Source organism: Rufibacter glacialis, assembly GCF_008271745.1.
Lineage (GTDB): Bacteria > Bacteroidota > Bacteroidia > Cytophagales > Hymenobacteraceae > Nibribacter > Nibribacter glacialis.
The window spans coordinates 285,691-343,361 of sequence record NZ_VKKZ01000010.1 but is presented as its reverse complement, the minus strand read 5'-3'; the positions used below and the strand labels follow the sequence as shown (position 1 = coordinate 343,361).

General features: G+C 51.9%; 51 protein-coding genes (2 of these 51 only partly in view). 8 read left to right on the top strand and 43 right to left on the bottom strand.

Annotation, left to right across the window (positions count from 1 at the left end):
* Positions 1-137, top strand: partial view of a translation elongation factor Ts gene (gene tsf / locus FOE74_RS02355; protein WP_149096987.1) — the end only. It extends 697 nt beyond the left edge of the window; the window shows 137 of its 834 coding nt (coding positions 698-834); its start codon lies beyond the left edge, outside the window; its stop codon occupies positions 135-137.
* A gap of 1,049 nt (positions 138-1,186) precedes the next feature.
* Here the strand turns inward: tsf and FOE74_RS02350 are convergent.
* The 14 genes from FOE74_RS02350 to FOE74_RS02280 all read right to left on the bottom strand — a co-directional run bounded on the left by FOE74_RS02350 (position 1,187) and on the right by FOE74_RS02280 (position 16,102).
* Positions 1,187-2,533: an NAD(P)/FAD-dependent oxidoreductase gene (locus FOE74_RS02350; RefSeq protein WP_149096986.1), complete on the bottom strand. Its 1,347-nt coding sequence runs from the start codon at positions 2,531-2,533 to the stop codon at positions 1,187-1,189.
* A 220-nt stretch (positions 2,534-2,753) separates the two neighbouring features.
* A complete protein-coding gene (locus FOE74_RS02345) occupies positions 2,754-3,626 on the bottom strand; it encodes an alpha/beta hydrolase (protein WP_149096985.1) in 873 nt (290 codons plus the stop codon).
* A gap of 238 nt (positions 3,627-3,864) precedes the next feature.
* Positions 3,865-4,143, bottom strand: coding sequence for a SelT/SelW/SelH family protein (locus FOE74_RS02340; protein ID WP_149096984.1), 279 nt, complete (start codon positions 4,141-4,143; stop codon positions 3,865-3,867).
* A gap of 284 nt (positions 4,144-4,427) precedes the next feature.
* A complete protein-coding gene (locus FOE74_RS02335) occupies positions 4,428-4,862 on the bottom strand; it encodes a hypothetical protein (protein WP_149096983.1) in 435 nt (144 codons plus the stop codon).
* Between the two features lie 170 nt (positions 4,863-5,032).
* A complete protein-coding gene (locus tag FOE74_RS02330; RefSeq protein ID WP_149096982.1) occupies positions 5,033-5,278 on the bottom strand; it encodes a hypothetical protein in 246 nt (81 codons plus the stop codon).
* A gap of 158 nt (positions 5,279-5,436) precedes the next feature.
* A complete protein-coding gene (locus FOE74_RS02325) occupies positions 5,437-7,239 on the bottom strand; it encodes a MutS-related protein (protein WP_149096981.1) in 1,803 nt (600 codons plus the stop codon).
* A gap of 344 nt (positions 7,240-7,583) precedes the next feature.
* Positions 7,584-8,009 (bottom strand): RidA family protein, encoded by a 426-nt coding sequence (locus tag FOE74_RS02320; protein WP_149096980.1) that lies wholly within the window; start codon positions 8,007-8,009, stop codon positions 7,584-7,586.
* A gap of 108 nt (positions 8,010-8,117) precedes the next feature.
* Positions 8,118-9,464 carry a hypothetical protein gene (locus FOE74_RS02315; protein WP_188686343.1) on the bottom strand — a complete coding sequence of 449 codons (1,347 nt, stop codon included), beginning with the start codon at positions 9,462-9,464 and terminating at the stop codon, positions 8,118-8,120.
* The gene (locus FOE74_RS02305; protein ID WP_149096977.1) at positions 9,445-10,032 is read right to left on the bottom strand and encodes a hypothetical protein; all 588 of its coding nucleotides are present in this window, start codon (positions 10,030-10,032) and stop codon (positions 9,445-9,447) included. Before FOE74_RS02305 ends, FOE74_RS02315 begins: the two co-directional genes overlap by 20 nt.
* Positions 10,033-10,075: 43 nt before the next feature.
* Positions 10,076-10,636: an RNA polymerase sigma factor gene (locus FOE74_RS02300; protein ID WP_149096976.1), complete on the bottom strand. Its 561-nt coding sequence runs from the start codon at positions 10,634-10,636 to the stop codon at positions 10,076-10,078.
* Between the two features lie 747 nt (positions 10,637-11,383).
* Positions 11,384-11,881, bottom strand: a complete 498-nt coding sequence (locus FOE74_RS02295) for a DUF4442 domain-containing protein (protein ID WP_149096975.1) — start codon at positions 11,879-11,881, stop codon at positions 11,384-11,386.
* Between the two features lie 416 nt (positions 11,882-12,297).
* Positions 12,298-13,842: an L-piperidine-6-carboxylate dehydrogenase gene (amaB, locus tag FOE74_RS02290; protein WP_149096974.1), complete on the bottom strand. Its 1,545-nt coding sequence runs from the start codon at positions 13,840-13,842 to the stop codon at positions 12,298-12,300.
* A gap of 150 nt (positions 13,843-13,992) precedes the next feature.
* A complete protein-coding gene (locus tag FOE74_RS02285) occupies positions 13,993-15,489 on the bottom strand; it encodes a Do family serine endopeptidase (protein ID WP_149096973.1) in 1,497 nt (498 codons plus the stop codon).
* A 178-nt stretch (positions 15,490-15,667) separates the two neighbouring features.
* Complete coding sequence (locus FOE74_RS02280; protein ID WP_149096972.1) at positions 15,668-16,102, bottom strand: Hsp20/alpha crystallin family protein; 435 nt, start codon at positions 16,100-16,102, stop codon at positions 15,668-15,670.
* Between the two features lie 364 nt (positions 16,103-16,466).
* Between FOE74_RS02280 and FOE74_RS02275 the strand changes: the two genes are divergently transcribed.
* Positions 16,467-17,684 carry a porin gene (locus tag FOE74_RS02275; protein WP_149096971.1) on the top strand — a complete coding sequence of 406 codons (1,218 nt, stop codon included), beginning with the start codon at positions 16,467-16,469 and terminating at the stop codon, positions 17,682-17,684.
* Positions 17,685-17,777: 93 nt separating this feature from the next.
* Here the strand turns inward: FOE74_RS02275 and FOE74_RS02270 are convergent, their stop codons facing one another.
* The 10 genes from FOE74_RS02270 to dapF form a co-directional block, all read right to left on the bottom strand.
* Positions 17,778-18,983: a M20 metallopeptidase family protein gene (locus FOE74_RS02270; RefSeq protein ID WP_149096970.1), complete on the bottom strand. Its 1,206-nt coding sequence runs from the start codon at positions 18,981-18,983 to the stop codon at positions 17,778-17,780.
* A gap of 153 nt (positions 18,984-19,136) precedes the next feature.
* Positions 19,137-19,682: a PDDEXK family nuclease gene (locus FOE74_RS02265; protein ID WP_149096969.1), complete on the bottom strand. Its 546-nt coding sequence runs from the start codon at positions 19,680-19,682 to the stop codon at positions 19,137-19,139.
* Positions 19,683-19,693: 11 nt separating this feature from the next.
* Entirely contained in the window at positions 19,694-20,329 is a 636-nt protein-coding gene (deoC, locus tag FOE74_RS02260; RefSeq protein WP_225840597.1) for a deoxyribose-phosphate aldolase, read from the bottom strand.
* Between the two features lie 25 nt (positions 20,330-20,354).
* Positions 20,355-23,735: a preprotein translocase subunit SecA gene (gene secA / locus FOE74_RS02255; protein ID WP_149096968.1), complete on the bottom strand. Its 3,381-nt coding sequence runs from the start codon at positions 23,733-23,735 to the stop codon at positions 20,355-20,357.
* 398 nt (positions 23,736-24,133) lie between these two features.
* The gene (gene rfbD / locus FOE74_RS02250) at positions 24,134-26,383 is read right to left on the bottom strand and encodes a dTDP-4-dehydrorhamnose reductase (protein WP_149096967.1); all 2,250 of its coding nucleotides are present in this window, start codon (positions 26,381-26,383) and stop codon (positions 24,134-24,136) included.
* Complete coding sequence (gene glf / locus FOE74_RS02245; RefSeq protein WP_149096966.1) at positions 26,370-27,587, bottom strand: UDP-galactopyranose mutase; 1,218 nt, start codon at positions 27,585-27,587, stop codon at positions 26,370-26,372. The genes rfbD and glf overlap by 14 nt, the downstream gene beginning before the upstream one ends.
* Before the next feature lie 162 nt (positions 27,588-27,749).
* Positions 27,750-29,048 carry a glycosyltransferase family 1 protein gene (locus FOE74_RS02240; RefSeq protein ID WP_149096965.1) on the bottom strand — a complete coding sequence of 433 codons (1,299 nt, stop codon included), beginning with the start codon at positions 29,046-29,048 and terminating at the stop codon, positions 27,750-27,752.
* A 204-nt stretch (positions 29,049-29,252) separates the two neighbouring features.
* Positions 29,253-29,801 (bottom strand): GNAT family N-acetyltransferase, encoded by a 549-nt coding sequence (locus tag FOE74_RS02235; RefSeq protein WP_149096964.1) that lies wholly within the window; start codon positions 29,799-29,801, stop codon positions 29,253-29,255.
* 308 nt (positions 29,802-30,109) lie between these two features.
* The gene (locus FOE74_RS02230) at positions 30,110-30,925 is read right to left on the bottom strand and encodes a glycosyltransferase family 2 protein (RefSeq protein WP_149096963.1); all 816 of its coding nucleotides are present in this window, start codon (positions 30,923-30,925) and stop codon (positions 30,110-30,112) included.
* 69 nt (positions 30,926-30,994) lie between these two features.
* Positions 30,995-31,765 (bottom strand): diaminopimelate epimerase, encoded by a 771-nt coding sequence (gene dapF / locus FOE74_RS02225; protein WP_149096962.1) that lies wholly within the window; start codon positions 31,763-31,765, stop codon positions 30,995-30,997.
* 404 nt (positions 31,766-32,169) lie between these two features.
* On the opposite strand from dapF, the gene FOE74_RS02220 reads away from it, so the two are divergent.
* Positions 32,170-33,057: a class I SAM-dependent methyltransferase gene (locus FOE74_RS02220; protein ID WP_149096961.1), complete on the top strand. Its 888-nt coding sequence runs from the start codon at positions 32,170-32,172 to the stop codon at positions 33,055-33,057.
* 430 nt (positions 33,058-33,487) lie between these two features.
* Positions 33,488-34,423, top strand: a complete 936-nt coding sequence (locus FOE74_RS02215; protein ID WP_149096960.1) for a Ppx/GppA phosphatase family protein — start codon at positions 33,488-33,490, stop codon at positions 34,421-34,423.
* Positions 34,424-35,042: 619 nt separating this feature from the next.
* Here the strand turns inward: FOE74_RS02215 and FOE74_RS02210 are convergent.
* Positions 35,043-37,400 (bottom strand): tetratricopeptide repeat protein, encoded by a 2,358-nt coding sequence (locus FOE74_RS02210; protein WP_149096959.1) that lies wholly within the window; start codon positions 37,398-37,400, stop codon positions 35,043-35,045.
* A gap of 1,042 nt (positions 37,401-38,442) precedes the next feature.
* Here FOE74_RS02210 and FOE74_RS02205 point away from each other — a divergent pair.
* Positions 38,443-39,501, top strand: coding sequence for an Ldh family oxidoreductase (locus FOE74_RS02205; protein WP_149096958.1), 1,059 nt, complete (start codon positions 38,443-38,445; stop codon positions 39,499-39,501).
* Between the two features lie 180 nt (positions 39,502-39,681).
* Positions 39,682-40,347 (top strand): hypothetical protein, encoded by a 666-nt coding sequence (locus FOE74_RS02200; RefSeq protein WP_149096957.1) that lies wholly within the window; start codon positions 39,682-39,684, stop codon positions 40,345-40,347.
* A 261-nt stretch (positions 40,348-40,608) separates the two neighbouring features.
* On the opposite strand, the gene FOE74_RS02195 is transcribed toward FOE74_RS02200, so the two are convergent.
* Complete coding sequence (locus FOE74_RS02195) at positions 40,609-41,322, bottom strand: CPBP family intramembrane glutamic endopeptidase (RefSeq protein ID WP_149096956.1); 714 nt, start codon at positions 41,320-41,322, stop codon at positions 40,609-40,611.
* Positions 41,323-41,518: 196 nt separating this feature from the next.
* Between FOE74_RS02195 and FOE74_RS02190 the strand changes: the two genes are divergently transcribed.
* Together FOE74_RS02190 and hscA are read left to right on the top strand one after the other, a co-directional pair.
* Positions 41,519-43,951 carry a zinc-dependent metalloprotease gene (locus FOE74_RS02190; RefSeq protein WP_149096955.1) on the top strand — a complete coding sequence of 811 codons (2,433 nt, stop codon included), beginning with the start codon at positions 41,519-41,521 and terminating at the stop codon, positions 43,949-43,951.
* A 695-nt stretch (positions 43,952-44,646) separates the two neighbouring features.
* The gene (gene hscA / locus FOE74_RS02185; protein WP_149096954.1) at positions 44,647-46,506 is read left to right on the top strand and encodes a Fe-S protein assembly chaperone HscA; all 1,860 of its coding nucleotides are present in this window, start codon (positions 44,647-44,649) and stop codon (positions 46,504-46,506) included.
* A 676-nt stretch (positions 46,507-47,182) separates the two neighbouring features.
* On the opposite strand, the gene FOE74_RS02180 is transcribed toward hscA, so the two are convergent.
* The 17 genes from FOE74_RS02180 to rplF form a co-directional block, all read right to left on the bottom strand.
* Complete coding sequence (locus FOE74_RS02180) at positions 47,183-47,485, bottom strand: FtsB family cell division protein (RefSeq protein WP_149096953.1); 303 nt, start codon at positions 47,483-47,485, stop codon at positions 47,183-47,185.
* A gap of 166 nt (positions 47,486-47,651) precedes the next feature.
* Positions 47,652-48,929, bottom strand: coding sequence for a phosphopyruvate hydratase (eno, locus tag FOE74_RS02175; protein ID WP_149096952.1), 1,278 nt, complete (start codon positions 48,927-48,929; stop codon positions 47,652-47,654).
* Positions 48,930-48,945: 16 nt separating this feature from the next.
* Positions 48,946-50,058 (bottom strand): glutamine-hydrolyzing carbamoyl-phosphate synthase small subunit, encoded by a 1,113-nt coding sequence (carA, locus tag FOE74_RS02170; RefSeq protein ID WP_149096951.1) that lies wholly within the window; start codon positions 50,056-50,058, stop codon positions 48,946-48,948.
* Between the two features lie 78 nt (positions 50,059-50,136).
* Positions 50,137-50,661, bottom strand: coding sequence for a 50S ribosomal protein L17 (gene rplQ, locus FOE74_RS02165; RefSeq protein ID WP_149096950.1), 525 nt, complete (start codon positions 50,659-50,661; stop codon positions 50,137-50,139).
* 68 nt (positions 50,662-50,729) lie between these two features.
* A complete protein-coding gene (locus tag FOE74_RS02160; RefSeq protein ID WP_149096949.1) occupies positions 50,730-51,719 on the bottom strand; it encodes a DNA-directed RNA polymerase subunit alpha in 990 nt (329 codons plus the stop codon).
* 38 nt (positions 51,720-51,757) lie between these two features.
* On the bottom strand, positions 51,758-52,363 hold the full coding sequence (rpsD, locus tag FOE74_RS02155; RefSeq protein ID WP_149096948.1) for a 30S ribosomal protein S4: 606 nt from the start codon (positions 52,361-52,363) through the stop codon (positions 51,758-51,760).
* A gap of 21 nt (positions 52,364-52,384) precedes the next feature.
* The gene (gene rpsK / locus FOE74_RS02150) at positions 52,385-52,777 is read right to left on the bottom strand and encodes a 30S ribosomal protein S11 (RefSeq protein ID WP_066832394.1); all 393 of its coding nucleotides are present in this window, start codon (positions 52,775-52,777) and stop codon (positions 52,385-52,387) included.
* Between the two features lie 10 nt (positions 52,778-52,787).
* Entirely contained in the window at positions 52,788-53,165 is a 378-nt protein-coding gene (rpsM, locus tag FOE74_RS02145) for a 30S ribosomal protein S13 (RefSeq protein ID WP_149096947.1), read from the bottom strand.
* Between the two features lie 10 nt (positions 53,166-53,175).
* Positions 53,176-53,292: a type B 50S ribosomal protein L36 gene (gene ykgO, locus FOE74_RS02140; RefSeq protein WP_071885446.1), complete on the bottom strand. Its 117-nt coding sequence runs from the start codon at positions 53,290-53,292 to the stop codon at positions 53,176-53,178.
* Positions 53,293-53,296: 4 nt separating this feature from the next.
* Positions 53,297-53,515, bottom strand: a complete 219-nt coding sequence (gene infA, locus FOE74_RS02135; RefSeq protein ID WP_048919321.1) for a translation initiation factor IF-1 — start codon at positions 53,513-53,515, stop codon at positions 53,297-53,299.
* A 3-nt stretch (positions 53,516-53,518) separates the two neighbouring features.
* Positions 53,519-54,289, bottom strand: coding sequence for a type I methionyl aminopeptidase (gene map / locus FOE74_RS02130; RefSeq protein WP_149096946.1), 771 nt, complete (start codon positions 54,287-54,289; stop codon positions 53,519-53,521).
* Between the two features lie 3 nt (positions 54,290-54,292).
* On the bottom strand, positions 54,293-55,618 hold the full coding sequence (gene secY / locus FOE74_RS02125; RefSeq protein WP_149096945.1) for a preprotein translocase subunit SecY: 1,326 nt from the start codon (positions 55,616-55,618) through the stop codon (positions 54,293-54,295).
* A 3-nt stretch (positions 55,619-55,621) separates the two neighbouring features.
* Entirely contained in the window at positions 55,622-56,068 is a 447-nt protein-coding gene (rplO, locus tag FOE74_RS02120; RefSeq protein ID WP_149096944.1) for a 50S ribosomal protein L15, read from the bottom strand.
* A 1-nt stretch (position 56,069) separates the two neighbouring features.
* Positions 56,070-56,249 carry a 50S ribosomal protein L30 gene (gene rpmD / locus FOE74_RS02115; RefSeq protein ID WP_149096943.1) on the bottom strand — a complete coding sequence of 60 codons (180 nt, stop codon included), beginning with the start codon at positions 56,247-56,249 and terminating at the stop codon, positions 56,070-56,072.
* Positions 56,250-56,251: 2 nt separating this feature from the next.
* Positions 56,252-56,770 (bottom strand): 30S ribosomal protein S5, encoded by a 519-nt coding sequence (gene rpsE / locus FOE74_RS02110; RefSeq protein ID WP_149096942.1) that lies wholly within the window; start codon positions 56,768-56,770, stop codon positions 56,252-56,254.
* A gap of 4 nt (positions 56,771-56,774) precedes the next feature.
* Positions 56,775-57,128 (bottom strand): 50S ribosomal protein L18, encoded by a 354-nt coding sequence (rplR, locus tag FOE74_RS02105; protein ID WP_149096941.1) that lies wholly within the window; start codon positions 57,126-57,128, stop codon positions 56,775-56,777.
* Positions 57,129-57,136: 8 nt separating this feature from the next.
* Positions 57,137-57,671, bottom strand: partial view of a 50S ribosomal protein L6 gene (rplF, locus tag FOE74_RS02100; protein WP_149096940.1) — the 3' portion only. 20 nt of this gene lie beyond the right edge of the window; 535 of the gene's 555 nt are visible here — the last part of the coding sequence; the start codon falls outside the window, past its right edge; the stop codon is at positions 57,137-57,139.

Below are 57,671 nucleotides of genomic sequence, written 5' to 3'. Positions count from 1 at the left end.
TGAACAAATTCTACAAAGAAAGCACCCTGTTGAACCAGGAGTTTGTGAAAGATCCTTCTGTGACCATTGCCAAACTGTTAGACAACACGTCTAAAGGCATGACCGTGACAGAGTTCAAACGTGTTGCCATTGGATAATCTCCTCTGAACCCAACGGTTCTATGCAAAAGCCCCCGCTGTTACTACAGCGGGGGCTTTTCTTTTAGATTCATGGTTTGATTCAATCAATGGGTTGCGTCTGGAAGAAAGCCACCCAAGCGATGGCAAACTATGTCGCCTAGCCCATTATCTATAACTTTTTGGAAAAGAATAGATTTGACTAAATAAGGGATATATAGATACCGTGGTTTTTTCTAGGTCAGGTTGACCTGCTTGGCTTAATTACCAGCAGATGACAAGGAGGTCCTTTTCTCTACTTGTGAGGCCTGGTCAACATTCGTCTTGCTGGCCTTGGCATTGGCTGATTTAGATTGTTCTTTTCTCAATCTTTTCTCGGCGGAAATGTAACTAAGGAAGGTAGCTTTTGCTTTCATAATTTAACGATTTCAGATGTACGATTATATTACCAAAGAATAGAACATGTATGGTTTGTACGAAAGGAGGAAAACCCATTCAGAAAAGCTTTCTTTCCCTGTTGTTCTCCCATAAACGTAGACCTTACCAAGAACGTTCCTACTAATTGAATGAAATTTATAAATTTTATAACGCTTCAATTCTAAATCTTCAAAAACAATATAATTAAATCCTACTTGCCTTTTATCCGCCTTCAAATAGCCTTGGTAAAAGCCAAGCTTCCTTTATTGCTTTATTTATCTAATATACCAGCTTTTTCATAATTGACAAATTTATTTATTCAATTTCTTATAAATAAGTGCATAATACCTAAAACTAAGTAGTGAGATGAATTTAAAAAATCATATTTATACCCGGTTTTATTAAAATTCATCTAAATAATGGGTTAATCAAACATACTATTTACTAAAACTGATATAATTTTGGATGTTATTGATGCTTTTTGACATGTTCAGAAAAAGAACTCCATAAACTTACCTATGGTCAGCTAGGAGGTAAAGCGGGCTGGTACTCCTAAAGTCTAGAAGATAGATTAGGGTATAAGAAAAGAGGCCTGCAGTTAGCAGGCCTCTCCATGGATAGAATTAGTGGCAGGGCAGTAGCACAGGAACTACTTAATCCAGATCTGCCTGCCTTCTCACAAAATCATGCCCCGCCACATCTTCTTTCCTTAAGAAGGGTCTTATGATTAGGCGGGTACCGCTCTCATAGGTGAAGAACTTATACACCCAGTTGGCCAGTACAACCAACTTGTTCCGGAAACCAATAAGGTAATAGATGTGCACGAAGAGCCAGGCCATCCAGGCAATGAAGCCTTTCAGGTGCATGTTCTTGGGCAAGTCAGCTACCGCCCGGTTCCGGCCTATGATGGCCAGCGACCCTTTGTCAAAATACTCAAAGGGTTCCAGCGGTTCATTCCGGACCAGGTGGCGGATGTTCTTGGCCAGGTGCTTGCCTTGCTGAATCGCTGGCTGCGCCACTCCAGGGTGTCCTCTGGGGTATTCTTCGGTCTTCATGAAGGCGATGTCGCCAATGGCGAAGATATCGTTGAAACCCAGCACCTGGTTAAAGGTGTTCACCAGGTACCTCCCCTTCTCGCTGGATTCAGGCGGTAAGCCGGCAATCTGGGCGCCGGAAACCCCCGCTGCCCAAATCAGGGTCTGGGTCCTGATCTGCTCGCCACCCTTGAAGGTGACTATCTCCCCATCATAAGACTCTACCAGGGTGTTCAGCTTGATGTTGACGCCTATCTCTTCCAGGTAGCGCTTGGTGGTGGCACTTGACTCTGGTGACATGGGCGGCAGCACGCGGTCAAGCCCCTCTACCAGGTAAATATTCATCTTGCTGAAGTCCATGCCAGGATAATCGCCGGGCAGCACGTGCTTGCGCATCTCGGCCAGCGAGCCGGCCAGTTCCACGCCGGTGGGGCCGCCCCCTACAATCACAATGTTCAGGAGGCTTTGGCGCACCTCAGGGTCTCTGATCATGTTGGCCTGCTCAAACGACTGCAGCAACTGGCTGCGCAGGTTCAGGGCGTCTGGGATCTGCTTGAGCGGGAAAGAGTATTTCTTGATTTGCTCGTTCCCGAAGTAATTGGATTTGGTACCCGTGGCAATGACCACAAAATCATAGGCCAGATCGCCTACCAAGGTAGAAACCGTCTTGGTGGCAGGGTTTACGCTCGTCACTTTCACCTGCCGGAAATGGAAATCCTCAAAGTCCTCGTCAAACATTTTCCGGAGGGGCTCCGCAATGGCGTCTGGCTCCAGGCCCGCTGTGGCTACCTGGTACAGAAGCGGCCAAAAACCGTGGTAGTTCTGCCGGTCAAACATGACCACCTGAAACTCTTTCCCTGATAACTTCTTGGCCAGGTTCACGCCGCCAAACCCGCCGCCAATAATCACGACCCGGGGCTTTCTGGTTTCCGGAATGTTAAGGGTAAGTTCTTGTATATGAAGCATATGTTAGCAGTAGAAGTTTATTCTGGCCTCAGGTTCGCCTGAGACTATCTTTTGTCATTAGACTTATACTGCTTTTTGGGTATATAAGATATTCTATTCACCAGGAACCTCTTCTACAAAAGGCCCCAAAGGCAGCCCCAGAACCAGAAAGGCGTTTAAGGCTTGTTTCTGAGAAACCAACCCTCAACGCCTTTCTGAATGGTACCTGTTGAAAGAAACCTTACCGGTGAAAACTGGTGCCCACAAACTTAAGGACCTCCGGCAAAGCGGTACGCCAGTAGGTCCAGGTGTGGCCGCCGTCCCTAACCCTGAACTCATGCGCTACCTTCTTGTCAATAAGGGCTGCGTGCAGGGCCATGTTCCCCTTGATGAGGAAATCGTCGTCTCCGCAGTCAATGTAGTACTTCACTTTCTTAAGCGAATCTGCCGGGGCCGTCTCAATGATTTTCAGGATAGAATTCTGGTTCCAGTGGTTGCTCAGGCGCTCTTCTCCTGGGGGGTGCGGGCCATAAATAGCCGCGAAGGTTCGGTTGTAGTTGCCCTCTGGCATGTTCTTGAACTCCTCATTGGTGAAGACGGCGGCACTGAGCGGGGCTGCCGCGGCGAACAAGCCGGGGTACTTCATGGCCATGATAAGCGACCCATAACCTCCCATGGAAAGCCCGGCCACTGCCCTGGCTTCCTTGGCGCTTCGGGTGCGGTATTCTTTGTCAATAAAGGGAATGAATTCCTTCACGAAGAAATCCTCATACTTCACCTTGCCGTCTACACTGTTCACGTACCAGCTCACGTCTGCGTCTGGCATCACTATAAGCATGGGCGGGATCTGGCCGGCTTGCATGAGCCGGTCTGCAATCAGGTGGGCTTCGCCAAATTGGGTCCAGCCGGTCTCGTCATCGGTGTAGCCGTGCAACAGGTACAGGACCGGGTAGCGGCGGTTAGAGGCCGTGTAATCTGAGGGCAGGTAGATGGAGTAGTTCACCTCATGGCCCAGGATCTTGCTTTTGGCTTTCAGGCTTTCCCTGAGTACACCTTGCTGGGCCATTGCCTGCCCTGAAAGAAGCAGGAAAAGAGAGAGGAGGAGTTTACGCATGGATTCTTGTGGTTTAGGATAGTTGCCGAACCGGAAGCTACCGGCGGGGTTAGAAAACCCAAGTATAGCGCTTTTGGCTTATTGTTCCCCATGTTTACTGAGGAAAACCAGGCACCTTTCCTCCTTTGCCGCGCAACGGCCTCTTCCTAGCAGAATCCTAGGCAGCCCTACTCCTATGCCTTAGGGAGGGTATGTTTTTACTTCCCAATCCAGCGGTCTTTCAAGGCCCACTTGCGGATCACTTCCGGTCTGAATGGCCCAAGCTTTTCTCCGGGGCTACCTGGTCACGGACGAGCTGCTTGAGTTCTTTTATTTCCGGGAACCGCCCGGCTGCCCTCCTGTCAAAGATGATTTGGTCATTGATTTTGATCAGGTAGGTTCCGCTGGTCTCACTAGGTTCCAGCAGCACCCCTTTCACCTCATCAGTGAAGGTGGTGAGCAGTTCCTGGGCCATATAAGCAGCCCGAAGCATCCAGCCGCATTTGGGGCAATATTCTATGCTGAGGGTAGGTTTCATTTACACATCGTTTTTAGAAAAACAGCCAGAAATCACTTAGGTTGGCCGCCACGGCCGGCTGCGCCTGAGACCGCTTGTAAAAGACAACGGTTCACTGGTTGCCCTTGTTACTCTAATGGGCAGGCCACCAGGCCGGTCTCCCGCTACCTGGATTAGCACCATGGGTAAAGCAGAAGGAGTTTCCCATTTAACGGGTGTTTTCCAGGAATGAGGGTTAAAAAACGGAGCTTATGGGGGCCGAGAGGCCTGGAAGAGAAGCCAGACAGGTTGGGGTGGGGAGGTTTTTATTGATCCGCTTTGCGATGCTCTATCTGCGCCACCGAATCTTCCAGCCATTTCACGGCTTCGTGCTCGGTCAGGAACGCCTTGCGGCAAACATCAGGGCAATCAGAGGAAACCGCCGACAATGCTCCTTCCTGCAACCGCTGCATCTGACGAGGAGTCAGTAGCCAGGCTACCAATACCCAGGAAGAAACCTGCTGTAAAGACTTGGGGTAAAATTCATTGCTGAGCCAGTCGCTTTCCTGTTGGGTGATTTCCCCTTTTGACCTACAGTCAAGCAACCAGGAAGAGGCGGTATGCTCTCTGGCCAAGGAGAGAATGGCCAAACAGTTCATCTTGAACTCAGTAAAGGTGACAGGCTGTTGCCAACGGATAATAACCGTTTGCATATCCGCCCGATAGGAGATCTTGATGTGCTTGCTGAATCCTATCTTCATGGCGCTAGGGACTTAACGCTACTTAGTGGCGCTTTGGATTTAACATCATACGGCTGTCATTTGTCTGTCTTGCAATGAATTTAACCCTTACCATTGGTAAATGCAAGCAGATAAGCTCATTCCCTACAAATAAACCCTAAACAGGCCATATTTAAGTAGAATACTCCTACTTATTCGTGCCGGTCTCTGGTGGCGTACAGGTTTTTGCGCATAGCCAGAAACAACTCCAGGCAACCCTCCAGAAAAGGGGCATCCAGCCACGTCTTTACCTCCTCATCACCGCCGGTCACCTCCATCTCGCTTACCTTGTAGGTCTGCTCAAAAGGACCCAGCTCCAGTTTGAGAAGGTATTTGCCGTTCCAGGCCAAAAGCGTGATCTTAATGTCTGGGTGGGGAATATCAGCTACAACGCGCATAAACCAAAAGAAAGAAAAAAAGTGAATACTTCCCAAAGCTACGGTACACAACGGTAGCCGCCAAGGGGCCAGGTAAATATCTCAGGACAGGATAACTCCCTAATTTCGCTCCGGGACGGGTTTCTCCCGCCTTTCCTGAAAAGCAGAGCTTAAACCTCTTACAGTTCTATGCCCATCTGGCGCATGAGCTGGCTGGCATTGAAACTCTGGCAGACGCCGGGGCGCAGGGTATAGTCAAAGCGCAGTTGGCCGTCTTCAAAATAGCTGTTGAAGCTGTAGTTCTCCACCGCCCCCGGCAGTTCCTGCTCCATGTTGCCTAGCTCCAGGTCATGGGTAGACACAAACCCGGCCGCCTGCCGCTGGTGCAACTGCCTGATCAAAGCCATGGCCCCTTCATGGCGGTCATGCGAGTTGGTGCCTTTCAGGATCTCGTCCAGGAAGAAGTACACGGGGGTACCGGTAGCTGTTATATCAATCAGTATTTTCAGCCGTTTAAGCTCTGCGTAGAACGACGACGTATTCTCGGCTAGGTTATCTTCCGTGCGCATACTGGTGTACACCAGGGCCGGGAAAACCTTCAAATTACGGGCGCAGACCGCGGCTCCGGTAAAGGCCAACACCATGTTCACCCCCACCGCCCGCAGAAACGTACTCTTCCCCGACATGTTGGAACCGGTGATAAGTACCGTGTGTCCTGTTCCCTCAAAGGCAAGGCTGTTGGCCGTGCGGCCGGGGCTGAAAATAAGCGGATGGCTCAGGTACCGGGCCTCAAATTCAAAGGGGCGGTTACTCACGCCGGGCACGGCGTAGGTGGGATTGGCGTACTGGAAAGCCGCCAGACTGGCCAGGGCCTCAAACTCAGCGGCCGCGTTGAGCACCTGCCCAATATTACCCGACATGGTTTTCTTCCAGCGTTCCAGCCGCCACATCCAGATGAAGTCCCACATGAACATGTGGTTCAAAATGAAGTTCAGGTAGGTGTTCAGGCGCGCCGAGAGGAACTGAATGATGGAGGCCAGCTGGCGCACGTGCCCGGAGGCCTGGCGGTCATCAATCTTGAGCTGCTCCTGCAAGGCCTTGGCCCGGGGACTTTGGAAACTCCGGCCCTCAATGTGCACCAGCAGGTCGGTGTAGCTGCGCAGGGTCTCATACATGCCCGTGCTTTCCTCATAGTATTCATCGCGCTGGCGCTGGTACTTGTAGGCGATCAGGAACTGTACCAGCACCAGGCCCAGGAACGGATAATGGGAACGCCCCTCGGCCCAATACACCGCGGCGGCAATGGTAAGCAAGGGCAGCAGGAACGTGAGCGCCACCAGCCAGGCTTTGCCTTGGAAGAAATTGGGACTTCTGAGCCACAGCAGGAACGGCTGGGGCAATTGCTGGGTCTTGCGGTGGTGGTGCATGGCCCGGGCCTCCAGGTTCTGCCGCCACTCCAGGTCGGGCAGGAGTTCGGCCACGGTCTCTTGCCGCGAAAGGATTTCCTCTGCCGCCGCGGGGGTTTTCAGCCACTCGGCCAGCCGCTGCTGCCCTAAGCGGGTTACCGCCCGGTTTAGGAGCTGAAAAAGAGAATTCGGCCCGAAAACATCCAGGTCGGCGGCGTAGTAATGGTTAGGTTCCTGGAATTCCTCGCCGCTGGCGAAAGAAGAAAGTTCACCCCGAAGGCGTTCCTGCTCCCTCCGGTTGATCAGACCCAGGTACAATTGGTGCTTGCGCGCGTATTCAATCTTGTTGTGCCACCGGATGAGGGCGGCGAAAAGGAAGTACCCGCCCAAAAGAAGGCCCATTCCCGCGGCGTTGCGCCCGTAATAGAAGAGCACCACGCACCCCAGCACCGACCCCACAAAAAAAGACAATCTAAGCCAGCCTACCCAACGGTACCTGGCGGCCTGCCGTTCCTCGGCGGCGAAAAAGCGCTGTTCGCGTTCCGCGAACAATGCCTCTGGAGAGGTCTCTATCATTCAAAAAAGCGTACGTCAGAATTAGGTTCCTGGGCGGCAAGCCGCAGAAGCCATCGGGTTTGCGCCCAGTAAGGCCACTAGGTCCGGAACGATTGCAATTACCACTTCTATCCACAGAACTCCTAATAGCAGTAGCCTGGCTCCGGCTCACCAAAGGTTCAGGCAGCTTTAAGTCATTTTTTGGAAAACACCCTTAAAACAGACTCCTACCGATAAAAGGCCATTGCGTCCAAATTATTGCCTTGGGCAGAGATTTCCCTCCTAAGGCGCATAACCGGCGATTTGAAAAAGTACACAACCGTAGTTCTGGGCCTACTTTTACTTAAACAGGCCTGAAACGGCCCCTAGATGGTGGCAATGCACTTCAACTCAATGGCGATGGGCGTAGGCAAGGCGTTGACCTCAACCGTGGTGCGGCAGGGCTGGCAGTCCTGGAAGTACTGGGCGTAGAGGCGGTTATAGGTCTGGAAATCGGCTTTCATGTTAGTGAGGAACACGGTCACGTCTACCAGGTTCTCCCAGGCAGAACCGGCCTCCTCCAGAATGTGGCGCACGTTTTTGAAGACCGAGTGGCATTGCGCCTCTATGTCATAGCTGCTGATGTTTCCGGCCGCATCAAGGGTGACCCCCGGGATCTCGGTTACGCCCCTCTCCCGCGGCCCCACGCCCGAGAGGAACAACAGATTGCCCACCCGGCGCGCGTGCGGGTATAGCCCCACGGGTTCGGGCGCCTGGGATGAATGAAATGCGGGTGGCGGTGTCTTGTCCATGTAGTGATCCTGTTTTAGCCCTGTTTCTCCAAATTAAGGTAAAAACGGGGCAAAAAAGAAGCGGGCCTTTGCGGGTCCGCTCTTAGATTCTCTGGAAGCTTTGCTTGTCTATTGGAAAGCGATGCTGCCGTATTTGCTGGTCACGTTCACGGTGCCTTTGGGCGTGGCTTTGCCGTACTTCCCTTTGTAGGAACTGGAAGTGTTTCTGACCTCTTTCAGGCTGAAATTAGCCAAATCCTGGTCTAGCTTGAAACTGCCGTACTGGGTGTCTACCTCAAAGTTGAACGCCGAGTTATCAGCGAAGCTCAGGGCCATTCCGGTGTAGCCGCCGGTCAAATCCAGTTTCCGGAAGTTAGAGGACACGTTGTTGATCTCAAACCCTGAGCAGTACTTCACAATAAGGCTGGCAGACTCGCGCAGGCTCCCGATCTTGATGCCGGAGTAGCTTCCGGTACCAGAGATCTGCCCGGCGCTGCCGATATGGAACTTGGAATCATAGCGGCTTTCCATGGTGAGCAAGTCCACCTTGTCAATAATGATGTTGCTATAGGCCGTGGTAGTCCTGATGTCATCGGCACCCAGCAGGTGCAGGTTAGAATACTTGAACAGCAGATCGCCGCCTTTCACAAACCCTACCTGGCATTGGCTGCCGCTGTAGGTCACGTACAGCCTGTTCTTGACGTTGTTGAGGCTGCCAGCGGTCAGTTTGCCGTATTGCACCTCCAACTCAGTGGGGCCGTCAAAGTCTGGCACTTGCACCGCCCCATACTTGTTGCTGATCCTGAGCGGATTGGCTTTAGGCATTTTCACCACGTAGTTGATCTCAAAGGCCTTCTCGCTGCTGGACTTGATCTGCATGGGCTCCCGCTCGGTCACAAAAGACACCAGGTTGTTGGCCTTGTCTTCCTGGATTCTGATCTGGATCTTGTCCAGGATCTCCTGGGCCTTGGCCTCGGTGGCCGCCCTTGAAATCACCGTCACCTCAACGGATATCTCATTTTTGTTCCAGGTCTGCACGTCTACGCGACCAAACTGGTTTTCAATGTTCAGCTTATCTGAGCGGTCTACTTTGAAAGAGCGGTCTATCTTCTTCACCTTGGTATAGGCGAAGGCGGCTCCTTGCACATCTGCTGCCCGGGGGTCTGGCTGCGGGAAAACAGGCATTCCCGCGGCTTCCAGGGCTGCTTCCATCTCTTCTGGCGAAGGAAGGAATGGAGGCTCAGGAATGTCCATTTTTTCTAGGGCTGGCCCTACCGCCGCCAAGGTCTCTATGGCCTGCAGGCTTTTCAGGGACGATGACAGACACTGGAGCACCAGTTCTGAGATCTCGACTTTTATCTCTTCTTTCACTGCTTCCTTGCAGCCCGCCGAGACGGCCGCAGGTTGCCCCTGCGCGGTTGTCCACGCCAGGGATAAGCAAAGAAAGGAAAGTAGTTTAGATATTGGTAGTCTCATGGCGGGCACGGGTTTTTACGTTGTTTCGGTTTTCAAGCACTTCTAACTGCTGGTTCAACAGCGCAATCCTCATTTTAAGGTTATCGCTCATGGCCTGCAGCAGCACTTCTTTGTTGGGGGTGGTGTACAGTTCTTTTTTCAAGGCGTTGTAGGCCGAGTCCAGCTCTGCGAACTGCACGTTGCCGGCGCCCAGGGCTTTGAGTTCAGACTCCTTTTTCTCTATCACCTGCACGTACCGGGTCTCGATCTGTTTTACCTCAGGGGCTATTTTCTCCAGGGTAACCGGTTGGGCAGCGGCCACAGTGCCTGGAGAATCAGAGGAGGCCATATAATACTTGGCAGAGAAGGCAACCATCACCAGCAGGGCAACGGCGGCGGCATACCGCCAGGCGTGGTGCCAGGTCATGGAAATGATCTTGGCCTCCTGCTTTTGATCCACGGGTAGAATCAAGTTCTTTTCCTCGGTCTGCAGGTCGGCGGCAATGTCTTGCCACAGGTCTGGTCTGGGGGTGAAAGAGTCAAACTCGTCTCGGTGGGTCTGTACAAAATCTTTTAATCTATCTTTCATGGCTAATGCTCCTTGTACTCGTTTTGGGGTTCTTTCTACTTTTTCAGCTTAAGAACGACTGCTCCTTCATGAGGCACAGTAATTTTTTGCGGGCCCGGCTGTACTGTGACTTAGACGTGGCCTCGCTGATGCTTAGAATCTCAGCGATCTCGCCGTGGTCATACCCTTCCAGTAAGTAAAGCGTGAGCACCAGCCGGTAACCGTCTGGCAAAGACTGGATCGCCTTCTTGATGCATTCCACTTTGTATTCCATCTCCTCGTGGTCGTAGTCAGGCGCCTCCTCGGCGAAATCCTGGTGTTCTTCCATGGGCACCACCTGTAGCCGCCGGCTGCGCACCTTGGTGATGGACTTGTTGATGACAATACGCTTTAACCAGCTGCCAAAGGTAGAGTCTCCCTTAAAGGTGTGCAGTTCCCTGAACGCGCTCAGGAAAGCCTCCTGCAAGACATCCTCGGCCTCGGTATAGTCATTGGTGATGCGCATGCTCACGTTGAACATGGACTTACTGTAAAGTTTGTACAGCTCATACTGCGCCTTCCGGTCGCCCTCTTTACAGCGGGCCACCACGTGCGCGTTCACGTCGGTGTATTCCAGCGTTTCCAAATTGTTACCTTTTAATGCTCATCATGACGGTAATCTCAGTAACAGCAACCCGGAACAACACCCACCCTTTTCGCTGAGCCTCATGGCTCTCTTCTGTTCCAAACTTCTACTCTAAAGACTAGTGAAAAGCCTTAGGGTTGCACCCTGCTTCAAAAATATCCTGTGTTTTTCACTTCCTTAATTTATTCAAATTATTTCCCACTTTCGCCCAAACAGCTTGCTTTTAACACTGGTTTTCTTTCTTTTTCTGATTTTTAGCAAGAAACAGTCCTTCTATAGCATTCGACCGGCAAGACTCCCTTTTTCAGGCGGCTGCACGTGTCCTTCGCTTCCTTATAGGCAATGGCATTGAACACCAACAGAAGGTATCTGGGAAGGATGGGCCAGTTGTTGGCCGGGACAAACCGGGCGCCTCTGGTGGATGGGCTGGGATGGACACGCGGGAAAGTCTGCGCAGATCGCGTCCCTTGACCAATGCGGCAACGCCTGGCCTGGGAAAGCACTGGAAAAAACGACTGCGTACGGCACCGGGCCCAGGACTTTGAGGAGACCTGCCTACCACGATGGAATCTGACCAGAAAAATGCAGGCGCTTTCCTTCCGGTCAGGTTCCCTTCCTGCGGAATGCCTGCTGCTTCTTTTCTACCGTTTCGCACCTGATTCTGTAAAATCACCTCTTAAACCTGAATCAGCGGGCACTGTTCCGGGAAGCCGGGAAGTAGTTCCTGAAGAAGGCCAGCCAGAGACGTCAGGCTTTCTGGCCGCGGGCCTTGTACGACCAGGTGATCCTGAACCGGGCTACCTCCTCCCCTTGCTCATCATGGCCAATGCTCAGGGTTTGCAGGGCGCTGCCTTGGCCCGTGCGCTGGGTTTCCCGCACGGCAGCGGCAATGGCCTCGCCATCTGAGCAGGTAAAAGTGATGGTGCCCACGGCTTTCTTGCTGAACTCGGCCTCCATGCCCACCACCAGCATAGACACCGACGGTTGCGCCTGGTACAGGTACATCATGCTCATCACCCCCGAGGCCATTTCAGCGGCCATGGCCAGACACGCGAAATAAATGGACTTGAACGGGTTTTTAGTCAGGTACTTGTATTTGATAGTCACCTGTGCCTCCTGGTCTGTTAACCTCTTCACCCGGATACCGGCCAGGTACGCCATGGGCAGGTTCTTGAAAAGGAACAGCTTCAACTTGACGGGGTTCGTGATCAACTTACGGAAGGCGGCGGTAGAAACAGTGGTCATAGGCCCAGGAAAAGAGGAAACAAAAGATAGGCATTTTGCCCGAGGTTTAGAAAAACCCAGCCCCATACCAAGGTTGATCTATTCTCACAAGTACCGGCTGTTGTTGGATGAAGTAAATTGACTTTCCGGCTTTCGCCTCACGACAGTTTTAAACTCCTGGAAATCCCAGGTCCAGGTTAATAAAACTGAACCATAGCGCTAGAATCATAGAGCCTGTACTGTGATTCGGGAAAACCTGTCCTACGGTTAGCAAGTTACCAATTCCATGTTTAACGGGCTTTTTTAGAAAATCGGGCTAAAAACAAAGCAGCCTTACCGCTGTGAAACGGCAAGGCTGCTTTGTTTTTAGAGAGCTGCGTCAAGTTTACCTTCCCTTTTTCAGGAAGACGCCCGCATCCATTGCTTTATCTCTTCGCTTACAAGTCAAACTTGATGCCCTGCGCCAACGGCAACTCCCGCCCGAAGTTGATGGTGTTGGTTTGCCGCCGCATGTAGAAGCGCCACGCATCTGACCCGGACTCGCGCCCGCCGCCGGTATCTTTCTCGCCGCCAAAAGCGCCGCCGATCTCGGCCCCGGAGGTGCCGATGTTTACGTTGGCAATTCCGCAGTCAGAACCCCAATGGCTCAAAAACGCTTCGGTTTCCAGCAGGTTAGAAGAGAAGATGGACGAAGACAATCCCTGCCGCACGCCGTTCTGGATAGCGATGGCATTGTCTACCGAACCGCTGTATTTGATCAGGTACAGGATAGGCGCGAAGGTTTCTTCCTGCACGGTGTGGTACTGGTTCTCGGCCTCTACCAAGGCCGGGGTCACGTAGGTACCCGTCGCGTATTCCTCGCCTTCCAGCACCGTACCGCCGGTGAGCAGTTGGCCGCCTTCCTGCTGTACCCGTTCCAGGGCATCAAGGAAAGCGGTGGTGGCCGCCTTGTCAATAAGCGGACCAACCAGAATGCCGTCTTTCAGGGGATCCCCGATGGGCAGGTTAGGGTACACCTTTAACAGGCGCTCCTTCACTTCGTCATAGATGCTGTCATGGATGATCAATCGGCGGGTAGAGGTGCAGCGCTGGCCACAGGTGCCTACCGCCCCGAACACCACCGCCCGCATGGCCATTTCCAGGTCGGCGTTCTCGGTGATGATGATGGCGTTGTTTCCGCCTAATTCCAGCAAAGAACGCCCTAAACGGGCCCCTACGGCCTCGCCCACTTTCTTGCCCATGCGGGTAGATCCCGTGGCTGAGACCAAAGGCACGCGCTCATCATGGGCCATCTTGTTCCCGATCACGGCATCGCCCACGACAAGACAGAAGACGCCCTCCGGCACCTCGTTCTCGCGGAGCACCTCTTCAATGATGCGCTGGCAGGCAATGGCGGTCAGCGGGGTTTTCTCAGAAGGTTTCCAGACCACCACGTCGCCGCAGATGGCGGCCAGCATGGCGTTCCAGCTCCAGACGGCTACCGGGAAGTTGAACGCGGAGATCACGCCCACCACGCCCAGCGGGTGGTACTGCTCATACATGCGGTGCGTGGGGCGTTCTGAGTGCATGGTATAGCCGTGCAGCTGCCGGGACAAGCCCACCGCGAAATCACAGATGTCAATCATTTCCTGCACCTCGCCCAGGCCTTCCTGTAAGATCTTGCCCATCTCATAGCTCACCAGTTTTCCCAGGGCCTCTTTGTGCTCACGCAGTTTCTGGCCTATCTGCCGCACCACCTCGCCCCGCTTGGGCGATGGCCATGTGCGCCACTCCTGAAAGGCTTGCTGCGCCGTGGTGATCACCTGCTCATAGTCTGCCTCTGAGGCCATGTTCACCGTGGCAATAGGCTGGCCGTTGGTAGGCGAATGGATGACGCGGGTTTCCTGGTTGTTCTCCCCTCCCCACGTAAGCCCGGTGCAGTAAGCAGGGTTCCGGTCTTGGATTCCGAGGCGCGAGAGGATGGAATTGATTTCTGTTGACATAATGGTATGTGTTATTCTTTAAGCAAAGTCTTAGGGAAATAATGCTCCTAGTATAGGCCTTTCTGGCAACATAAAAAACAAAAAAGCCTCTGCCCTGCGGCAGAGGCTTTTAGAAAGCGGTTTTAGCTGCGTTTTGGCAAAAACACCTCCTTAACGGCCCATGGCATAGTAAGCTCTGCGGCCGTCTGGGTAAACCCCCTCAATGAGAAGGCCGCCGCGGCGCGTGCTTTTGAGTACTTTGTCTACGTCTTGGGGCGCATTGGTAGGGGTCTTGTCAATGCTGGTGATGATGAAGCCATCTTTCATGCCGGTCTCAGCGAAAGCGCTTTTCTCCACCCCTGTGATCTTCACCCCGCCGGTCAGTTCCAGTTTGTTCAGTTCCTGCTTGCTGGCGGCTTCAAATTTAGCCCCGTCAATGGTCATGGACTTAGCCGAGTTAGGGTCACGCTTCACTAATTCAGTGCTTCCGTTGGCGTTGCGCAGGGTAACGTTGATGTTTTTCTCGCTGCCGCCGCGCATGAAGTTCACCTTGATCTTGTCACCAGGACGGTAACGGGTTACCTGCTCCTGCAACTGCGCGCTGGTGTTCACTTTCACGCCGTTGATCTCTGTGATCACGTCACCTTCCTGCAACCCGGCGGTTTTGGCGGCACTGCTCTCAGAGAAGCCGGCCACGTACACCCCATTCAAGGTTTTAAGGTTTTTCTCCTTGGCTAAGTCAGCATTTACTTCCTGCATCTGCACACCAAGCAAAGCACGCTGCACTTCCCCAAACTTGATAAGGTCATCCACTACTTTGCTTACAATGGAAGACGGCACCGCGAAAGAGTAACCGGCAAAAGAACCGGTCTGTGAGGCAATGGCGGTGTTGATCCCAATCAAGTCCCCGTTCAGGTTCACCAGAGCGCCGCCGCTGTTACCAGGGTTCACGGCCGCATCGGTCTGAATGAAAGACTCCACGCTCATGTTGCCGGCGCCTTGCAAGATACCTACGTTACGGCCTTTCGCACTCACGATACCCGCGGTTACGGTTGAATTCAGGTTGAACGGGTTGCCCACGGCCAATACCCACTCTCCTACGCGCACCTTGTCTGAGTTGCCGTAGCGCAAAGCCGGCAGGTTGTCAGCGTTGATCTTCAGCAGCGCGATGTCTGTGTTAGGGTCGGTGCCTACCAGGGTGGCATCATACGTCCGCTTGTCATCCAGGATCACCTGGATTTTGTCTGCGCGGTCAATCACGTGGTTGTTGGTCACCACATATCCGTTGGAGGCAATGATCACCCCGGAACCTGACCCCATGGCCGGGCCCTGCTGCCGTTGGTAGCCTTCAAATTCATCTCCGAAGAAATCACGGAAAAAAGGATGGATCTCACTGGCGCTCGGGCTTCTACGGGCCTGTACTTTGTACTCAGTGGTCACGTGGACTACAGCCGGGGTAACCAGCTCTGCGGAAGTGACAAAATTCAAGCCTTCAGGCACCACCACGTCTGAGCTGCGCATGGCGCTGGTGTACCGTACATTGGTATTAGGCGATTGCTGCCCGGCGGCGGGCGCGTCATCTTCCAGCAGTTTATAACCACCAACGGCCACGCCTCCACCCATCATGGCAGAAAGCAGAAGCCCCAACATAAACTGTTTCGTTCTCATATTTATAGATTAGCTATAAAGGTTAAAAAAAGGTAAGTATCTCTTAATAAAGAGGCTACAGTTTTGATTCTTTTGTACGTGGGAAACGCTAAAATAATAAAACTAGTATTGTACAGTCAACAAACACTAAGCCAAAAAGGCGCTCTCCAGCGCCTTTTTAACATATCTTTAACGTTTGCTACTTCACTGAAATCTGGTGCTTCACCACTTTCTCTTCTACTTTAGGTACGGAAACATGCAAGACACCGTTCTCAAACTGCGCCTGAATGGCAGCAGCATCTACGTGTTCCGGCAGCTGGAAAGAGCGTCTGAACTTCCCGTACAGGTTCTCTACCCGGTGGTACTTCAGTTGCTGGTTTTCCTTCTTGAAGGCCCGCTCTCCGCTCACGCGTAAAACGCCCTCCTCAAACTCCACAGTGATGTTTTCTTTGGTGACACCCGGCAAAACAAGCTCTACTTCATAGCTACTCTCGGTTTCCCAAAGGTCTACTGCTGGAGTGAAGCCCTGCCCTCTGCGTTGGTTCACTGAATCTTGGTAAAAACTGTCTAACAGGCTGCTGAAAGCGTGTGCTCCTCTGTTAGTTACTCCTGGGTTTTGTTTGGCAGTGATCATGGTCTTTATTTCTTAGGTTAAGATTTTCAATTGGATACTTACTTATTCATAAATTCTGTACCAGTCTCTTTCTCCAGCCATTTCAAGACATTATGACACATTCTATCTGGTTAAATCAAAAACATACCGACAATAAGTCCTAAACATGAATAACTTAATTGTTCCTAGCTGTCATTCCTCAGCTTTTTTACCCGAAGCTCCGGCCATTCCCAAATCTTTCCGGTTTTTAGAAGGTAGGTTTGAAGTTGTATCTTTCCGTAGAGGCTGATTATCTTCCCTAAGGGCCTTAGTTTTTGCGCCAAGCCGAGAAAGTAGCAGAGATGAAGCAAACTTTTATCTGTACCACACAATCCTATTTCCTATTATGAAAAAAACCTTATACGCTACTTTACTGGCGCTTCTGGCCGGTGTCAGTGCCCTCCCTACCCTGGCGCAAGAGCAGCAGCCTTCGCAGCATACCCCCTGGCACCTGGACCTGCAAAAAGGCCTCCAGTATACCACGGCAGATTCTACCTCCAGTCTTTCATTCCGGTTCAGGATCCAGAACCGGGCAGATTTTGAGACCAATTCAGGAAAAGACCTGGGCTTGGCCTCCGCGGGCGGTTATGTAAAGCGATTGCGCTTACGCACTTCGGGTCATCTGCTCAGCAAGAAGCTCACATACTCGCTACAGTTAGGCTTTGCCAATGGCGATACGGATGACAAAGACTCTGACCGGGAGCAGATCATTCGGGATGCGGTGCTGTTTTACCAGTTCACGCCTGCCCTTAAAGTAGGATTCGGCCAGACCAAACTGCCGGGTAACCGCCAGCGTGTTATCTCCTCTGGCGAACAGCAGTTCGTGGACCGCTCCATTGTGAACGCCACTTTCACCATAGACCGCGACTTTGGGCTTTTCGCCTTTTATGAAAACCAGGTAGGAAACGTACCGCTCCGGCTGCAGGCCGCCCTCTCCACCGGTGACGGCCGCAATGCCTTGCCCAAAGAAGGCTCAGGAGCGGCGTATACGGGCCGCGTGGAAATCCTTCCATTAGGCGAATTCACCATGGACGGGGATTATTTTGAGGGTGATTGGGTACGGGAGCAAAGCCCGAAGCTAGCCGTAGGGGTCACGTTCTCCGAGAACAAGAAGGCGTATCGCACCGGCGGCCAGATTGGGCAGTCGTTCGCTGGCTTCACTGACCTTCGTTCGGCCATGGCCGATCTGCATTTTAAGTACAGAGGCTGGGCTACGCTCCATGAATGGATCAACCGGAGAGCAGATACCATGATCTTTCCGGCAGAAAATGAAGGGGACCCGCTTTTTGTCTATGCCGGGCAAGGCTATAACGGGCAGGTAAGCTACCAATTCCCCAACCATTTTGAATTGGCAGGCCGTTACGCGGTTATTACCCCGGAAACGCAGATCCGGCACCTAGCCCCGCAGACGAAACATTATACCTTGGCGGCCAATTACTACCTGCGCTGGCACCGCATCAAACTCCAGTCTGACCTAACCTACCAAACGGAAAAAGACCTGACAAACCTCACCGGCTCCCGGAACAATTGGATTCTCCGGCTGCAGATGGAGCTGGGCATCTAAGCAAGTCGTTTCTCAAAATAACTAGAGGCCCTGGATTCTGCCCTGTTTTCAGAAAACAGGGCAGAATCCAGGGCCTCTGGCGTACAGGACCACTTAGGCCTCCGCGGCCAAGCTTTGCAGTTCACTGATAGCCAGCCATGCCATCAGGCCACTGCCTACCTCCAGGGCGGCTTCATCAATGTTGAAGGTGGGCGTGTGCACCCCAGAAGTGATGCCCTGGGCTTCGTTGCGGGTACCCAGGCGGTAAAAGCAGGCATCAGTCTGTTGGGAATAATACGCGAAGTCCTCGGCAGCCATCCACATATCCAGCTCCACCACGTTCTCGGAGCCTAGGTAGGCCTCTGCGGCGGCGCGGGCGCGGGCCACCAGAGCTGGGTCATTCTTCAGAAAAGGATAGCCGTCCATGATGTTGATGTCACAGGAACCGCCCATGCTTTCGCAGAGGCCTTCAGCAAGTTTCTTTATCTTCAATTTGGCCTCGGCGCGCCAGGCCTCATCCATGGTGCGGAATGTGCCTTCCAGTTTCACCTCCTCCGGAATCACGTTGGTAGCGCCGTTGGCGATCACTTTCCCGAACGACAAAACGGAAGGAATCTTAGGATTGGCCCGGCGGCTGACAATCTGCTGCAGGGCCACCAACAGATGCGCCGAGATCAGGATTGGGTCCACCAGCTGCTCGGGCAGCCCGCCATGGCCACCTTTTCCCTTCACCGTGATGTAAATCTCATCAGCAGAGGCCATGTACATGCCTGACCGGAAGCCCACTTTACCGGCGAGCAGAAACGGAAACACGTGCTGACCCATGATGCTCTGCGGCGCCGGGTTCTCCAATACGCCCTCTTTGATCATGAGCGAGGCCCCTCCTGGGAACTTCTCTTCGCCCGGTTGGAAGATAAGCTTCACGGTGCCTTCAAACTCCTGGCGCAGCTCCTGCAGAATACGGGCAGTGGTGAGCAGGGAAGAGGTATGCACGTCATGACCGCAGGCATGCATCACCCCTTCGTTCCTGGATCTGTAAGGCACGTCATTGGCTTCCAGAATGGGCAAGGCATCCAGGTCGGCGCGCAGGGCGGTGGTGGCTTTCTCCGGGTTGCGGCCTTTGATGAGGACTACTACGCCCGTATCGGTCACGCGCTCGGGTTCCAGGCCGTATTCCTGCAGTTTTCTGAACACGTAGGCCGAGGTCTCCACTTCCTGGAATGACAGCTCCGGGTGCTGGTGCAGGTGATGGCGGGTGGCTACCGTATCTGTGGCATACGCATGGGCAAGTTCCTGAATGCGGAGGGCTACGTCTTGCATGGGAAAGAAAATAAAGGATAAGGAGGCAAAGGTACGGCTGCTAAAAAGAATTCCGCCGTTTCTGGCCAGTTTAGCTAAAACAAGGGCAGAAACGGCGGAAATCCATTCACTTTGATAAAACTTAACAGGATTGGCCAATAGGGCCGAAGACCGTTATTTAGGGATATTGATGGTTTCAGGCACCAACCGTGCGTTGGGCAGCAGGTCTTTGATCTTGTTCAACGCTGACTGGGCTTCTACCCGGGTAAAGAAATCGCCTATCTTCAGCACGTACGTGGGCTGCTTATAGGTAAGGTAGTCTTTCTCCTCTGGCAGCCGCTGAATGATGTTACTGCGGAGGTCCATGGCGGTTTTGCGCTCTATGCCGGTGTACGCCAGAATGCGGTAACCCGCGGCGTATTTGATGTTCCGGTTTATCTGCACCACACTGTCCATGAGCATAGCTACCTGAGGCCCCACGTGGTGCGTGGGAGCGACTGATGCCATGGGTACCGAGGCTCCCGAGGGAACCGCCGGGAAACTTGGCCGGTATTTCTTGGTGTCTACCAGGGTGGCCGTACCGTCGCCTTTTTTCTCAGAACCCCGCGCATTGGCGGAAGCAGTGCCGTTCCCATTGTTGGTGGAAGACGAGGTGCTGCCCGTGGCGGCACAGCTCATCATGGCCCCTAAACAAAGGAAGGCAAATAGTCTGGCTGTCATTTTTCTCCAAATCATAGCAATGAAACGCCGGAGGATGTTCCAATCCGGTCTGCTCCTGCGTTCACCAACGCAAGGGCGGCTTCCTTGGTTTTAATTCCGCCGGAGGCCTTGATCTTGATGTGCCGGGGCAGGTTGGCCCGCATGAGCACCACGTCTTCTATCTGGGCCCCGGTGGCGGCAAAGCCCGTGGAGGTTTTCACGTAGTCCACCTCGGCCTCCACGCAAAGCTGGCACACCTGCACAATCTCCTCCGGAGACAGCAGGGCGGTTTCTATGATCACTTTCAGAATAGACTCTTTGAAGTGGCAGAGGGTGCTCAACTCATGCAGCTCAGACATGACCTCATCATGCCTACCCGACTTGAACGCGGCTATGTTCATGACCACGTCAATCTCCGTGGCGCCTTCAGACAAAGCCTGGTGCGCCTCAAAGAATTTCACCTTTGCCAATTGATACCCCAACGGAAAGCCCACCACGGTGGCAACCTGCACCCCGGTATCTTGCAGGGCAGCCACGGCTTGCCGCACAAAACAAGGGGGCACGCACACTGCCGCAAACCTGTGCTGGATCGCTTCCTGGCAGAGTTGCGCCACCATTTCTTTGGTGGTGTCAGGCTTGAGCACCGTATGGTCTATATACGGTGCCAAGCTCTGTTCCGGAGAGATAAGGGATTTAGTCTTCAATGAGAACACAACGGTTGTTGAGCAAATCGTTTTCCACGTTTTTGAACTTCACGTCCTTCATGACCCGGCCATCAGCGTACTGCACGCTTACCCGGTCATTTCGGCCCACTACCTTCTCTGCCCTCACGGGAACCTGCTTAGGGGCGGGCGCCTGCGGCATAGATGGCATGGAAGGGATAGTTTCCTCTAACGTAGAATGTACTTCTTCTTTCTGCTCCTGCAGCCTTGGTGGTCTTGGCGCCTGGGGCTGACGGGCTTCCTGTACCGGGGCGGGTGCCTCCTGTTGTACCGGAAGGTCTGCCTTGAACAGGAAAGAAACGGTTTCTTCGTTCACCTTGCTGATCATGCGCTTGAACAATTCAAAAGACTCGAATTTATAGATCAACAAGGGGTCTTTCTGCTCATACACCGCGTTCTGCACACTTTGCTTCAGGTCATCCATCTCGCGCAGGTGCTGGGTCCAGGCCTGGTCAATGGTAGCCAGGGAGATCACTTTCTCCACAGTCTTGATCAGTTCACGGCCCTTGGTGTTGTATACTTTCTCCAGGTTAGCCACGGCGGTGATCTGCTTGCGGCCGTCTGAGAAAGGAACGGCGATGTTCTCAATCATAGGCCCCCGGTTCTGGTAGATATCTGCCATGATAGGCGCTGACTGCTCCATGATCTGGTGGTTCTTGGCCAGGTAGAACTCCAGGGCCTCGTTGTAGAGACGGTCCATGAGCACGTCCACGGACTGCCCGGCCAGTTCAGGCGCGGTGATAGCGGAGTTGAACCCGTACACCCGGATGATGTGCAGCAGGAAGTCTTCATGGTTGCCGGTGGCTTTGTACGTCTGTACAATATCCTCAGCGGTATCATAGATCATGTTCCAGATGTCCAGCTCCAGGCGCTCACCGTACAGGGCGTTGCGGCGGCGTTTGTACACCACCTCGCGCTGGGCGTTCATCACGTCATCATACTCCAAGAGGCGCTTACGGGTACCGAAGTTGTTTTCCTCTACTTTCTTCTGCGCTCTCTCAATGGAGTTTGTGATCATGGAGTGCTGAATCACTTCGCCTTCCTCCAGACCCATTCTATCCATTAAGCGGGCAATGCGGTCAGAACCGAACAGACGCATCAAGCTGTCTTCCAGTGACACGAAGAACTGCGATGATCCAGGGTCACCCTGACGACCGGCCCGACCGCGCAACTGACGGTCTACGCGGCGTGACTCGTGGCGCTCGGTACCAATGATGGCCAATCCGCCCGCGGCTTTTGATTCTGGGGTCAATTTGATATCCGTACCACGGCCGGCCATGTTGGTGGCAATGGTCACGGTGCTCGGTTTACCGGCTTCGGCCACAATCTCAGCCTCGCGCTGGTGGTGCTTCGCGTTCAAGACCTGGTGCGGGATACCGCGCAGCTTGAGCATACGGCTTACCAGCTCAGATATCTCCACCGAAGTTGTACCTACCAGCACCGGACGGCCCTGCTTGGTCAGCTCCTGGATTTCCTCGGCTACGGCGTTGTATTTCTCACGCATGGTTTTGTACACCTTGTCGTGTTCGTCTTTGCGTTGGGCTACCCGGTTGGTAGGGATCACCACCACATCCAGCTTGTAGATTTCCCAGAACTCCCCGGCCTCGGTCTCTGCCGTACCGGTCATACCGGCCAGCTTGTGGTACATCCTGAAGTAGTTCTGCAAGGTCACCGTGGCATACGTCTGCGTGGCATCTTCTACGCGCACGTTCTCCTTGGCCTCAATGGCCTGGTGCAAGCCGTCTGAGTACCGACGGCCTTCCATTACGCGGCCTGTCTGCTCATCTACGATCTTTACCTTGTGGTCATCGGTGACAATGTACTCGGTGTCTTTCTCAAACAGCGTATAGGCTTTAAGCAACTGGTTGATGGTGTGCACCCGCTGCGACTTCTCCTGGTAGTCCTGGATCAGCTTTTCTTTCTGGTGCAGTTTATCGTCCGCAGAAAGCTCTTTGTGGTTCTCTATGTTGGCTATCTCTGTGCCTATGTCTGGCAAGATGAACAACTGTGGATCTTCGCCCTGGCCCGTGATCAGGTCAATGCCTTTCTCAGTGAGCTCAATCTGGTTGTGTTTCTCGTCAATGGTGAAGTACAAAGGCTTGTCGGCCTCCGGCATCTGGCGGGAATGGTCTTGCAGGTAGAAGGCCTCGGTCTTCAACAGGATCTGGCGCACGCCGGTCTCGCTCAGGAACTTGATCAAGGGCTTGTTCTTAGGCAAACCGCGGTACGCCCGGAACAAGGCCAGGCCGCCTTCTTTGTCGTTTCCTTCTTTGATCAGGCGCTTGGCTTCTACCAGGTAGTTACTGATTAGTTTCCGCTGGTTTTCTACCAGCATGGCCACGCGTGGTTTCAGCACGTAGAATTCGTGCTCATCGCCGCGCGGTACCGGGCCAGAGATGATCAAGGGGGTACGGGCATCATCAATCAACACCGAGTCTACCTCATCTACCATGGCGTAGTGGTGCTTGCGCTGCACCAGTTCACCCGGCTCACGCGACATGTTGTCACGCAGGTAGTCAAACCCGAACTCATTGTTGGTACCGTAGGTGATGTCTGCCAGATAGGCGTTGCGGCGGGCATCTGTGTTGGGCTGGTGCTTGTCAATACAGTCAATGGTGATGCCGTGGAACTCAAACAAGGGCGCCATCCACTCAGAGTCACGCTTGGCCAGGTAGTCGTTCACGGTTACCACGTGCACCCCGCGCTTTGCCAGCGCATTCAAGAAAGCAGGCAAGGTAGCCACCAGGGTTTTACCTTCCCCCGTGGCCATCTCGGCAATCTTACCCTGGTGCAAGACAATACCCCCAATCAGCTGCACGTCATAGTGGAGCATGTCCCAGACTACTTCGGTGCCGGCGGCGATCCAGCGGTTAGCCCAGATGGCCTGGTTTCCGTTGATCTGCACGTTGGGTTTGCGGGCCGCGAAGGTGTGGTCTAACTCTGTGGCCGTCACGGTCAACTGGCCGTTTTCCTTGAACCGGCGGGCGGTTTCCTTTACAATGGCAAAGGCCTGGGGCAATACTTCCATGAGTACTACTTCCAGGTCTTTGTTGCGGTCTTTCTCCAGGCCGTCAATCTCCGTGAAGATCTCTTCTTTCTGGGCGATGTCCAGTTCCGGCTCATTCTCTATGCGCTGATAAAGAACCGTTACTTTATCATCAATGGGCTTAAGACGTTCTGCTATTACGGCCTGCACCTCTTGGGTGCGCGCCCGCAGCTGGTCATCTGAAAGGGACGTAAGCTTGGAGAACTCCTGGTTGATGAGCGTCACATACGGCAATACCCCCTTGATATCCCGCTCAGACTTGGTTCCGAAAATCTTAGCGACCGTCTTCCCAACAAAATCAAACATATATAACTAATTAAAATGTACTTGAATCAATCTCAAAAATACGCGGTTTTTCCGACAAATTTCTACCTAGCCAAAACAATACCACAACCACAATAGTGCCCACCGCCTGACGGTTTGGCAGAATAAGTCCAAAGGTGCGGTATTTAGGAAGTAAAGCAAAGGGGTGACCAGGCGTTTGAGGCTTATTTTAGCAAAAATACCTCGCAAACAGATTCTTACCGGCACAAAGGACAAAGCTGCACTTCTTACCTAAGTCTGTGACCCGCCAGAGTACCCACCCAGAGGCATTGGGCTACCTGAACACTTAGCAGGCTGGCACCAGGTAACAGAAAAGAAAAAGCCGCTTTGGGGCTGTTTTATAAAAAACAGACCCAAAGCGGCTTTTAGAAGGAAGAACCTTATGCTTGCGCGGCAAAGCGAATTTCGCCTTCGGTAGAATGGAGGTCTGTCTGGACAGGCCTGAAGTTGAACTCACACGCGTGCAGGTACCGGCGCAAAGCATCTTCCACCGAAGGCAGAATGCCCCGTTTGCCAGTTTCCAGGGCAGAATAAACGGGTCGGGCGGCAGGTTGTTTAAAGCTAGCCATGGGTACCGGTTGCAACCATGGTGCCGGGTCAAGCCCGGCCAGGTTAGCGGCCAGTTCTGCCAATTGAGCCCAGCTATAAGCGCCCGTATTTGCCAGGTGCCAGATGCCGCTTTCGCCGTCAATGAGCAGGTCCAAGGCCATATTCACCAGATCTGGCACATAGGTAGGCGTAATGAAACTGTCCTCGGCGGCTTTGAAAGGCTCCTGGTGCGCTATCGCCCGCAGGGCATGGTATACAAAGTTGTGCTCATCCCAGGGACCGAAGAAAGCACTGGTTCTGATCACCAGGGCTTGCGGCATTGCGGCCAACACCTGCTCCTCGGCCTGGGTCTTACTGCGGCCGTACACGTTGAGGGGCTGGGGCTGGTCTTCCTCCAGGTAAGGTTCCATTTTCTCGCCATCAAACACCAGGTCTGAGGAAAAGGTCACAAACCCTACCCCGTGCGCCTGACAGGCTTTCGCCAAAACCGCCGGGCCGTGGGTATTCTCTCTGTAACAGGCTTCTGCTTCTTCCTCGGCGGCATCTACCCGCACAAAGCCGGCGGTGTTCACCAGTGCCCAGGGCCGGTATTTCTGAAGAGCTTTCTCTACCGAGGCGGCGTCTGCAATGTCCAGGTCCTGACGGGTGAGCAAGACATACGGAATGCCGCGGGTATCACAGAGGCGGGCAAAGGCCCGACCCAGGGTACCCGTGGCCCCGGTTATCAACAAGGGTTCAATGGCCAGGTCATGGGGCAGCATCTGCTCATTACCGGCCTGGCTCCAGTTCTCTGGCTCTTCTGGCATATTGGTGTAAATACTGCGGCAAACGCGTTTCCACCAGCCATCTACCTTGAGCACCGGATGCCGTTCTGCCTCAAGGGGTAGCCCTTTCAGAAAATCAGAGACCGCGGTGCGTGCGGGCTGGCCGCCTTTCAGGTCAAAGGCGCCCATTTCATAATGCCCGGCGTTTCTGGTAAGCAGGCTATTCCAGTCATAGGCCCCAAGAAGAGACCAGGCGGTGACCGCCAGCACGTTTTTGCCCTGTTTCCGCAGAAAAGAGGCAGAATCCCACACATCGGCGAGCCACCGCATCTGTTCTTCACGGGTACAGCAGAGATGGGCCTCGGTGATGACCACCGGAAGGTCATAGCGCGCGCACACCTGTTCCAGGATGTTCTGCACGCCCAGCGGCGTAGCCGCTTGCACGCGCACGGCCTCTACATCTGCGTACCTATGCCAGGCGTTGCTGCCGTGGGTATGCCAGGGGTAGTCAATGATGCGCTCATCTAGGTAGCGCTCGCTGGTGACGTAGTAGTTCACCCCTATGATGTCTGGCGGACATGGGTCCTGCACCAGTTCCAGCAGGGTTTCCTCTGACACGCCCACCCGGCGCAGGTAGCCCCACAGCGGATGCTGCTGGTCTACTTTGCCACAGAGCAGATCCCAGGAGAGCCACCGCCGGTGGTTCTCAAAATCTGCCTGGTACTGCAACGCCGGTGTGCTGTGGGAGTAGCCCAGGTCATCGGTCTGCACCAGTTTGGCCTGGGGGTTTATCTCCCTGATGGCCTGCATGGCCAGCTTGGTGCCTTTGATTTGGTTTAGTAAAGCTGTTGCAAAGGAAGCATCATCTTGGGTGTGTGGATACCAGAAGCCGTATAATGCGCTGAACCGAGCCGTAGTAAGGGGTTCATTGATGGGAGTATAGTGGTTGACCCACGGAAACTGCTGGGCCACCCCACGGGCGTATTGCGCCAGTTTCTGAGGGAAGTCCTCGTCTAAGAGGTGGGTATATCGGGGGCCGCTGCCATGATGCAGCAGCCCCACGATTGGGTCTATGTTCAGTTCCCGGAGCCGGTTCAGGCGTTCTGTCGCCCAGGTCCAGTCTTGTTGTTCCGGGTGTTCTGGGGCAACGCTTTCCCATAGCACCGGGTACCGAATTTTTTTGATGCCTAACTCAGCGAACAGATCCAGGTCTGAAAGCCGGTTTGCATGCCCGCTCTGTGCAAGCTGGTCAAAGTACTCCTCACCTACCCGGTTTACAGTACACTCAACGCCTCCCCAAAGCTCAATGTTTGCCATTCGTACTCACTTTGGTGGAACTTCCGTTTAGGGTGGCAGAACTTCCGTTCAATGCCTCACGCACTACTTTAGGCAAGACATCTACCCCTTCTACTACCGGCAGGGCAACTTTGTCCTTTTCCGTCAGCTTCTTGTGCAGGGTAAGCGCCTGGGCCACCACCTGGTCCATGTTGTAATATTTGTAGGTAGCCAAACGGCCTACAAAGTGTACGCCTGGCGTGGCATCGGCCAGCTTTTTGTACTTGTTGTACAGTTCAGCGTTCTCTGGTTTAGGCACTGGGTAGTAGGGATCTCCTTCGGCGCGCGGGTATTCATACACCAGGCTGGTCTTGGGGTGCTGCTGCCCGGTCAGGTATTTAAACTCTGTGACCCGGGTATACAACTGCTCATTGGGGTAGTTCACCACGGCCACCGGCTGGAAGGTTTCTTTGTTCACCGTCTCATGCTTGAACTCCAGGGAACGGTAGGGCAGCTTGCCGTATTTGAAGTCAAAGTACTCGTCTACCGGACCCGTATAGATCATTTCCTTGAACGGAATCATGTCAATGATCTCATGGTAATCTGTGTTGAGCATGATCTTGATGTTAGGATGGCTCAACATGTTCTCAAACATCTTGGTGAAGCCGTGCAGCGGCATGGCCTGGTAGGTGTCTGTGAAGTAGCGGTCATCACGGTTGGTGCGGGTAGGCACCCTAGAAGTCACGGATTTATCCAACTCAGACGGATCCATGCCCCATTGCTTGCGGGTGTAGTTCTTGAAGAACTTCTCGTACAGTTCACGGCCTACCTTGCTGACTACCACGTCTTCTGAGGTACGCACGGTGTCTACTTTCTCCGCCACAGACTCAAACCACTTGTCCAGTTCAAAGGAGGTCAGGCTCAAGCCGTACAGTTTGTTGATGGTATCCAGGTTGATGGGCATGGGCACTTGTTGGCCGTCTACGCTGGCCAGCACGCGGTGCTCATACGGGCGCCATTCTGTGAACTGCCCCAGGTACTCAAAGACATCTTTGGAGTTGGTATGGAAGATATGTGGGCCGTACTTATGCACCAAAATCCCGTCTTCGTTATAGTGGTCATAGGCATTGCCGCCAATGTGTGACCTCTTGTCTATGATTAATACTTTTTTATTGGAATACGTAGCCAAACGCTCGGCCAGTACGCTTCCGGCAAATCCTGCCCCTACAATCAGATAGTCGAACATGTTATTAATGGGCTATAGTTGTTAAAATCATTCAAAGGCAAAACCGGCTTGGCTTACCTGTACATCATTTTCCTTCAGGAAAATACAATTCAAGGTTGATGGGTACTTGATCAGATAAGGGCAGAAGTGGCCGTTGATCGTTCCCCTAATCTGGTCAGAACGTTAGGTAGAGGAAGCCTTTTCCTTAGCGCTTTTCCCTTTGGCCACGCTCTGCATGAGGCGCACCATGTTCTGCCAGGTTTTGTCCCAGGAGATACCAGCCAGGAAGTCATCTGTGCGGCGTCTCCAGTCTTTGTCCTCTTTCTGGGCCAGCGCCTTCACCAGGGCCGCTTCAAAGGCTTCGGCCCCATCGGCTATGTGCACCAGGTTCTGCTCCCCGTATGGGCGCACTACATCTCTGATGGAGGTAGAAACCACGGGCCGGCCAGCTGCCAGGTACTCCGGCGTTTTGGTGGGACTAATGTATTTGGTGGATTCATTGTGGGCGAATAGCAGCATGGCCACATCCCACCCGGCCAGGTAAGAAGGCAGTTCCTGATAGGATTTGCCACCTAGGTAATGGATGTTGGAGCTGGAAGGTAAAATGGCCGGGTCTATTTTCACCACCGGTCCTATAATGACAAACTGCCATTCTGGGCGGGCCAGGGCTACTTCGCGCAGCAGTTCAATGTCAAAGCGCTCATCTACCACCCCAAAGAAACCCATGCGCGGGTGCGGGATATTGGCCTGGTCAGCGGGATCTTCCTGGGCCTGACGGGCCTGCCCAAAATGCACCTTGTCTATGCTGCTAGGGAAGGCGTACACTTCTTTGTGACGGCCCACCTTGGCTTCATACAGACTTTGCCCTCCGGTGAAGACCACATCTGCCTTGGTCATCAATTCTGCCTCCAGCTCCAGCAACCGCGGCGGGGCGAATTTAAAGGCCGAAAGCTCATCCATGCAGTCAAAGACGGTGAGGGCTGGGTTGAACTGGCGCGAGATCTCCAGCGCCATGGGCGTGTAGTACCAGAAAACGGTCTTGGTCAGGTCATGGTCTGCCATGAAAGCGTTCAGCAACTCTACCTGCTTGGCGTCAGACTCTTCCGGGGTCAGGCCGTGGGGCAGATGGGCTACCACTATGGTCACTCTACCGTTTTCGCGCTCCTGCATCTCTAACCGCGGCTGGGCGTTGTCTGAGAAATAAGGTTCCTCAAAGAAGAAGAGGCGGGTATGCTTGGCAAAGCGCGACAGCAAGTGCTGGGGCCGTTGGTAAACAAAATCCCACCGCAGGTGAGACAGGCAGATGATAGCAGATACGGTAGAAAGGTAAGCTTCAAGAGAAAGGTCAGCGCCTTGTTTTGCCGCTGTCCGCGTGGTGTCAGAAGGAGAAGAAGAATAGGTACTGGAAGAAGATACCTCGGGTTCAGACGAAAGGGAGCTACCTCCCACGCCGGGGATGAAATCTGAGTCTAGGTCAAACATAATCGAAAGCTAGTTTTGAAGTGTGGTTTCCTAAAAAGAAAGGAAAAACGAGTGTCTTTTCTTTTTTTAACTAAGCTTACGTGTAAAACCTAAAAAGGCTACATAGCAATAGGATTAAGCCTTGATTCTCCTATAAAACCTTTAAAAATACCGTATAAATTCCACCGTACGCAACTGAATAATACTGATATTTTTTTAAACATTTCAGCTACCCCCTAGTGGTTTATTCAAAGAAACAGGTAGTAATTTTTGAAGCTCCACCACATCTTGCCAGCCAGTAGGCACGCGCAACCAATCTTTCCTGACCCCGATTTCCTGAAAGCCGGCCCCCTTGAAAAGCCTTAGGCTGGAGGTGTTATCCTGCGCTACAGAACAGTAAAGTTGGTGCAGTTGAAGGACCTGCGTGGCGTACTGTTCCAGCAGTTGGAGAGTCTCCTGCCCGTAGCCTTGCTGACGATAGGCTGATGCCAGGGCAATGCCCACGCCGGCCCGTTGGTGGAGGGGTTCAAAATCAAACAGGTCTACCGTTCCCACTACCTTGTCATCTGCTGTCTGGCATACCATGAGGCGAACCTGGCGCACCGCATAAATGTCAAGGGTAGCGTGCTCCAGGTATTGCCGCAAGGCCTCCCGGGAGAAGGGCGTGACCGACAGGCTGACGGGCCAGAGGGCGGTGTCATTTTCCAGGCCGTACAGGAAATCAAGGTCACTGGGTTCTGGCGCGCGCAATAGAATACGGTCTGTCTGGAGCATGGGCAGGAAGATGATAACAAGGACTTAAGAGAAAGAAAACCAGCTTCCTTTTCTCAAGACACTTAAAAAGTACCCCTCGTTTTTTGGCTTCTTTTTAGCAAACAAGGGTTAAACGGCCATCAGCAAATCAAGTAAAAAATTGGATCAAGAGCACGTTTTCCTTTTATTTTAGCGCGGCCACTTTAGGGGAAATTCACAAAAGGATGGCCTTATCATTCTAGCGACTAGGCGGCCGTCCCACTTTGAACGCTACCCCTCTTCTGCATCTTTCCGCTAGCTAACCCGCAACAAAGGCGGGACCGTTGTCTCTACTTTTGCAGGTACTGGTCCACCCCTTTTTCGCAGTAGGTGATGTTGGTTTTGATGGTGGTGCGCAACAGTTCCTCATTGATGGCTTTGCGGCTGGTGTCTACGTAGGGGTGGTGCAGGTGGTACTGCACCCCGCCCATTTTCAGTGACCTCTTCCGAATGCCGGCGTTCATGAGGCGGGCAGCTATTTCGCTGTCTTCGGGGCCCCAGCCCACATAGTTCTCATTGTACCCGTTCACGCGCAGGAGATCCTGGCGCCAGAAAGACATGTTGCAGCCTTTCACGTAGTACTTGTTTTTCCCGGTCAGTTTGTAGCGGTTGGCCAGGAACTTCCGGAGGAGACGCCAGCGCAAGCCATTGAACAGGTTACTGGTCTTCACAATGTCTGCCAGGCTGAAATGCGTGATCTGCTTGGCCAGCACCAGGGCAGAGATCTCCGGGGAAAGGTTGATTCTTCCGCCCGCCAGAAACCGTTCCTGCGTGGCCAGGGTAAGATGGTCCTGCACAAATCTAGGGTGCACAATCACGTCACCGTCTATCTGTACCACATAAGAGTACTTTGCTTGCGCAATGGCTTTGTTCAGGATCTTGGACCGTTGGAACCCGTTGTCAGGATGCCACACGTGATGCAGAGGCACCGGAAAGTCCTGCTGGAATTGCTGGATCAATTTCTGAGTCTCCTCGCCCGACCCGTCGTCGGCTATCAACACCTCCTGGGGCATGACCTTTTGCTGCCGCACACTTTGCAGACAGAGTTGAAGCGCCTGAGGCCAATTGTAGGTGGTAATGATGAGGGAGCACGTGGGCAATGCCATTCAGTGAATTATTTGGGTTCAATTTAATTAAGAACAAGGGGAGTTTTTCGGAGGAGGTTGATCTGCTAACTAAAGGCTGATCTCTCCTTTGAACACTTGCTGGGCCGGGCCAATCAGGTAGATGTTCCGGAAGCCTTCTCCTGCCTTCTCAAAGCTTACCTGCAGCTCGCCCCCCAGCACCTGAATAGAAATTGGGCTTTCATACCCGGCCCGGTTGGCGGCCAGGGCACAGGCCGTGACCCCGGTGCCGCAGGAAAACGTCTCATCTTCCACGCCCCGTTCATAGGTACGCACAGACAACTTATTCTCTGGCAGATGCTCCACGAAGTTCACGTTGGTTCCCTCGGCCTTGAAGCGGTCAGAGTAGCGGATGGCACGGCCTTCGGCAAACACGTTCAAATCCTGCAGTGCCTCTACCTGCTTCACGTAGTGGGGCGAGCCGGTATCCAGGAAAGTGGCTCCTTCCAGGGCTTCTACCGCGTCTACGTCCTTCATCTGCAGGTGCACCAATCCGTCTTTCAGGAAAGCCTGGTGCGGACCATCGGCGGCAATGAAATAGGCTTGGTTCTCTACCACTCCCATAAACTGCGCAAACGCCACCAGACACCGGCCGCCGTTGCCGCACATAGAGCTGGGCCTGCCGTCTGCGTTGTAGTAGACCATCTCAAAGTCATAGCCTTCTTTGTTTTGCAGCAGCATGAGCCCGTCTGCTCCTACCCCATTGCGGCGGTCGCACAGAAAGGCTACCTGTTCCTGGCTGAGCGCAATAGCTTGAGCCCGGTTATCAAGCACCACAAAGTCATTGCCGGTGCCCTGGTATTTATAGAAAGTTAGAGTCATCTTGAAATATACGCCTGTGTTCTGCCTAAGCCGAGCTTCTTCTCTTTGAAAAAACCTTGAAAAGTAATAAAAAAAGTGATGCCGTACTATATTCATACGCTGAAACCATTCCTGAAGCTCAGGTACTGAAACCTATTTAAGGGGCTATTTCCCAAAAACAGGGGCTAAACACAGGGGGCAGAGCGACCAACGAATTCCTTCCCCTTTGTCCTCTTGCCAGAGGGTAGGTCGTTACCAGCGAAGGCTAAGCATGAGCCCCACCGCCGGTCACGGCCCAACTCCTTTCCTGTGGAATGGGGCTCTCCTGTTTTTTCTGCCCCTCTCCTGTCACCAAAGCCCTGCAAGAACAGCACCACCGCACGCCACAAAACCGTACCTTTGCCCCTTCACCACCCTCAACACCTATGTACTCTTTCCTGACCACCAGCGCCTGGACCGATTATGAACTGATAGACTGCGGCAACTTTGAGAAGCTGGAGCGCTTTGGAGACTATGTACTGGCCCGCCCTGAGCCCCAGGCTGCCTGGGACAAACATCTGTCTGAGGGTGAGTGGGAACGCCTGGCCCAGGCTACGTTCAAACGCGAGAAAGGCAACCAGGAAAAAGGCCAGTGGCAGCTGAAGAAAGGCATGGCCGAGCAGTGGTTCATCAACTACCGCTACAACGACCTGAAGCTGCGGTTCCGGTTGGGCTTGTCTTCCTTCAAGCACGTGGGCTTGTTCCCTGAGCAGGATCCTAACTGGCAGTTCATCTTTGACCGCACCCGGGCCCTGCCCGGCAAGCCGAAGGTGTTGAACATGTTCGCCTATACCGGGGGGGCTTCCTTAGCCGCCAACGCCGCCGGCGCTGATGTCACCCACCTGGACTCTGTGAAGCAGGTCAACTTCTGGGCCCGCCAGAACATGGAAGCCAGCAACCTGGATAACATCCGGTGGCTGGTGGAAGACGCCATGAAATACGCCCGCCGCGAGGTCAAACGCGGAAACAAATACCAGGGCATTATCCTGGACCCTCCCGCCTACGGCCGCGGCCCCGATGGCGAGAAATGGCTCCTGGAAGAGCAGATCAACGAGCTCATCAAGCTTTGCTCCCAGTTGCTGGATCCTGAGAACAACTTCTTCGTGATCAACCTCTACTCACTCGGATTCTCTGCCTTGATTCTGGACAACCTGATTAAAGCCTCTTTTGGCAAAACAGTGCAGAATGAGGAACTTGGCGAGTTGTACCTGCAGGACCAGGCCAAGCGCAAACTCCCACTGGGTACCTTTTTCCGGTTCAGTTCTGTGAAGTAGGCTTGCTGATTGTTAGTTGCTGGTTGTTGGTTGCTGATTGATGGAAAGCGAGCCCTCTTTATGGGGAAGTTATTCTCCCTGCTAAAAATCTGCTCACCGCCTTCCCTTTTGTCATCCTGGAAGGATCTTGTGGGCCAACTAGAAAGGCAGTAGGAAAATGCTTCTGCCCTTCGCTTAGGAGGTATTCCCAAGTTCCAATTGGAGACACGACACTCATAACTGGCGACCTACTACCTTTTGTTTCCCCAAGAGCTTTTAGCCCGTTTTCTATAAAAAAGACCCAAAACAAGTTTCGCTGCTTTCCGGTAATTTTGCATCGGCGCAGCCAACGGTTTTCCCGTACTGCCCTTTTACAGGAATTTAGCAGAAACAGCCAGAATACTCACTTTCTCTTTTCCTTCATTCTTCCTTAAACTTCTACCCTGCATATATGGCCCGTCGTTTTGCCCTTATAGACCTTGGCACCAATACCTTCCATTTGCTTATTGTTGAACTTGACCCCGATGGCGTGCAACAGACCCTGTACAAAACCAAAGTACCGGTAAAGCTGGGCGAAGGCGGCATCAGCAAAGGCGAGATCACCCCTGAAGCCCGGGAACGCGGTCTGAAAGCCCTGGCGGAGTTCAGGAAAACCATGGACGAGCACCAGGTGGAGGTAGTGAAAGCCACCGCCACCAGCGCCCTGCGCAACGCCAGCAACGGGGCTGAAGTGGTGAGCGCCATCAAAGAACAGACCGGCATTGACGTGGAGATTATCTCCGGCGCCCGGGAGGCCGAATTGATTTTCAAAGGGGTACAACTGGCCATGGAGATAGGTCCCAAGCCGGTGCTGGTCATGGACATTGGCGGCGGCAGCGTGGAGTTCATCATTGGCAGCGAGAAAGGGATCCTCTGGAAAAAGAGCTTCGAGATTGGAGCCCAGCGGCTCCTGGACAAGTTCTACCCCGACCAGGAACAGCCTATAAAACCCGAGCAGGTCAAGGCCCTGCGCCACTACCTCCAGGACAAGCTCCAGAAACTCACCGCCGCGGTATTGCAGCACCAGCCAGAGGTGCTCATCGGCTCTTCGGGCACCTTTGACACGCTCGTAGACATGGACCTGGCCGCCCAAGGCCTCCTCCGCCACCCAGACGGCTCACCAGACATGCCGCTGCCCCTGAGCACCTTCCATAGGCAGTACAAAGCGCTTCTGCAAAAAGACCGGGCCCAGCGTATGGCCATTCCCGGCATGCTGGCCATGCGGGTAGACATGATTATGGTGGCCTGCGTTGCCGTTGACTGGACCCTTGAGAAATTCAACCTGGAGAAGATCAGGGTGTCTGCGTATGCACTGAAAGAAGGCATGCTGGCGGAGTTGCTGCAGTAATAGACTTTGCTGCAGCACGCTTGTTTGATGCTGTTTCTACGGTTAGGGATGATAGCCTTAGTTATAAGTGCTAGCCTTTGAGCCTCGCTGGAGTAAGATTCAGCATAAGGTTCTAGTTGTTGCGTTGGTGAACGCCTTTTGCCATTGCTGGCGTAGCGGATGCTGTCTGCGAGGCCCTTATGCTTGGTCTTTTCATAGCTGCCCTCCGTGCGCTCACGGCCGCGAGGCCCCGTCTTCCCCTCTCGCACTGCCCTTTCGGCCTGAACTGTCCTTTTCTTTTAGTTACCGTCTATCTAGGGCCAAAAGCGAGGCGCGCTCGGGAAAGACTGGAACAGGGGAAAGTTAGTAAAGGCGGTGATGATAGAACATGTAGAGACAACGGCACCGCCTTGTCTCTTTACGCATTGCTACCTATTCCTTTCTTTTGCTCCAACGCACCTCTTGCCTCCACCACGTATTGCTATCTTTTGGTCCCCTGCATTCCAGATATTCCCCCTTTGACGGGGGCGAAGGGGGATGTTGACACGGCCACATCTCTTCCAGAACAAACCTATCCGCAAACCCAAAGCGCCTCTCCTGGTAATGGAGAGGCGCTTTGGGTTTTTTGAGGCTGGAAATACTAGGTCAGCTTCTTGAATTTCTTCTGGTAGGCCTTGTTCAGCTTTTTCAACTCTTTTGAACCGCCGGTATAAGTGTTGGCCAATTGCTTGTAATCTGCCTTCGGGTTGGCCTGGGCGTCAAGGGTGGCTAGTTGCTCGCCTACCTGCTCCTGCAGTTGGTTCAGGTTGTATTTAGAGTACTTTAAAGAAACCAGGCGTTTTACCAAATCCACGGCACCTGGGGCATCTCCGGAATTGGCGGCATGTTTGGCTACCTCGGCCACAAAGGCTTTATTCTCCTGTCCCAGCGCAAAGGTGAGCAAGGGGGCATGCCCTACCCCGAAACGGGCTACTTCGGCGGCGTCATAATGTTGGCCAGCCTCTAGGTACACTTTCACCGCCTGGGCCATGTGGTTCTGGCGGATATGCTCGCCGGCTTTCAGCAGCAGTTCCTGGTAATGGGCGGGGCCATCAATACGCGCCAGCTCCACCTCCGCGGCAACAGCCGAGATCGCGCAGCCCCCGTTGCCCTTGGCGGCGGCAAGCGCCTTGTCTAACTCAGCCGCTGCTTGGGCAAACTGCCGACCACTGCTGAGTTGAAGCGCCCGCTGGTAGAACCGGTCGTACTCTTGCTGGGCGTTGGCACATTCCTGCGAGAAGATGCCTTGGCTCAGGGCTCTGAACTTTCCGTCCAGTTCTTTGTCATTGACCAAGTTGTAGCGGACTTGAAGGTTGGTGATCTCGGCAGCCAGAGAACGGGCCTGCGGTAATTTGTTCGTGCTGGCCTGCAACTGTCCTTCTGAGATCTTCTCCAGGATAACTGGCCGGGCGGCCTGGCGAAGCAATTGGTCAGTCCCAGGCTCTGCCTTCAGGTTGAAATCTGCGGCCAGGCTTTTTCCTTTTTCAAACGCTTGTAAGGCGGCCGCGTGCTGTTTTCCTTGTAGGGCTTTTCTTCCCTGGGACATGAGGCCCAGGTACACCTGTTGCTGCACCTCCTGCATCAATGTAGTGGCGGCGGCATCTGAGTCAATGGCGGTTCTGTTGTTGCGGGCGTATTGTTGGGCTTCTCTCGCCCATCTTTCGGCCTGCGCTAAGTCTCTCTGGCTTAGGGCCTGCTTCCCGTCCTGCAACAGGTTGTGGTAAATGCCGCTTTTCGCGAAGATGATGCCTTCCTCCCATAACTCAGGGCGGCACCGTAGGCTGGAGATGCCCCGGCAGAAATCCCGCGCTTCCTCAAACTGCGCCAAGGCCTGGGTGTACTTGCCCTGGTTGTTCAGCTGCTCGCCCTGGCGCACATAGGCATTCTGGATATCCAGGGCCAGTTCCTGGCCAAACCGGTAGGTCTCAGGATCCACCTGCATGCTGTTGAGTAGGGTGCGGGTACGTTGCCCGGCTTCTTTCAAAAAACCAGCCTTGAAATCCAAGCGGGCTAACTGCAAGTGCGCCGGTGCGAAGGCAGGGTTCGCCTGCACCGCCCGCTCAAAGAACTCCCGTCCGCCGCGGGCGTTGCCGTTCAGGGCCAGTTCCAGACCGCGGTTGTAGTAAATCTCCGGTAACCGGGCCCACATCTGGTCCAGTGCCACCCGGCGCTCCCTGAACCGGTGGTCCAGGTCTTTTACCCTCCGGCGCAGCTGCACCGGATCATGCCGGTCCAGGGCCAGTTCCCGCTCCATCCGGCTGTCCAGCACCCGGTCAAGCTCACGCTCCAGCTCCTTCAACCGCCGGCCCTGCAGGTCCAGATGGTCAATGTCATTGGGGTTCACCGCCTGCAGGTCCCGCGAAAGCTGTGCTAACCGGGCATCCGCTTCATAGTAGCGTTTGATAAGGGCAAGCCGACTTTGTACAGCCGCCACGTTCTCGCCAGACAAGCCAATTTTCTGCTCTACCACCCGCAGTTTATACCCGGTAAAGGTTGATGTGTCGGTAACAGAGGTCTGCACCAGAAAGGTAGGGCCGTCTAACCTGACGTTTTTACCGGATACGTCAAAAGTCTGCAGCACCCTGTCTTCCCGGCCCAACAGCTGAATCTTCGCCTGTACCACCGCGGGCGTTAATTCCTCGGCAAAATCAAACTCCCGGAACAGGACCTGCTCCCGCACCCGCACGTTTTTCACGGTAGCGGTGAGCACCAGTTGATCCCCTTCACGGGTGATCTTTTCCTGTTGCTCAAACTCCACTGGCAGCACCAACTTGCCAGACCGGTTGGTGTTGGTTCTGCCCAGTCCGTGCGCCAGGGGTCCCAAGGTAGCATCTGTAAAACTGGAGATAGTCACCGTCTCCAGTCTGTTTTGGTCATAGAGCACCTTAGACTGCGCCCCGGCCAGTTGGCCCATGAAAAGCCACGAAACCAGCAGTAGAGAAAGTAGGGATGCTTTCATAATATTAGATTTTTATAATATTTACTCCGAGGCAAATTCCGTTCCAGAAAAATCACTTTGTGAGAGGTTTGAAAAGAAGATGCTGCCAGAGGTTTTCAGGTTGCCTCTGGGTTCTCTTTTTTTTTTGTGGCTTGCCACTGTTTATCCAGCCTTTTTCCAAAAGAAGGCTCAGAAAGACTACTGCCCATCACCTACATGTTGGCTAAGAGTGCGCGTAAAACTATTTGTCTAGGACCTATTCAGCGGGCGTGAAATTCTGCAAGCCTACTATGCCCCCTGTTTCGCTGTAGGGGCAGCGGGGGAAGTCAAGGACTTCCCGCCATGGCAGGAGCCTGCTTTTTTAGGCGGCAATGCGTTTTCTGGCAATCTTCTGTAAACCAGGCCCGAAACCCACTACCGGGGTTCCTTCTCCCTCAGGGAGAAGGCTAGGATGAGGGGGAGCAGGTTCGTAACTGGAAAAGCCATTGCTTAAACACCCGCGGCCTTTCACCCTAGCCCTCTCCCCCGGGGAGTGGGAATCCCCTATATCACGCCTTTTCTCAGAGACCTATTTTTGCCTTGAGCCCTTTCTTTAGCTTTCTACATTCGTCACAGAAGTAAATCCGGGCCATAAAACTTAAGGTGACACCTTGCACGGTAGGGAGCTAAGACCTCACAGGTTTCCAAAACCTGTGAGGTCTTACTGTACCATTCCCCTACGCATCGCCTATTCCAGCCTTTCGCCTGAGCGCCTAGCACTCGACCGCCCCTGAGCGAGAGCGAGGTGGGCGGAGGAGAGGGCACAGCGTGAGGACGGAAGACGAGGCCTCCCGGCCGTGAGCGCTTACCGGAAACTATGCAAAAGGCCGCACATGGATCAATGCTAGCAGCGGAAAGGCCAAGGGAATAGCATACCGCATGCACAAAATCATAGCTCTGAACGCAAGAAGCGCAAAGACAGACTTGTGACCGAGCAAGCGGAAGACCCTGCAAAGGGAACAATTCTCCTGCCAAGTTTCCTTCGGATTCCCGTACCTTTGGCCGTTCCATTTTGAAATTCCGCATGTACTCTTACCAACGTCTTTTTGATTTTTCCCGTCAGGTATTCCTGGCCATAGGGTGCCCTCCCGAAGATGCCCAAACCGCCACTGAAACGCTCCTTTCCGCTGATTTACGCGGCGTGGACTCGCACGGCGTAGCCCGCCTCATTGGCTATGTGCGGCTCTGGGAAGCCGGCCGCATCAACGCCACGCCCCAGGTGCGCGTGGTGCATGAAACCCCCAGCACCGCCACTGTGGACGGCGACGGCGGCCTGGGTTTGGTAGTGGCGCCTAAAGCCATGCAGATTGCCCTGGAGAAAGCCAGGATAGCGGGCAGTGGCTGGGTAGCGGTGAAGAACTCTAACCACTTCGGCATTGCCGGTTACCACGCCATGAAAGCCCTGGAGCACGACATGATTGGGATGGCCATGACCAATGCCAGTCCGCTAGTGGCCCCTACTTATTCCCTGGAAAGGCTGTTGGGTACCAACCCCATTGCCGTGGCTATTCCGGCCAACGAACAGCCACCCTTCGTGGCGGACCTGGCCACCACCACCGCCGCCAACGGCAAGTTGGAGATGCTACAGCGCAAGAACCTGGAAGCCCCGCACGGCTGGATCCAAACCGCGGATGGCTCGCCTTCCACCAACCCCAATGAACTGAAAGACGGCGGGGCCTTGCTCCCGCTGGGCGGTGACACTGGCAGCCATAAAGGCTACGCACTGGGGGCCGTGGTAGACATTTTCTCGGCGGTGCTGTCAGGAGCCAACTACGGGCCGTGGGTACCGCCGTTCGTGAGTTTTCTTGCGCCGCCGGCAGACCCAGTGGGCGACGGCATCGGCCATTTCTTCGGGGCGATGCGCGTAGACGCCTTCCGGCCCGCTGATGACTTCAAACAACACATGGATACCTGGATCACCCGCTTCAGAAGCTCAAAAGCCAAAGAAGGCCACCAAGTCCTCATCCCAGGTGACCCCGAGCGCATCTTCACGGAGCAACGCCTGAAGGAGGGCATTCCGTTGCTGCCGCCAGTGGTGAAAGATTTAGAAGGATTGGGCGAGAAGTTTGGGGTGACGTTGTAAAATCAAAGCATGAAATAAACCTTTCCTTTTTCCAATCCTTTGCATCATCTATAAGATCAATTATAAGCTGTACCTTTCCGTTTAATTAATGAAATAAAAGAGGTACAGCTTGTAAAATTCTGTTATTACACCTTTTAATTAGTCACCTCTACATACCAATAATTTTTTATATTCCTTAAGATGAAAAACCTTTATTACCCTATTCTAATTACCGTCTTATTATCTAGCTGCGTAAGCAGTAAAAAGTATTCCACCTTTGTAATTGGAAAGCTTCAGGCAGATTTTATCGCAAAAGATAGTCTACAGAATCAAGAATGGTTAACCATCAATACAGATAAAATTCCCCAGGCAGAGAATCAGTACGAGCAACTAAAATCTTCTTTTATACCAGCAATCATTTATTGGGGATGGAATTCTACCATAGAGTGTGCCATTGACCCCTCCATAACGGCCACCTGGATTAAGAACTCAATTTATCACGCTGCTGATAGCTTGAATTTAGCAGAGAAGGCCAAAGGAAGGCAAATAGTCATCAACCTTAAACAAGTTCCTGGCAAGTTTCTTTATGAGAACAAAGGAATGGCCATTATCTTCTTGGTGGCTTATTCAGTCAGTGGACAAGAATCCATCTCACCTGCCCCCATTAATTTAGTGGCAGAAATTGAAACAAAATCTGGCGAGGCTTCCCACTTTAAAGGAGAGGTGTCAATACCTAATAATGGCCAACCAATGAATAACATCTGGAAGTCCAGCAAGAAATTCACCTGGGCCTATTTAGAGGAATACAAAAAAGAATCACAAAGAATGGGAACAGAATTGGTAAAGCAGCTTATACAAAACTTGTAACAAACCTTGCAAATAAAAATCCCCTGAAAGCCGGACTCTTCACTGCTTTCAGGGGATTCCTTTTTTCATTTTAAGCCTAGGTTCCTAATTTAGGGGATGGGGCTGAACAAGCAGGATAAAGATAAGAATTCCAGCACCAGAGGCATCTCCTAATCAGGGCTGTCATAGACCAAGGATAAAGGAACAGACGTCATCTTATTCTTCTACCCGTCTTCCTGCTCCCCCAGTAATTCACTACCGCAAAAAGCAGCACAAAGATGGTCAGTACCCAAAGGCCAGAGAAGGTAGAAGGCCCCTCTTCCACGGTAAGCACATCCTGCCCCAGGCGATATATAATATTGCCGGCCCATGCGCACCTACGGTGTACCATAAGTTTCTGGTGTACAGAAGCGGGATCGCCAGCATAATGCCTACTGCAAATAGATAGGCCAAAGCAGGGAAACCATTATCAAAGGAATAGAGGTGATTCAGGACGTAGAGGGTGGAAGAAACAAGCACGAACCCCCACTTGCTCAATCGCCCTTGCAAATGACCGAACAGGTAGCCTCTTGTTACTATATCTTCGGCCAAAGAGGGAAGAAAGGTACCCACCGCAAACAGCAACGTCTGGCTGACCAGGTTAGGGAAATCTGGCACAAACGTTACTACCTCAATACCCAGCCACAGCCGGAGAGCAAACGCCAGGCCATTCACCAGCAGCCCCAGGGCCAATCCAGTTGCCAGCAGGAGCGCATACTTCCGGTTGAACTGCAAGCCCCAAACGCTGAGCCCCTGAAACCCCTGTAACCGGCCCACCATATACCCCACCGGAATAACAGCTAGCATCAACCCCAAAAACAGCGGAATATGTTGATGGAAACGCATGGCATACTCTGCAGCATGGTACGTGAGAGCCAAGGCCAGGTATCCGCTGAAAATGGCCCTCCAGGAGCGGCTTCTGGTACGAGCGGGCGAGGTGGTTTGAACAAGAGGCATCCCTTAAGAAAGATAAGAGGGTGAGGTAATAGCAGGGTTCCTGCAAATATATACCTATTCTAATATTACGTCAGCCAGGTTCCCACCTTTGAACCAGATAAGGTAAAGCACTTCCCTCAAACATAGCCTTGGCCCTATGTTACAAAATGACTACCTTATCCAGTGCATTCTGTTTCAGGCTTATTTCTTTAAAATTATGCGTAAAACGCTACTCACCTTTCTCTTCACTTTCTTGGCATTTTCCCAAATCTGGGCGCAAAACAAACCTACAGGCATCGCCGCTAAAGTAGCCGGTATGCAGAAGTTCAGCGGCTACTTCCCTTTTTACTGGGACGAGGCCACGGGCCGAATCCTGCTGGAGATTGACAAGCTGGATCAGCCGTTCCTGTACGTGAGCTCGCTGGCGGCCGGGCTGGGGTCCAATGACATCGGCCTGGACCGTGGCCAGTTGGGCGGTGAGCATGTGGTGTATTTCCAGAAGGTGGGGCCTAAGGTGCTGCTCATTGAACCCAACCAAAGGTACCGCGCCATGAACGGCAACCCCGCGGAGGAACAGGCCGTGGCGCAGTCATTCGCGCAGTCGGCGTTGTGGGGATTCAAGGTGGAGGCCACGGAGGGAGACCGGGTATTGGTAGACGCCACCGAATTCCTGTTAAGAGATGCCCATGATGTGGTAGGCAGCATTCGCCGTAGCCGCCAGGGCTCTTACCGGCTTGATCCTTCCCGGTCGGTGATGTATTTGCCCCGCACTAGGAACTTTCCGCAGAACTCTGAGTTTGAGACTACCCTTACGTTTGTGGGCGGCGAAGATGCCGGTGGGTTCGTGCGCAGCGTAACCCCTTCGGCGCAAGCCATCACCCTGCGCCAGCACCATTCGTTTATTCAGTTACCAGATAAAAACTATACGCCCCGGCCCATGGACCCACGGGCTGGCTACTTCGGCATTGAGTACATGGACTTCAGCACGCCTGTGGACCAGCCCATCATAAAGCGCTACATTGCCCGGCACCGGCTACAGAAAAAGCACCCGGCTGCCCCGGTGTCTGAAGCGGTGAAACCCATTGTGTATTACGTGGACCATGCCGCACCGGAGCCTATCAGAACCGCGTTGCTGGAAGGCGCCCGCTGGTGGGCCCAGGCGTTTGAGGCCGCCGGGTACAAAAACGCCTTTCAAGTGGAGATCCTGCCCGCTGATGCGGACCCCATGGATGTGCGCTACAACGTGATCCAGTGGGTGCACCGCAGCACCCGGGGCTGGTCGTATGGCGCCTCGGTCACAGATCCGCGCACCGGGGAGATCATCAAAGGCCACGTGAGTTTGGGCTCGCTACGCGTACGGCAGGACTTTCTCATTGCCGAAGGGCTGTTGGCGCCTTATGAAGAAGGCAAACCAGCCAACCCCGAGATGATGAAAATGGCGCTGGCGCGGCTCCGGCAGTTGTCGGCGCATGAGCTGGGGCATACCTTGGGCATCATGCACAATTACGCGGCCAGCGTGAGCAACCGCGCCTCGGTCATGGACTACCCCCACCCTAGCGTGAAACTGACCGCCAGCGGCCAGCTAGACCTGTCAGACGCCTATGCCGTGGGCATTGGGGAATGGGACAAACTGGCGGTGGCCTATGGGTACCAGCATTTCCCTTCGGGCACCGATGAACAGGCCAAACTGGACCAGTTACTGCGCGAAGGATATCAACGGGGCTTGCAGTTCATCTCTGACCGGGATGCCCGGGCTCCCGGCGGGGCGCATCCGCAGGCCCACCTCTGGGACAATGGCCCCAACGCCGCTGATGAACTGAACCATGTACTGGCGATAAGAAAGAAAGCGCTGGAACGGTTCGGCGAAAACAACATAAAGCCGGGTGTGCCCATGGCCCTGCTGGAAGACCTACTGGTTCCTATCTACAATTACCACCGCTACCAGGTGGAAGCCGCTGCCAAGGTAGTAGGCGGCCTCAACTACACCTATGCCTCCCGCGGCGACGGGCAACTGGTCACCGCCCTGGTACCTGAGGCCGAGCAACAGCAAGCCCTTGATGCGTTGCTAGCTACTTTACAGCCCCAAGTCCTGGCTCTGCCGGAAAGAATCATAGCCGCCATTCCGCCCCGCCCGGCGGGTTGGTCTCCTACCCGTGAGCTGTTTGACAAGCGCACCGGCCTCACCTTTGACCCACTGGCCGCCGCGGAGGCCTCGGCAGATTTCACCCTTTCCTTTCTGTTCCACCCAGAGCGTGCGGCGCGTCTGGTAGAACTGAAAGCCCGCGGAAGCAAGCTAGGCCTTGACGAAGTACTGGACAAGATCATTGACCAAACCTGGAACGCCAAACGTGCCTCTGGTCTGGAGGGCCAGACGCAACTGCTCACCCAGCAACTGGTACTCACGCACCTGATGGCCCTTTCGCAGGATGAGAACGCCGCTTATTCGGTGCGGGGCACCGCCCTGTTGCACCTGAACCAACTGGAGAAACACGCCAAGAAACTAGCCAAGTCCTCAGACGAAGGCGTGAAAGCCAACGCCCTCCTGGCCCTGAACCGTCTCCTAAAACCAGTAGAGGCCAAACCGCAACTGCACAAAGACCTCCCGCCCGGCGCTCCCATTGGTAGCATGGCACCTATTGGCTGTGAATAGGGTTTTCTTAGTTGTTTTCCTGAAAACACGCCATTATCCCACTTCTAATTGGAGTGGGATATTTTTTAACTGATGAAGATTTTTCGTCTCCCTTGGAAGGGAACAGGGATGATTATTACTGCAGAGCATGGCGTTGCAGGAATACTTGTAGGGGCAATCCCTTGTGGTTGCCCTTGCGCTTAGCGGAGGTGGGGCGGTTCTTTCGCGGCCCCGTCATCACCCTACCCCCTTTCAAAAGCAGACGGAATGCATCACTATTCCCCAAAGAGAATTTTCATTAATGAGACAAGGTTTGGCTACGCACGAATAGGATCTTTGCAACCTGTTCTCGGCTTCGTTTTAAGAAAGGAGGCCTAAAACGGAAACGTAGCGTCGTTACACCGTAACGACGTGGTTCTACAGGGCAGAACCGTTTCTTTCCCTCACAAATGGCCTTTGCAACATTGCCTTGGGGAAAGGTCTTTTCTACGGGAGGCGTTTCTGTTCTATAGGCACTCGTCGTTACGGTGTAACGACGCTACGGAATTGGTTTCCGGCCTCCTTTCTCCAAACATGCCTGAAAACGCACTCCTACCCTGTCAGGAATCTCTCCTTTCTTCCGCCACCTATCCCCCAGGAAACCGTACCCCTTTAAGAGGCTATTTCTTCGTACTTTTGCCTTAGGGGCCTGCGGGCTCTTCCAAAAAACTGACACCATGGCTAAAATAGCAATAAACTTAACCACCGCTTCTATCCAGAAAGAGGAAGTGATTGTGGGCATTGACCTTGGTACCACCAATAGTCTGGTGGCGTATATGCACCCTGAAGACCATGTGCCCATTGCCATCAATGACCTGGGACTGGGAACCATTGTCCCTTCAGTGGTCCATTTCTCCAGTGCCGGTGAGGTATTGGTGGGCGATGCTGCCAAAGAGTACCTGCTCACGGACCCGGCCAACACCATTTACTCCGTGAAGCGTCTACTGGGCAAATCATACCAGGACCTGGGCAACCACAAAGATTCTTTTGGCTATAAAGTCATTGACGACAATTCTGAGGGCCTGGTAAAGATCAGGGTGCAGGACAAGTTTTATTCCCCTATTGAGCTGAGCGCCGAAATCCTGAAGGAACTCCGCGCCCGCGCTGAACACGCCCTCAAAACCCCGGTGAACCGGGCGGTGATCACCGTTCCTGCCTATTTTAACGACTCTCAGCGCCAAGCTACCCGTGATGCCGGTAAACTGGCCGGCTTGGAGGTCTTGCGCATTGTGAACGAGCCTACAGCGGCTTCCCTGGCCTACGGCATCGGGTTAGACCCCAATGAGGAGAAAACCATTGCTGTGTATGACCTGGGCGGCGGTACGTTTGACATCTCTATCCTGAAAATCCACCAGGGAATCTTTGAAGTGCTCTCTACCCACGGTGACACCTACCTGGGCGGCGATGACATGGACCGCGAGATCCTCGAATTCTGGACCCGTCAAAACAGACTTCTAGCTGATCTGGTGGCCCTGGACCCCAATGCTGCGCAGGCCCTCCGGCTAAAGGCCGAGGAGGCGAAGAAAGCCCTGAGCCAACAGGAGAAATTCAAAGCAGAATTGAACGGCATAGAACTGAAGCTGGACCGCCACACCTTTGACACGCTTATCACGCCCATCATTGACCGTACCATGGCCTCTTGTCAGATGGCGCTGAAAGACGCCGGGTTGCAGCCCGAGCAGATGGACACCGTGATCATGGTGGGGGGTTCTACCCGGGTGCCGTTGGTATATCAGACCGTGTCTGACTTCTTCGGGAAACCGGCCCACAATGACCTGAACCCCGACGAAGTAGTGTCCTTGGGTGCGGCCATCCAAGCCGATGTACTGGCCGGGAACCGCAAAGACATCCTGCTCCTGGACGTGACACCGCTTACCCTGGGCATTGAAACCATGGGCGGTTTGATGGACTCTATCATTCCGCGTAACTCCAAAATCCCCACCAAGGCGGGCCGGCAGTACACCACCTCCGTAGACGGGCAGGTGAACATGAAGATCTCGGTGTACCAAGGCGAGCGCGATTTGGTAAAAGAAAACCGAAAACTGGCCGAGTTTGACTTGAGAGGAATCCCGGCCATGCCCGCTGGTTTCCCGAAGGTAGATGTGAACTTCATCCTGAACGCCGACGGTATCTTGAAAGTAGAAGCTGTTGAGTTACGCTCTGGCGTCCGTCAGGAAGTGGAGGTGAAACCGCAATATGGCCTCACCGATGAGCAGGTAGAGCAGATGCTCATGGACTCCATCACCCACGCTCGCGAAGACGTGTCAACTCGCATGGTCATTGAGGCCCGCACTACCGCTGAGCAGATGCTCTATCAGGTTGAACGCTTCGTGGAGAAGAACGGCGAGCACCTTAGCCCAGAGGAGATAGAACTCACCCGCCAAAACGTGCAGCGCCTGCGAGAAGTACTGCCTACCGGCGATAAAGACACTATCCTGAAAGCGGTAGATGTGCTGGAGGAGCAAACCAGCCCGTTCGCGGAGCGCGTCATGCAGATCTCCATCAAGAAAGCCATGACCGGCAAAAAGATTGAGTAGCCTGTTTTGAGGCTGTTTTCAGAAAAGTCGGCTTAAACAATTTGCCAAAGAGCGCCTTACCCAGTAAGGCGCTCTTTTATTTTCAAGGGAGGCGTTTTTACGATTAAACTGAATAGTGTTTCCGGCTACTTTTCTGAGAACCAGGCTCAAAAACCCTAATGTTATCTTGGAAAGATCTTGGTAGCGAACGGTAGCAAGGCTTCTTTCACGCATTTCTAGTTCGCCCACAAGATCCTTTCAGGATGACAGAAATGGGAATGGGAATAGAATGGACAATACGACAAATTAGAAAAAGAGAAGCTTGGCTGTTAATAGAATACTTTGAATCTGTTTAGTAAAGTCAAATGAAAGTACCCAGGCCCTTGCTGCGTGTTTTCACCAGCAAGCGGAAAGGCGTCTGCGTCTGTATTGTTGGCCCCTGGGAACACCAACAATGGCGGATTACAGGAATGGAAATAGAATGGATCAGTACGACAAATTAGAAAGGAGACGATTGGCTGTTTATAAGGAAGATTGATTAAAAGAGAAGTTGATCATAGGGAAGGTCCATTATAAGAAAGATTTATTACAAGGTTTTTTATGAAAAACAGGCTAAAAACTTCTCATAAAGCTATTTAAAGCAGAACGCGCCACTCTTTCCAGGGCGGCGCGTTCTGCTTTATGGGGTACAAGTAGCTTACTTTTCTTCCTCTTTCTCCACAATGAGGTAGAGTTCCTCGGTGGGCTTTTTCATGAGGTATTTTTCCCGGGCGAATTTCTCCAGCAGTTCGGGGTTACTCATGAGTTCTTTCCGGTCTTTCTGCACCTCGGCAATCTTCTCCAGGTAATAGTCGCGCTCCTCTTCCAGGATGTTCAGCTTGCGGCTGGTCTGGAACTGGGTCACGAAGTCATTGGAGTCAAAGAAGAACATCCATACCAGAAAGGCCAGACTGGTCAGGAAATAGAAGTTCCGGAAGAATTTAGGGACGCGTGCTAACATAGGAAAACAAAAAATGGCGGCAAGTGTTTGCTTGCCGCCATGAATTTACAAAGTTTCCAGAAGGTATCTGCACAAGAAGCCCATCAATTATGCAATTTCAGTTTTTGTCCTGTTTTCTAAAAAACGGATTCAAAACAGCCGCAGCCAGATTGGCTTCTCAGGCAAATTACATGTTCCGGCCCGGGAAGTAGGCTACCTCACCCAATTCCTCTTCAATACGGAGCAATTGGTTGTATTTAGCCATCCGGTCTGAACGAGAGGCAGAGCCTGTCTTGATTTGACCGGTGTTCAAGGCCACGGCTAGGTCTGCAATGGTATTGTCTTCGGTCTCCCCGGAACGGTGGCTCATGATGCTCTTATAGCCGTTTCTGCGGCCTAAGTTGATGGCATCAATGGTCTCGGTTAAGGTACCAATCTGGTTTACCTTGATCAGGATGGCGTTAGCCGTCTTCTGGTCAATGCCCTGCTGCAAGCGGGTCACGTTGGTTACAAACAGGTCATCGCCTACCAATTGGGTGGTATGACCAATAGAATCCGTCAAAGACTTCCAGCCAGTCCAGTCGTCTTCGTCCATGCCATCTTCAATAGAGATGATGGGGTAGCGTTTAGACCAGTCAGTCCAGAAATCTACCATCTCTGAAGAGGTTAGTTTGTCGCCGGTAGATTTCTTGAAGTGGTAATGGCCGGTTGAGGCATCATAGAACTCAGAAGCCGCGGCATCCATGGCAATCATGAAGTCTTCGCCCGGGCGGTAGCCAGCAGCCTCAATGGCTTGCAAGACTACCTCAATGGCTTCCTGGTTAGAGCCAATGTTAGGCGCAAAACCACCTTCATCGCCTACGTTCGTAGACATGCCTTTTTTCTTCAGTACGTTCTTGAGGTGATGGAACACCTCAGTTCCCCAACGCAAAGACTCTGAGAAAGAAGAAGCACCTACGGGCATCACCATGAACTCCTGGAAGTCAATAGAGTTGTCAGCGTGGCTACCACCATTCAGGATGTTCATCATGGGAACCGGAAGAGTATTGGCATTCACGCCTCCTACGTACCGGTACAACGACTGACCTGCTTCTTTGGCAGCGGCTTTGGCTATGGCCAAAGAAACACCCAAGATCGCATTGGCTCCTAACTTGGCTTTGTTAGGGGTGCCGTCAATCTCAATCATGATCTTATCCAGGAGGCTTTGCTCAAAAACACTGAACCCCACCAGTTCATCAGCAATGATAGTGTTCACGTTCTGCACGGCTTGCAGCACGCCTTTGCCCATGAACATGCTCTTATCGTCGTCACGCAGTTCTACGGCTTCGTGCTTGCCCGTAGAGGCACCTGAGGGAACAGCTGCCCGGCCCACGATACCGTTTTGGGTGATCACGTCTACCTCTACTGTAGGATTGCCGCGGGAGTCAAATATCTGGCGGGCTTTGATGTCTTCAATTAAGCTCATATGGTTCTAGTTTGAGTTAGGAATTCTTTTCTTTCTCCAGCATCTCCACGAAGAGGTCAAACAGGTACTCAGAATCATGAGGCCCTGGTGAGGATTCTGGGTGGTACTGCACAGAGAACGCAGGTTTGTTCTTTATTCTGATACCTTCCACGGTATTGTCATTCAGGTTGATGTGCGTGATCTCCACATTAGGGTGGTTTCTAACTGCGTCAGCATCTACGGCAAACCCGTGGTTCTGCGAGGTGATCTCGCTTTTACCCGTAATCAGGTTCTTTACGGGGTGGTTAAGCCCACGGTGGCCGTTGTGCATCTTATAGGTAGGAATACCGTTGGCCTGCGCCAGGATCTGGTGTCCCATGCAAATACCAAACATAGGTCTCTCTACCGCCAGGATCTGCTCCACGCTTCTCACCGCTTCATTGGTCACGGCAGGGTCACCAGGGCCATTGGAGATAAAATAGCCATCCGGGCCCCAGGCTTCCATTTCTTCAAAGGTAGTACCATAGGGGAAAACGCGGCACTCACAGCCTCTACTGGTAAGGTTATTGAGGATATTGCGTTTTACACCCAAGTCCAGCACGGCCACTTTGAACCTCCTGTTTTCCACGGGCAGATCATACTGCTCAAGGGTAGTAACCTTGGAGGAAAGCTCCAGGCCATCCATGGAAGGGACTTCTTTGAGCAGCCTTTTCAGATCTTCCACATCGGCATTGTCTGAGGAGATGATGGCATTCATGGCGCCTTTATCGCGCACGTGCCTTACCAGTTCCCGGGTGTCAATTTCACAGATGCCCACAATACCCGCCTTTTCAAAATACTCTTGTAAAGAGCCTTCGGCGGTTTTACGCGAGAAATGGTGCGAGAATTCTTTGCACACCAACCCTTTGATCTGAATGTTGCCAGATTCTACTTCCTCTGGTTGAACCCCGTAATTGCCCACGTGTGACACGGTGGTAATCACAATCTGACCATAATAGGAAGGATCGGTGAAAATTTCCTGGTACCCTGTCATTCCGGTGTTAAAGCAGACTTCCCCGCCGGTGGTTCCTATTTTCCCAAGGCTTTTCCCTTGGAACACGGTGCCGTCTTCCAGCACCAATACTGCATCAGTTGTTGTGTGAAGCTTCATTCGGATTAGATATGTGGCAAAAATAAAAAAGGGATACGAGTAATCTCGTATCCCTTTTCATTAATTATTGCATTCTTGTTATTCTGCTGATGGTGTATCTGCAGAACCAGCGGCTGCTGTTCCTTCAGTTGAAGAAGCAGGAGTGTCAGTAGTAGCCTGACCCTCTTCTTTTTTCTTACCTGAAGAACGACGTCTGGTTTTAGCTTTTCCAGCAGTAGATGTACCGGTAGTGCTCAACATATCCTCATTGTAGTCAACCAGCTCAATGATACACATCTCTGCGTTGTCACCAAGACGGGTTCCTGTTTTAAGGATACGAGTGTAACCTCCCGGACGGTTAGCGATTTTGCCAGCAATACCATCAAACAACTCTTTCACCGCCTCTTTGCTCTGAAGATAAGAGAAAACTGTACGACGAGAGTGCGTGGTGTCGCTTTTTCCTTTGGTCAACAAAGGCTCAGCATACTTACGAAGGGCTTTCGCCTTCGCAACAGTAGTAACTAAGCGCTTGTGAAGAATAAGCGAGGCAGCCATGTTTGAAAGCATAGCGGCACGATGGGCAGCAGTCCTACCTAAGTGATTGTTCTTTTTACCGTGTCTCATTTTTTTGATTGTGCACGTGCATACCGTCGATCAACCTTTACGGGATCGGGAATTATGCCGTAGGATTACTAATCTTCTTCTAATTTGTATTTGGCGATATCCATGCCAAAGGTAAGACCTTTTTCTTGCACTAGGTTCTCTAACTCTGTCAATGATTTCTTCCCGAAGTTACGGAATTTCATCATATCAGAAAGATCTAGTTGCACCAGGTCACCCAAGGTTCTGATATCAGCTGCTTTGAGGCAGTTGTAGGCACGTACAGATAAATCCATGTCATGCAAAGGAGTCTTCAACACCTTTCTCATATGCAGCATTTCCTCATCTACTGCTTCTTCCTCTTCAGGTTTCACAGTTTCAAACGTCATGGTGTTGTCAGAGAAAAGCATGAAATGCTGGATCAAGATATTGGCAGCACCTTTCAACGCATCTTCCGGATGGATGGATCCATCTGTCGTGATTTCAAGCAAGAGACGCTCGTAGTCAGTTTTCTGCTCTACCCGCGTGTTCTCAACGCTATATTTCACATTCTTTACAGGCGTGAAAATAGCATCAATCGCGATCTGGCCAAAAACCTGATCTGCAGGTCTGTTTTCCTCAGCAGGAACGTATCCTCTCCCTTTTTGAACAGTTAATTCAATTTCAAAGGAAGATTCAGGATCAAGGTGGCAAATTACCAACTCAGGGTTTAACACCTGAAAAGAACCAGAGAACTTGTTGATGTCTCCGGCTGTGAAGGTATCTTGCTTGCTGATGCTAACGGTGATTTTATCATCAACCAGGTCACCAATTTTCTTGAACCGAACCATTTTCAGGTTCAGGATAATTTCAGAGACATCTTCAACCACACCTTCAATGGTAGAGAACTCATGGAGCACACTAGGAACACGGATGCTGGAGATGGCATATCCCTCCAATGAGGAGAGAAGAATTCTTCTCAGCGCATTCCCAATGGTTACACCATAGCCCTTTTCTAGCGGCTTAAATTCAAATTGCCCATTAAAGTCATCGGATTTCTCCATCACGACTTTCTCTGGCATTTGAAAGGCTAATATTGACATGATTGCTGGTTTAAGGTTGACACTTAACTTAGAAGGTATTACTTAGAGTAAAGCTCTACAATCAGCTGCTCCTGGATTTTCTCAGGGATCTGATCACGCTGGGGATTAGAGATGAATTTACCAGCCATCAGGCCGCCATCCCACTCTAACCAAGTAAACGCACGAGCATTACGGCCAGCAAGGCTGTGTGTAATAGCTTCTAATGATTTTGATTTTTCGCGTACACTTACTACATCACCAGGACGCAGGGTGTAAGAAGCGATGTTCACCACGTCACCATTCACAAGAATGTGGTTGTGGTTCACTAATTGCCGCGCACCACGTCTTGTGGGGGCAATTCCTAAACGATACACGGTGTTATCTAATCTTGCCTCTAGTAAAGCAAGTAAGTTCTCACCAGTGATACCTTGTTTACGGGCTGCTTTGTCAAATAAATTGGCAAACTGACGCTCCAACACACCGTAGATGTATTTGGCTTTCTGCTTCTCCATCAACTGGATCGCGTATTCAGATTGCTTTTTTCTCCGACCACGACCATGCATACCTGGACCATAAGCTTTTTTAGCTAAGGCTTTGCTAGGTCCAAAAATTGGTTCGTTATATCTTCTAGAGATTTTACTCTTGGGGCCTGTGTATCTTGCCATTTCTAATACTAAATAATATCCTTAAACTCTTCTGCGTTTTGGAGGACGACATCCGTTGTGAGGAAGTGGAGTCACGTCTTTGATAGAAGTGATTTCAATACCTACGTTTTGCATAGTCCGGATAGCAGACTCACGTCCTGCACCTGGGCCCTTAACAAAAACTTCAGCCTTTCTCAAGCCGGCCTCGTAAGCTACTTTACCGCAATCGGCAGCAGCCATCTGGGCAGCGTAAGGAGTATTTTTCTTAGACCCTTTGAATCCCATTTTACCAGCAGAAGCCCAGGAGATTACCTGGCCGTTGATGTTGGTAACAGAGATAATAATATTGTTGAAAGAAGCTTTGATGTGTACCTGACCAACAGGCTCCACCACAACCACGCGCTTCTTGGCTTTATCTTTTCTTTTCTGAGCCATTGTCGTTTAATTATTTAGATGCCTTCTTCTTGTTTGCAACAGTTTTACGCTTACCTTTTCTGGTTCTAGAGTTGTTTTTAGTTCTCTGACCTCTTACTGGTAAACCTTTTCTGTGACGTAGACCCCGATAAGAACCAATGTCCATCAAACGCTTGATGTGCAATTGAACTTCAGAACGAAGAACACCTTCAACTTTGTGCTCAGTAGCAATGACGTTACGGATTTCACCCGCTTCTTCCTCGCTCCAATCTTTCACTTTCTTGTCAAGATCCACCCCAGCTTTCACCAAAATAGACTGTGACGCCTTACGGCCAATGCCGTAGATGTAAGTCAAAGCGATCTCGCCTCTTTTGTTATCTGGAATATCAACTCCTGCTATTCTAGCCATGTTTTAAAAATTAACCTTGTCTTTGTTTATAACGTGGATTCTTCTTGTTGATCACGTAAAGCTTCCCTTTACGTCTGATCACCTTGCAGTCTTCACTGCGCTTCTTAACTGACGCTTTTACTTTCATCTGTTTATTTGTATCTGTAAACTATTCTGCCTTTACTAAGGTCGTAAGGAGACATTTCCAATTTTACTCTGTCACCAGGAAGAATTTTGATGTAGTGCATCCGCATCTTTCCGGAGATGTGAGCAATAACTTGATGGCCATTTTCTAATTCTACCCGAAACATTGCATTGGATAGTGCCTCAATGATGGTACCGTCTTGTTCGATGGAAGACTGTTTAGCCATGTATTAGTTTAGTGCTTTATCTATGTAATCAAAAGTAGTTAAAATCTCTGCTTTGCCTTTCCGAACCACTACCGTATGTTCAAAATGCGCAGAAGGCTTTTTATCACGGGTTCTGATAGTCCAACCATCATTTTCCTGAACCACATGCCTTGAGCCTAAGTTGACCATAGGCTCAATTGCCAGTACTAGACCTTCCTGCAATTTCATACCCTGCCCTCTTTTCCCGTAATTAGGAACTTCCGGACCTTCATGTAAGCTGCGGCCTAATCCATGCCCTACCAGTTCACGAACCACCCCATATCCAAATTGCTCCACATGGGTTTGGACGGCATGGCCAATATCCCCAATTCTGGCTCCTGCCACGGCCCATTCAATGCCTTTATACAAAGACTCTTTGGTACGGGCCAGTAAATCAAGAACCTCTGGTGCAACATCGCCTACCGGGTGGGAATAGGCACTATCACTATGGAAACCCTTAAAAAAAACTCCACAGTCTATAGATACAACATCTCCAGACTGTAGAGCATACGTGCTAGGTATACCATGTACCACTTCAGAGTTCAAACTAATGCAAAGACTATGTTTGAATCCGTTATATCCCTTGAAAGAAGGAGAACCACCGTGATCAGAAATAAATTCCTCAGCAATGGAATCTAACTTTAAGGTAGTAACACCCTCAGCAACATACTTGGCTATTTCGCCGTGTACCTGGCTGAGGATGTTAGCACTTTCTTTGATAAGCTCGATTTCTTCTTCGGTCTTATAAATAATCATTCCTTAGGAAGCAACCGCTATATTTTTTGAACGACCTCTGAGTTTACCAGATTTCATCATTCCATCATAATGGCGCATCAACAAATAGCTTTCAATTTGGTTCAGCGTATCTAATACCACCCCTACTAAGATAATCAAAGAAGTACCGCCAAAGAAAGCAGCAAACTCTCTGGTTATGCCAAATAACATGGCAATAGAAGGAAGAATAGCAATAAAGGCTAGGAAGATAGCCCCTGGTAATGTGATTCTGGTCAACACTTCATCAATGAATTCAGAAGTAGCCAAACCAGGTTTCACCCCGGGAACAAATCCACCGCTTCTTTTCAAATCATCAGAAATCTGGTTAGGATTCACACTGATGGCGGTATAGAAGAAGGTAAAGATGATGATAAGAACTGCAAAGGATAAATTGTATTGCCAGGAGGTATAGTCTGAAAAGACGTTACCAATCTCATTGGCCAAATCACTTTCATTTCTCCAGAAAGAAGCCACCATACCCGGCAAGAACATCAGAGATTGGGCAAAGATGATAGGCATTACCCCTGCGGCGTTCACCTTCAGAGGAATGAATTGTCTTTGACCAGCTTGCAAGGAAGCGCTTCCACCTACTTGCTTAGCATACTGTACAGGTATTCTTCTAATAGCCTGAGTAAGCATTACTACACTCATAACTACGAAGAAAAGAATGATCAATTCCAGGATGAAGATCAAGGCACGACCTAAACCTAAGGCCATTGCCTCTCCTACCAAAGCACCGGGGAGTCTGGAAACAATACCAATCATGATCAACATGGAGATACCGTTACCTATGCCCTTATCGGTGATCTTCTCTCCCAACCACATACAGAACATGGTTCCTGCGGTAAGGATAATCATGGAAGAGATAGTGAAGAGAGGACCGGCAACAGAAGGATCAATCGCATCAGCGTTAATGGTGGCCAGGAAGCCCACTGATTGCGCCAGGGTGATAACAATGGTTAATACCCGGGTGTACTGATTGATTTTCTTACGGCCAGATTCTCCTTCTTTTTGCAATTTCTGGAAATAAGGAACCGCAATGGTTAGAAGCTGTAGAACGATAGAAGCAGAGATGTAAGGCATGATCCCCAACGCAAAAATGGATGCATTGCTAAATGCTCCACCTAGAAAGGCATCTAATAAGCCTAAGATTCCTGTTGAGTCACCTCCTAACTGATTGGGATCAATACCGGGTAAAACTACATAAGAACCTAACCTGAAAATTGCGATGAATCCTAAAGTATTTAGGATTCTAACTCGCAAATCTTCAATCGCAAAAATATTCTTAAGAGTAGAAATCAGCTTCTTCATCTGTTACAGAGTCACTACCTTGCCGCCTGCTTTTTCAATAGCCTCTACTGCAGCCTGAGAGAACGCATGGGCATGCACCTCAATGGCAGTAGTAACTTCGCCTCTTCCAAGAATCTTGATATTATCATTCTTTGAAGCTAAGCCGTTTTCACGGAATACAGCAAAGTCAATAACAGCATTTCCAGCTTTAGAAGCTAAATTTTGAAGTACATCAAGATTTACCGCTGTATATTCAACCCGGTTAATGTTCTTGAAACCGAATTTAGGCACACGGCGTACCAATGGCATCTGACCACCTTCAAAACCTGCTTTGGATGAGTATCCTGAGCGAGATTTAGCTCCTTTATGTCCACGGGTAGAAGTACCTCCTCTACCAGAACCGGTACCGCGACCAATTCTCTTCCGGTTCTTTACAGAACCTTCAGCAGGTTTTAAATTACTTAAGTTCATTTTAGACCTCCTTAATCGATACTAAATGTTGTACACGGTTAACCATACCTGCGATCTGAGGGGTCAACTCTTTCGTTACCGTCTTATTGATCTTGCCAAGACCCAGCGCCTTAATGGTCTGCTTCTGTCTTTCAGGACGATCAATAATGCTTTTGATCTGGGTGATTTCTACACTTGCCATGACTACCCGTTGAATACACGTTGTAAACTAATACCGCGTTGCTGAGCAACTACCAATGGATCACGCATCTTAGACAAGGCATCAAAAGTTGCTTTCACCACGTTGTGAGGGTTGGAAGACCCTTTAGACTTTGCTAATACATCTTTGATACCAGCACTCTCTAAAACGGCTCTCATTGCACCACCGGCTAGAACTCCAGTACCTGGAGCAGCTGGCTTGATCAATACAAAACCACCAGAGAATTTGCCTTCCATTGGATGAGGAACCGTATGCTTGTACATAGGTACACGAACAAGGTTCTTCTTGGCGTCATCAATACCTTTGGCAATAGCATCAGTCACTTCGTTTGCCTTGCCTAAGCCGTATCCAACTACTCCGTTTCCATCGCCTACCACCACAATGGCAGAGAAACTGAATCTTCTACCACCTTTCACTACTTTAGCAACCCGATTGATAGCAACAACTCGTTCTTTGAGTTCTATCTCGCTTGCTTTAATGCTTCTGATATTTAATTTAGACATCTTCTTAGAATTTTAAACCCGCTTCACGAGCCCCATCTGCTAATGATTTAACACGACCATGGTACAGGTAACCGCCTCTGTCAAAAACCACCTCAGTGATTCCTTTTGCCAGAGCCTTAGCTGCTATATCACGGCCTACTGAGGTAGAAGCAGCACTCTTGTTTGTAGTGCTTTCTCCTTCTATGGTAGAAGATGAAGAACTTGCTAATGTAATACCATTCACATCATCAATCAGCTGCGCATAAATAGACTTATTGCTTCTGAATACAGACAGACGTGGACGCTGAGCTGTTCCTGACACCTTGTTACGGATGCTACGACGGATTCTCAGTCTTCTTTTTGCTTTATCGAATGCCATTTTCTTTCTTATTTAGAAGCAGTTTTACCAGCTTTTCTTCTAACAACCTCACCCACGAACCGGATACCTTTGCCTTTGTAAGGCTCAACTTTCCGTAAGGAGCGAATCTTGGCAGCCACCTGGCCAATCAACTGCTTATCAATACCCTCTAAGGTAATAACAGGAGCTTTACCTTTCTCAGTTACTGCAACAGCAGAGATCTCAGGAGGCAAACCAACGTAAATGTTATGTGAATAACCCAACGCAAGCTCTAAATTCTGGCCAACAGTAGTGGCTTTAAAACCAACTCCTATCAATTCCAAAGAAAGTTTATAACCAGTGCTAACGCCAACAATCATGTTGTTGATGATAGAACGGTATAAACCGTGAAGTGCTTTGTGTCTCTTCTGCTCTGTTGGACGAGATACTGTAAGTACCCCATCCTCAATAGCAACAGTTATGTCCGTATCAACTTGTGAAGAAAGAGAACCTTTAGGCCCTTTCACTGTAACCAGGTTATCCTGGTTAACCAACACCTCTACACCTTGTGGGAGCGTGATTGGC

Bases quoted from the DNA above. Each gene is read 5' to 3' on its own strand.
- FOE74_RS02350 (WP_149096986.1), bottom strand. From the start codon at position 2,533: ATGCTTCATATACAAGAACTTACCCTTAACATTCCGGAAACCAGAAAG.
- FOE74_RS02345 (WP_149096985.1), bottom strand. From the start codon at position 3,626: ATGCGTAAACTCCTCCTCTCTCTTTTCCTGCTTCTTTCAGGGCAGGCA.
- FOE74_RS02340 (WP_149096984.1), bottom strand. From the start codon at position 4,143: ATGAAACCTACCCTCAGCATAGAATATTGCCCCAAATGCGGCTGGATG.
- FOE74_RS02335 (WP_149096983.1), bottom strand. From the start codon at position 4,862: ATGAAGATAGGATTCAGCAAGCACATCAAGATCTCCTATCGGGCGGAT.
- FOE74_RS02330 (WP_149096982.1), bottom strand. From the start codon at position 5,278: ATGCGCGTTGTAGCTGATATTCCCCACCCAGACATTAAGATCACGCTT.
- FOE74_RS02325 (WP_149096981.1), bottom strand. From the start codon at position 7,239: ATGATAGAGACCTCTCCAGAGGCATTGTTCGCGGAACGCGAACAGCGC.
- FOE74_RS02320 (WP_149096980.1), bottom strand. From the start codon at position 8,009: ATGGACAAGACACCGCCACCCGCATTTCATTCATCCCAGGCGCCCGAA.
- FOE74_RS02315 (WP_188686343.1), bottom strand. From the start codon at position 9,464: ATGAGACTACCAATATCTAAACTACTTTCCTTTCTTTGCTTATCCCTG.
- FOE74_RS02305 (WP_149096977.1), bottom strand. From the start codon at position 10,032: ATGAAAGATAGATTAAAAGATTTTGTACAGACCCACCGAGACGAGTTT.
- FOE74_RS02295 (WP_149096975.1), bottom strand. From the start codon at position 11,881: ATGACCACTGTTTCTACCGCCGCCTTCCGTAAGTTGATCACGAACCCC.
- amaB (WP_149096974.1), bottom strand. From the start codon at position 13,842: ATGTCAACAGAAATCAATTCCATCCTCTCGCGCCTCGGAATCCAAGAC.
- FOE74_RS02285 (WP_149096973.1), bottom strand. From the start codon at position 15,489: ATGAGAACGAAACAGTTTATGTTGGGGCTTCTGCTTTCTGCCATGATG.
- FOE74_RS02280 (WP_149096972.1), bottom strand. From the start codon at position 16,102: ATGATCACTGCCAAACAAAACCCAGGAGTAACTAACAGAGGAGCACAC.
- FOE74_RS02275 (WP_149096971.1), top strand. From the start codon at position 16,467: ATGAAAAAAACCTTATACGCTACTTTACTGGCGCTTCTGGCCGGTGTC.
- FOE74_RS02270 (WP_149096970.1), bottom strand. From the start codon at position 18,983: ATGCAAGACGTAGCCCTCCGCATTCAGGAACTTGCCCATGCGTATGCC.
- FOE74_RS02265 (WP_149096969.1), bottom strand. From the start codon at position 19,682: ATGACAGCCAGACTATTTGCCTTCCTTTGTTTAGGGGCCATGATGAGC.
- secA (WP_149096968.1), bottom strand. From the start codon at position 23,735: ATGTTTGATTTTGTTGGGAAGACGGTCGCTAAGATTTTCGGAACCAAG.
- rfbD (WP_149096967.1), bottom strand. From the start codon at position 26,383: ATGGCAAACATTGAGCTTTGGGGAGGCGTTGAGTGTACTGTAAACCGG.
- glf (WP_149096966.1), bottom strand. From the start codon at position 27,587: ATGTTCGACTATCTGATTGTAGGGGCAGGATTTGCCGGAAGCGTACTG.
- FOE74_RS02240 (WP_149096965.1), bottom strand. From the start codon at position 29,048: ATGTTTGACCTAGACTCAGATTTCATCCCCGGCGTGGGAGGTAGCTCC.
- FOE74_RS02235 (WP_149096964.1), bottom strand. From the start codon at position 29,801: ATGCTCCAGACAGACCGTATTCTATTGCGCGCGCCAGAACCCAGTGAC.
- FOE74_RS02230 (WP_149096963.1), bottom strand. From the start codon at position 30,925: ATGGCATTGCCCACGTGCTCCCTCATCATTACCACCTACAATTGGCCT.
- dapF (WP_149096962.1), bottom strand. From the start codon at position 31,765: ATGACTCTAACTTTCTATAAATACCAGGGCACCGGCAATGACTTTGTG.
- FOE74_RS02220 (WP_149096961.1), top strand. From the start codon at position 32,170: ATGTACTCTTTCCTGACCACCAGCGCCTGGACCGATTATGAACTGATA.
- FOE74_RS02215 (WP_149096960.1), top strand. From the start codon at position 33,488: ATGGCCCGTCGTTTTGCCCTTATAGACCTTGGCACCAATACCTTCCAT.
- FOE74_RS02210 (WP_149096959.1), bottom strand. From the start codon at position 37,400: ATGAAAGCATCCCTACTTTCTCTACTGCTGGTTTCGTGGCTTTTCATG.
- FOE74_RS02205 (WP_149096958.1), top strand. From the start codon at position 38,443: ATGTACTCTTACCAACGTCTTTTTGATTTTTCCCGTCAGGTATTCCTG.
- FOE74_RS02200 (WP_149096957.1), top strand. From the start codon at position 39,682: ATGAAAAACCTTTATTACCCTATTCTAATTACCGTCTTATTATCTAGC.
- FOE74_RS02195 (WP_149096956.1), bottom strand. From the start codon at position 41,322: ATGCCTCTTGTTCAAACCACCTCGCCCGCTCGTACCAGAAGCCGCTCC.
- FOE74_RS02190 (WP_149096955.1), top strand. From the start codon at position 41,519: ATGCGTAAAACGCTACTCACCTTTCTCTTCACTTTCTTGGCATTTTCC.
- hscA (WP_149096954.1), top strand. From the start codon at position 44,647: ATGGCTAAAATAGCAATAAACTTAACCACCGCTTCTATCCAGAAAGAG.
- FOE74_RS02180 (WP_149096953.1), bottom strand. From the start codon at position 47,485: ATGTTAGCACGCGTCCCTAAATTCTTCCGGAACTTCTATTTCCTGACC.
- eno (WP_149096952.1), bottom strand. From the start codon at position 48,929: ATGAGCTTAATTGAAGACATCAAAGCCCGCCAGATATTTGACTCCCGC.
- carA (WP_149096951.1), bottom strand. From the start codon at position 50,058: ATGAAGCTTCACACAACAACTGATGCAGTATTGGTGCTGGAAGACGGC.
- rplQ (WP_149096950.1), bottom strand. From the start codon at position 50,661: ATGAGACACGGTAAAAAGAACAATCACTTAGGTAGGACTGCTGCCCAT.
- FOE74_RS02160 (WP_149096949.1), bottom strand. From the start codon at position 51,719: ATGTCAATATTAGCCTTTCAAATGCCAGAGAAAGTCGTGATGGAGAAA.
- rpsD (WP_149096948.1), bottom strand. From the start codon at position 52,363: ATGGCAAGATACACAGGCCCCAAGAGTAAAATCTCTAGAAGATATAAC.
- rpsK (WP_066832394.1), bottom strand. From the start codon at position 52,777: ATGGCTCAGAAAAGAAAAGATAAAGCCAAGAAGCGCGTGGTTGTGGTG.
- rpsM (WP_149096947.1), bottom strand. From the start codon at position 53,165: ATGGCTAGAATAGCAGGAGTTGATATTCCAGATAACAAAAGAGGCGAG.
- ykgO (WP_071885446.1), bottom strand. From the start codon at position 53,292: ATGAAAGTAAAAGCGTCAGTTAAGAAGCGCAGTGAAGACTGCAAGGTG.
- infA (WP_048919321.1), bottom strand. From the start codon at position 53,515: ATGGCTAAACAGTCTTCCATCGAACAAGACGGTACCATCATTGAGGCA.
- map (WP_149096946.1), bottom strand. From the start codon at position 54,289: ATGATTATTTATAAGACCGAAGAAGAAATCGAGCTTATCAAAGAAAGT.
- secY (WP_149096945.1), bottom strand. From the start codon at position 55,618: ATGAAGAAGCTGATTTCTACTCTTAAGAATATTTTTGCGATTGAAGAT.
- rplO (WP_149096944.1), bottom strand. From the start codon at position 56,068: ATGAACTTAAGTAATTTAAAACCTGCTGAAGGTTCTGTAAAGAACCGG.
- rpmD (WP_149096943.1), bottom strand. From the start codon at position 56,249: ATGGCAAGTGTAGAAATCACCCAGATCAAAAGCATTATTGATCGTCCT.
- rpsE (WP_149096942.1), bottom strand. From the start codon at position 56,770: ATGTCTAAATTAAATATCAGAAGCATTAAAGCAAGCGAGATAGAACTC.
- rplR (WP_149096941.1), bottom strand. From the start codon at position 57,128: ATGGCATTCGATAAAGCAAAAAGAAGACTGAGAATCCGTCGTAGCATC.